A 57671-nucleotide genomic window follows, 5' to 3' on the forward strand; every position below is an offset into this window, starting at 1 on the left:
CTGACATCCTTCCAGCCCAGTCTCACGACCAGACAGCTCAGATGTCACCTATCCGTGCAGCAGACCCCCGCGTTGTCGGGCATGTTGCGGTTTCGACAAGCTCAACCTGCGGCACGCGCTCAACCTGCGGCACGCGCTCAACCGGCGGTCACTGCTCGGGTGCTCTCCCGCACGATGATGCGGTGCGGCACCGTGCTGATCGTCGCGTGCTGCGCGTGATCGACGATGCGGGCCTCTAGCCGGTCGAGCGCCGCGTCGGTGAATGCGCGCTTGTCGAACGACACGGTGGTCAACGGCGGAGACGCGTACTCGCCGTGCGCGATGTCGTCGAAGCCGGCGACGGAGATGCCCTGCGGCACCTGGATGCCTCGTCGCCAGAGCGCGCTCAGCGCCCCGATCGCGAGGGAATCGGTGAAGCAGAACAGCGCGTCCGGCAGCGGGGAGCGACCGAGGAACGCGTCCATTGCCGATGCCCCGCCGCGCGGCTCCCAGTCGTCGCAGCCGATCTCGAGGGCGGGGTCGTGGCGGATGCCGGCATCGGCCAGCGCGCGCCGGTAGCCCGTGGTGCGCAGTCGGGCCGTGAACGTGTTCGTGCTCACGGGCGCGCCGAGCACGGCGATACGGTGATGCCCGAGGCCGATGAGCATGGTGGTCATGTCGTAAGCGGCCTGATCGGGGTCGACGCGCACCTGGTCGAGCCGGTTCTGCTCCACCTCCCCGATGAGCACGGCGGGCGGAAGATGCTCCGAATCGTCTGGCAACGTGAACTCGTCGGAGACGATCGGATTGAGCACCAGCCCGTCGACCATCTGCGCTCTGGCGCGCGAGAGTAGCTGCTCCTCACGCTCCGGGCGGGCTCCCGTCTCCTCGATCTGGATGCCCCAGCCGCGCTCGTGCGCGGCCTCGACGAAGTGGTGCGCCATCTCGGCCGAATAGGGGGTGGCGAGATCGGGCAGCGCGAGAGCGATGACCCCTGTGCGGCCGTTGCGCAGCCCGCGGGCACTGAGGTTCGGCACGTAGTCGAGTTCGGCCAGCGCCTTCTCGACGCGTTCCCTGGTCTGCGGGCGCACGAACACGATGCCGTTGATGACGTTCGAGACGGTCTTGGCCGAAACGCCGGCGAGCGCGGCGACGTCCTTCACCGTTGCGCGCATGCGTCCCCTTTCGTCGCCACGGTGAGCCTACCGCCGGGCGCGGCCGGTCTTCTTGCGTGCCGAAGCCCCACCGAGCTCGCGACAACAGGCAGATCACGTGGAAACAGGCAGATTCTGCCTGTTTCCACGTGGAAGGCGCTTACCTGCCTGTCGCCTGGAGTGTGGAGGGGCGGGCCCGCCTGGCGTGTGGAGGGGCGGGCTGGCCGGAGTCCGGAAGGGCGGAACGGAAGGCAGCGCCCGCGCGAGGCGCGACAGGGTCAGCCCGTGTTCTGCAGGCCGGCGGCGACGCCGTTCACGGCGAGGAGCAGCAGGCGGCGCAACTCGTCCTGCTGAGTGTCGTCGATGGTGGAGGCATCCGCGTCACTGCGCAGTGCTCGGAGCGCCCGCAGCTGCAGCAGCGAGAGCGCGTCGACGTACGGGCTGCGCAGTCGAACGGCGCGGCGCAGCACGGGGCGGTCGGCCAGCAGCTCGGATGCGCCGCTCGTCTTCAGCGCCCACTCTCGCGTCAGTGCCATCTCGTCCAGAACCAGGTCGGCGAGGTCCTGCCGGTCGCCCAGTGCGAGGTAGCGCCTGGCGAGACGCTCGTCGGTCTTCGCGAGCGACATCTCGACGTTCTCGATCATGGTGCGGAACAGGGGCCAGCGGTCGTAGGCATCCCTCAGCAGCGTCTCGTCGCCGACGGCGGCGAGTGCGGAGCCGAGGCCGAACCATCCGGTGAGGTTGATGCGCGCCTGCGTCCACGCGAACACCCACGGGATGGCGCGGAGGTCTTCGAGCGACTCCAGAGAGAGCCCTCGGCGGGCGGGCCGGCTGCCGAGCGCGAGAAGTCCGATCTCCTCCTGCGGGGTGACGAGCCCGAACCACGGTGCGAACCCGTCGGAGCGCACGAGCTGGAAGAAGCGCTCGCGGCTCACCCGATCGAGCTGCGCGGCCAGATCGGCGAACTGCTCGGCGGCGCGGGCGTTCCGCTGCCCGATGGAGGGTGCGGATGCCATCAGCGTCGCCGCCGCGATCTGCTCCAGGTGCCGGACGGCGATGACCGGATCGCCGTACTGGGCGAAGATGACTTCGCCCTGCTCGGTGAGCTTGAAGCGTCCGTCGACGGATCCCGGCGGCTGTGCCAGCACCGCCTCGTTGGCGGGCCCGCCGCCGCGCCCGAGTGAGCCGCCGCGGCCATGGAACTGGGTCAGCACGATGTCGTTGCGCTGCGCCCAGTCCGCTATCCGTGCCTGGGCGTCGTACAGTGCGAGCGTCGCGGAGACGGGGCCGACGTCTTTCGACGAGTCCGAGTATCCGAGCATGACCTCCAGGCGCCGCCCGGTCTGCTCCAGCCGCGACTTCACCTCCGGGATCTCGATCATGAGATCGAGGATGTCCGTCGATGCCTTGAGGTCGTCGAACGTCTCGAACAGCGGGATGACGTCGAGCACCGGCGCGGCCTCGGCCGACCCGAGCGCGTGCTCGGCCAACCGGTACACGTTCGCGATGTCGTCGGCGCACTGCGTGAACGAGATGATGTAGCGGCGAGCGGCATCCACGCCATAGCGACTCTGCAGATGTGCGATCACGCGGAACACCTCGAGCACCTCGGCGCTCGTCTCGTCGAGATCCTCGTCGCCGTGCGCTCCCGCAGCGATGGCCGCGAGCGTCTGCCGGTGCACCTTGGAGTGCTGCCGCACCTCGAGCTCCGCCAAGTGGAAGCCGAACGTCTCCACCTGCCAGATGAGGTGCTGCACCTCGCCATACGCGTTGCGCAGGTCACCGGCCCCGGCCAGCGACCGCTGCACGATGCGCAGATCGTCGAGCAGGGCATCCGGGCCGTCGTAGGCCAGGTCGGCGTTCCGCCTGCGGGTGGCGGCGATGCGCTCGGCCACCACGAGCAGGACGCGGCGGTGCGGCTCATTGGGGGAGCGGGTGGCGACATCCGCTGCCAGTTCCTCGGTGAGCGCGCGCTGCCGGCGCCAGAGGTCTTGCAGTTCCTGGCTGGGCGGGGTGTCGCCGGCGTCGAGAGTGAGCGTGCGTCCGATGCGGTCGGTGGCGCGCTCCAGGCCGAGCAGCACGTGCTCGGAGGCGATCGCTGCGGCCTTGCGGGTGATCTTCGACGTGACGAACGGGTTGCCGTCTCGGTCTGCACCGATCCAGCTGCCGAAGCGCACGAACGCGCGGGACTCGGGAACGCGCGGCGAGGCATCCGGTCCGGCCAGCCGCTCGTCGATCAGCCGGTAGACGCGCGGCAGCACCTGGAAGAGCGTCTGGTCGAAGATGTTCATCGCCGTTCGCACCTCGTCGAGCGGCGTCGGGCGGTTGGAGCGAAGCGGCGCAGTGCGCCACAGGGTGTCGATCTCGGCCAGCAGCTGCCGTTCGTTCTCCATGCGGGCGAGCGTGCCGATGCGTGGATCGTCGTGTTCTGCGACGAGCTCGCTGATGCGACGAATGGCGTAGGCGATGGCGCGACGACGAGCCTCGGTCGGATGCGCCGTGAGCACCGGCCGGAACTCCAGGTTCTTCACCCGCTCACGCGCCTCGGCATCGCCGACCTCGTCGCTGAGCGCGGCGAACGCGCCGGCGAACGATTCGGCCGGGCGATGGCCGTCGGTGCTCCACGGGTCGCGGGCGAGCAGAACGCGAACGCGGTGCCGCTCCTCGGCGAGGTTGACGAGGTGGAAGTAGCACGTGAACGCACGGGCCACCTGCTCGGCGCGGTCGAGGCTGAAGCTCTCCACCAGCGCCTCGGCATCCTCGATGGATGCCTCACCCTTGCGCTCGTACGCATCGATCGTCAGGGCGCGTAACTTTTCGACATCTTCGAGCAGGCCTTGTCCGCCGGACTCGGCGAGAACACGTCCGAGCAGCTCACCGAGGAAGCGCACGTCGGCGCGCAGCGCCTCGGGCACGTCGCCGCTGCGCACCTGGCGTGCGGCTGCTAAGTCGTCGCTCGGGTCGAAACCGGGTTCGGCGGAGGCGTGGCGGGGGGAATGATTCGAGGGGGCACCGTTCGTCATCGACATCAAGGGTACGGCGGCGAAGGGGATGGCCGGAAACCGGGCACAGTCGGGCCGCGCGCTCGCTGCATCAGCGGAGTGCGATCTCGATCTCGGCGGCGTGGCGGTGAAGGTGATCCGACGCGCCCGACCAGAAGTCGGCGTGACGGTCGACCGCCATGCCCGCCCAGGGCTGCGTGCCGGTGGCGATGCTCCCGACCAGGAGGTCCCGCATGGCCTCGGCTCGCTCGATCATCGCCGGAACCAGAGCCTTGCGTTGCTCGGCTGATGCGTCGTAGCCGTCGAGCACGGCCCGGAGCCGCGGGATCGACTCGTGCAGTCCGTGCTCGTGATCGAGCTGCGCGAACGCCCGAGCAGCGTAGGCGAGATCGGCGATGCAGGTGGTCGGCCCGGCGCCGTCCCAATCGATGAACGCCATGCGGCCGCCACCGCGGATCAGATTCCACGGGGCGAGGTCGTTGTGGCCGATGAGCTGGTCGCCGGGGCGCCGCATCGCGGTGGTCCAGACATCCGCGTCGTTGCGCTGGAACGATGCTGCGGCTTCATGAAGCGCACGGATGCTTGCACCGACCTCTTCTGCGTCCGTTTCGTCGATCGGCAGCATGCTCATGACTTCGACGCCCGGCACGTACTCCAGAATCTGCCGGCCTTGGTCGTCTCTGCCGCGCGGCTCCGGAACGAGGTCGCCGACCTTGGTGCGGAGGTGCTCGAGAAGTCGCTGGATGCTCGGAGCCGACGGAATCCACGGCTTGCGTACCGTGTCGCCGACACGCGCGACGAATGCGGAGGCGTTGCCTCCCGTGAGCGGGACTTCCGGGGCGGACACGTTCACAGTCTGGCGGAGCTGCCGGGCACCGTGCATGCGCTACCCCGCGAGCACCTTCTGGATGCGTTGCAGCGATACGGTCTCCGCCGTGCCGAGGTGCTGCGCGAAGAGGCTCACGCGCAGCTCCTCGAGCATCCAGCGGGCGTGCTCGAGCGACGGTTTCGGGTGCGGGGGGAGTGGAATGCTGCCGCCGGCATCCGCGAACCGGGCCGTCGCCGTCTGCACCTCGTTCATCCAGGCGCGGTCGCGCCCCGGGTTGTCGGGCAGCCGCTGAAGGCGCCACGTCAGTGCCTGCAGATATCGCGGCAGATGCCGCAGGTGGGCAAGTTTCGTGCGGGACGCGAAGCCGGGGTAGACGAGTCCGCCGAGCTGGGTGCGGGCATCCGTCAGCGCTCCGAGCAGTGCCATGGACGATGTCGCCGAGAGCGCCTTCTCGGCGGCACGAGAGCCGGTGAGGATGCTCGCGACGAGCGAGACCGTCTCGAACAGCGCATCCATGACGGTCGCCGACACGAGGTCGCGCACGCGCTCGAACTCGGCGCGCGTGAACACCAGACCACCAGGCATGGACTCGTGCAACGTGGAGTCGACCACGGCTGCGAGGCAATCGTCGAACAGCGCCTTCGTCGACGGGTAGGGACTCGCGGCCAGCGCCAGCTTCTCCGCACCGGTCAGGTGCTCCTGCACGTAGCCCGCCGGCGATGGGATGCCGTTCATCAGCAGCTTGCGAACCCCGTCGGGGAGTGAGCGCTCCTGCTCGGGCACGGTCCCGACGACGCGGATGGCGACGCCGTCCTTGTCAGCCACCAGCGTCGGGTAGCCGCGGATGACGCTGCGGGGCATGCCGGTTCCGCGCCCGCCCTGTTCGGTGTCGATGAAGCGTGGCAGTTCGTCGAAGTCCCAGGTGGTCAGGCCGCCGCGCTCGATCGGGTCGCGCCGCCGCTCGGATGCTTTCGCCACGGATTCCCGCACCTTGGGCGCGAGGCTGTGCTGCAGCGCCACGAGATCCTTGCCCGCCGCGACCGCCCGCGAGCGCTCGTCGATCACGCGGAACGTGACGCGCAGATGCGACGGCAGGCGTTCGACGTCGAAGTCGGCGGGGTCGACAGGGGTTCCGGTGAGCCGCCGGATGGTGCGGGAGAGGATCGCGGTGAACGGCTCCGCCGTGCTCGGGCCCGCGTCGTTCGGGTGTGCACCGGTCTGGCCTGTGCCGTCCGCGCCGGCACTGCTCGGGATCGCACCAGACCCGACGCCAGGCGGCAGCTCCGCTGCGATGCGCGAAGCCCAGTCCGCCGCGGGTACGACCGAACGACGCAACGCTTTCGGAAGCGTGCGGATCAGTGCGGTGATGAGTTCCGTGCGCAGTCCGGGAACCTGTGCATCGAATCCGGTCGGGTTGAGCCGTGGCAGCAGAGCGAGCGGAACCTGCACCGTCACGCCGTCGTCATCCGACCCTGGTTCGAAGCGATAGCTCACCGCCAGGCGCTGATCGCCCTGGCGCCACACCGGCGGGAAGGCATCTTCATCGACAGTCGCCTCCTCGACGTCGTCGACCAGGTCTTCGCGGCGCATCGTGAGCATCCGGCCGTTGGTGCGCCGCTCCTGTCGCCACCACGCCTCGAACGAGCGCGCGTCGGTGACTTCGGCCGGGATTCGATGCTCGAAGAACGACACCATCGCCTCGTCGTCGAGCAGGATGTCCCGGCGCCGGGTGCGCTCCTCCACCCGTTCGAGTTCCACCCGCAGCTTCGCGTTCGCGCGCTGGAAGTCGAACGCGTGATCGCGGATGTCGGCCGGCCACTCACCACCCACCAGTGCGTGCCTGATGAACAGCTCGCGGGCCAGCGGCGCGTCGATGCGGCTCAGCTGGGCTCTCCGGCGCTCCACGATCGGCAGGCCGAACAAGGTGACCTTCTCGAACACGACAGCCGCTCCCTGCCGCTTCTCCCAGTGCGGTTCGCTGAAGCTGCGGCGCACCAGATCGCCGGCCAGTGGTTCGGCCCACGCCGGGTCGATCGCCGCGTTCATGCGCGCGAAGAGCCGGCTGGTCTCGACCAGCTCCGCGCTCATCACCGCCTGCGGCTGCGCCCTGGCTTCCTTCTTGGCGGCCAGAACGGATCCGGGAAAGATCAGAAAGCGCGTATTCCTCGCGCCGAGGTAGTCGCGCTTCTGCGCGTCGCGCAGGCCGATGTGCGAGAGCAGGCCGGCCAGCAGTGACTTGTGGATGCCGTCGCTGTCGACCTTCGGGTCGCCCGGCATCAGATGCAGCGGCTTCGCTGTACGGCGAAGCTGCCGGTAGAGGTCCTGCCACTCACGGATGCGCAGATAGTTGAGGAACTCCGTCTTGCACATGCGCCGGAACGCGCTCGACGACAGTTCCTTCTGCTTCTTCTCCAGGTGGTTCCAGAGGTTCAGCAGCGTGAGGAAGTCGCTCGACGGATCGGTGAACCTGGCGTGCTGCTGATCCGCCTGTGCTCGCTTCTCGAGCGGCCGCTCCCGCGGATCCTGGATGGTCAGGCCCGCGACGATCGCCATCACCTCGCGCACCACGTCGTGGCGGCCGGCCTCCACGAGCATCCGTCCGAACCGGGGATCGATGGGCAGACGCGCAAGCGCCCGCCCGGTCTTGGTGAGCGCGCTGGAGCTTGGAGCGAAGGCCCGGTGGGCCTTCGCCGCGACGCCGGCGCCGAGCGAGCTATGCACGCGAGGCCCAGTCCATAACGCACCCAGCTCACCCAGCAGGTCGAGGCCGTCCTTGATGCCGCGGGAGTCCGGCGGGGTCAGGAAGGGGAACGCCGCGATGTCGCCGAGCCCGAGCGAGATCATCTGCAGGATGACCGCGGCGAGGTTCGTGCGCAGAATCTCCGGTTCCGTGAACTCCGGCCTTCGTTCGAAGTCCTCCTGCGAGTACAGCCGGATGGCGATGCCGTCGCTCGTGCGCCCCGAGCGTCCCGACCGCTGTTTCGCGGATGCTTGCGAGATCGCCTCGATCGGCAGCCGCTGCACCTTCGCCCTGGTGGAGTACCGCGAGATGCGTGCCGTTCCGGCGTCGATCACGTACCGGATACCCGGGACGGTCAGGCTCGTCTCCGCCACGTTCGTGGACAGCACGATGCGGCGACGGATGCGTGCCGGAACCGGCCCGAAGACGCGGTGCTGGTCGGCGGACGACAGGCGCCCGTAGAGCGGCAGCACCTGAGTCGAAGCCGCCTCGCCGCGTCGTGTGAGGTGCCCGCGGATCGCGTCTTCGGCATCCCGGATCTCCGTCTCGCCGGTGAGGAACACGAGCACGTCGCCCGCCTTCTCCCTGCCCAGTTCGTCGAGCGCGTCGGTGATGCCGGTCAGATAGTCCCTGTCCGATCCCGCTCCCTGAGCGTCTGATCCCGCTCTGTGAGCGTCCGATCCCGCTCTGTGAGCGTCTGATCCCGCTCTGTGAGCGTCTGATCCCGCTCTGTGAGCGTCTGATCCCGCTCTGTGAGCGTCTGATCCCGCTCTGTGAGCGTCTGATCCCGCTCTGTGAGCGTCTGATCCCGCTCTCTGAGCGAATGATCCCGCTCCCTGAGCCTGTCGAAGGGCGGCATCCACGTCGTCGTCGCCCTCGTCGTCGGCCACAAGCGGGCGGTACCGCACCTCGACGGGGTACGTGCGCCCGGAGACCTCGATCACGGGGGCCGGGTTGCCCTCCGCATCCGCGAAGTGACGGGCGAAACTCTCCGGATCGATGGTGGCGCTCGTGACGATCACTTTGAGGTCGGGACGGCGGGGGAGGAGCCGCTTCAGATATCCGAGCAGGAAGTCGATCGTCAGGCTGCGCTCGTGGGCCTCGTCGATGATGATCGTGTCGTACGCGTTCAAGTCGTGGTCGCGGTGGATCTCATTCAGCAGGATGCCGTCGGTCATCACTTTGATGCGCGTCGCCTTCGACACCTCGTCGGTGAACCGCACCTTGAAGCCGACGAGACCCCCGACCGCTTCACCGAGTTCCTCGGCGACACGTTCGGCGATCGCACGAGCCGCGATGCGCCGAGGCTGGGTGTGGCCGATGGACTCACGGCCGAGCTGGAGGCAGATCTTCGGCAGCTGAGTCGTCTTGCCCGAACCGGTCTCGCCGGCCACGATCACGACCTGATGGTCTTCGATCGCGCGCGCGATGTCCTCCCGTCGTTCGCTGACGGGCAGCTCGGGCGGGAAATGGATGACCGGGACGGCCGGCGTACCGGCCGAGCGCGAGGGAACGTCGCCGGTGCCGGTCGAAGGGCTGGTGCCGACAGGATGCACGGAAGACATGAGCCTGCCATTCTATTCGCGCATTCCCCTTCGCGTTCGCGTGCCGCCCTCCCTCGCCCGTGGGACCGGCCGGTGCGGAGCACCTGCCCGCAAGTTCATGGCCCGAATCGTCGTCATCCAGGTGTGGAAACGACGATTCGGGCCAGCGATTCGGCGAATGTCCTGGTGGCCGGCCGCCGGCATCCCACCAGTGACGGGGTGCCGGAGCACCCGGACACGGGCCGTGATGCGGGCGCGCTCGACGCCGCTAGCGCCGGAAGTGCTCCGGATCGGTGCGTGGGTCGAGCACCGAAACGCCGACCGTCGCGGGGGTGATCTCGTCGCCGGTCTCCAGCGGCCGACGGCTGAAGTACTTCTTGCCCTTCTTCCAGAAGATCGCCATCGGAACCAGACCGAGTGCGATGGTGCCGATGCCGATGATGAGCACGAGCGGGGCCTGCCCTGGTATCGAGACGAAGAAGATCCACACCATGAACAGGGCGCCGACGGCCGGCCAGAGGCCGATGAAGATGAAGTTCTTCACCGACTTGAAGATCTCTTTGCGGTACGCGACGACGACGGCGATGCCAGCCAGCGCATAGTAGAACGCGATCTGGAAGCCGATCGAGCTGATCGCGGCGCTCATGATGTCGCCGACGCTGCCGAGGGCGTTGGAACCGATGAACAGCACGAGCGAGACGCCGGTGACGATGAGCGTGGCGAAGGCCGGAGTCTTCCACTTCTTGTGGGTGGTTCCGAACAGTGACGGCAGCGTGTGGTCGCGGCCCATTGCGAACAGTGACCGTGTCACTTGGATGAGCGTCGTCTCCAACGTCGCGATCGTGGAGAGCATGACCGCGATGATGAGGATCTTGCCTCCGACTCCCGGGATGATCGCCTGTCCCAGATCCCCTATCAGGTTGTTGCTGTGCTCGATGGTCTTCTGCGGCAGCATCACCTGCACGGCGATGGTGAACGCTTCGAACAGCAGGAAGACGATGACGACGCCGATGATGCCGCCGGCCCCAGCGGACTTACGCCCGTTCGTGGTCTCCTCGTTGAGGTTCGAGCTGACATCCCAGCCCCAGTAATAGAACGCGGCGATCAATGCAGCGCCTACGAAACCGGCCATTCCATTGAAATGGCTGAAGCCGAACCAGTCCCATGAGAACGCGGCGCCGTTGGTGTGCTGTCCGGACAGCGCCTTGACGATGGCGATCACGGCGAAGACGGCCAGAATGGCCACCTCGATCGACGACATGATCCACTGCGCCAGCGCGGTGACCGTGACTCCGATCAGTACGCAGAACGCCATCACGAGGAACCAGCAGGCACCGATCGCGGTGACGAGCCACACGTTTCCCGCCGCCTTCTCGTCGAACAGCGAGACTGTGTACTGGCCTGCGGGCAGGGCGCCAGCAACCATGAAGATCGTCGCGGAGATCACGAGGGACCAGCCCGAGAGGTAGCCGAGGATCGGATGAAGCGCACGACCCACCCAGGAGTATGAAGCGCCCGCGTTCACATCACTTCGACCGAGGTAGGCGAATGCCCATGCGATGCCGAGCATCGGGATGCCGCACCACAGCAGCGCGGCGGGTGCCGCGAGCCCGGCCGCCGCGATGAGCAGCGCGGTCGTCGCGGCGATCGAGTAGGCCGGTGCGCTGCCCGCGACGGCCATCACGACGGCGCCGGCCGAGTTCACCCCGTTCGCCTTCAGCGCGTGTTCGTGATCTTCGGGAGCGGGGGTACCCGCCCGTGTCTGTGTGGCATCCGACATCGTTGTCGACCCTTCGGGAGATGGGCGATCTCGACGCATCCCGGCGAGACCGACCTGAAGCTACCACCGCGTAAAGCGGATCACGAGAGGCGACGGTCGCTCCACTTCAGAGGATACGTGCGGGATTCGCGGCGTTGTCGGACGAATCGCCGCACGTGCACGGTCGGAGTCGATCTGTCGGATTCCGCGACACATGTCGGTCGGTGACTGCACCGGGACAGGTCCACGGGCGCATCCAGAACGGTTCAGGCATCCCGGGACTCGCGTTTCGCGCTGACGGTTTCGAACGCGAGGTCGACGAGCTGGGAAAGGCCGACCGCTGCCTTGGTCGTGGTCCATTCGGCCAGTGCCACGTCGAAACACGCAAGGGCTGAATGGATGAGCGTCTGTGCGCGGAATGTCTTAGTCGCGCTCGGGCCGTCGAGCTTCGCCGCGATGACGGGTTCCAACATTCGCGCCCATACGAGGTGCTTCTCGAGGTTGCGTGCCCGTAGTGACTCCGTGCTCATCATGACGCGCATGGTGCGCAGGCCGCGTTCAACGTCTTCGGGGTTCATCGTGATCAAGGGCTGAAAGGCGCTTCGCAGCGTGCTCCAGGCGTCCTCGCCCGGTGGACGAGACGCGGCTTCATCTCTGACAAGCGCCCCGAGCGGGGTCGGATCGGAGATGACGACATCTTCTTTCGCAGGAAAGTAGCGGAAGAAGCTCCGTGGCGAGATACCGATCGCGGTGGACAGATCGTCCACCGTTGTGGCCTCGAATCCGTTCTCGTCGAACAGGCGCAGGGCCTTGTCGGCGATCTGATCGTGAACCGATGCACGGGCGGCCTCGCGGAGCCATGCCTTCGATTCACCAGCCGTATCCGCCATGCCCCCACTCTATGACAGGCGACATGCGCTGCATGAGATGGCAGAGGCTGTCAGTTGCGGCGTACACTGTTCCCATAGAAGGGAACATCATGCACACGCGCACATTGGGACAGCAGGGCCTCGAGGTCTCAGCGTTGGGGTTCGGAGCGATGGGGATCTCTCTCGCATATGGGCCTGGCGACGAGCGGGAAGGCATCGCGACGATCCAGAGGGCTCACGACCTCGGGGTCACGTTCTTCGACACCGCCGAGCTCTACGGCTGGGGTGAGAACGAGAAGATCGTCGGACGGGCGGTGAAGGGCTTCCGCGACGACGTGGTCATCGCGACGAAGGTCGGCTACACCCGTGACCACGGGTACGACAGCCGGCCCGAGCACATCCGTGAGGTCGTGGCCAACAGCCTCCGCTACCTCGGGGTCGACCACATCGACGTGCTGTACCAGCACCGCGTGGACCCCGCGGTGCCGATCGAAGAGGTCGCCGGCACGGTGAAGGAGTTCGTGGACGAGGGTGTGGTGAGGTATTTCGGGCTCAGCGAGGCAGGCCCGAGCATCATCCGTCGGGCGCACGCCGTGCTGCCCGTGTCTGCATTGCAGACCGAGTACTCGCTGTTCGAGCGCGACGCGGAGGCACTGTTCCCGACGCTGGACGAGCTGGGCATCGGGTTCGTGCCGTACTCTCCGCTCGGGCGCGGGTTCCTCACCGGCGCAGCGAAGCCTGCTGAGGAGTACGACGAGACAGACATGCGCAGGAGAGACGCTCGGTGGCAGCCGGGCAACTTCGAAAAGAACGTCGAAGCGACGCGGCAGCTCGCCGTGCTTGCCGAGTCCAAGGGCGCAACAGTCGCTCAGCTCGCGCTCGCGTGGCTGCTCGCTCAGGGCGAGCACATCGTCCCGATCCCCGGAACCCGGTCACCCCGGCGAGTCGAGGAGAACGTCGGCGCGGTGAACCTCGCCCTCACCGGCGACGACCTCGCCCGCATCGCGGAAATCCTCCCCACGGGTGGATTCGGCGCGCGCTACGCCGAGAACGCACTTCCCGTCTGGGAGTGAGGTCGTAGCGGCGCCGGCGGCATCGTCCGCGGGTGCGTGGTGCCCGCTGGCAGACTGGCACGCGTGAAACTGTGGCGATCTGCGCTGTGGAGGTCCCCGGCGACCCGCACCGGGGCATCCGTCGCGATCGCCACCGGTCTGTACGGTGTCTCGTTCGGCGCGCTCAGCGTCGCGTCGGGCCTCGACTTCTGGCAGACGCAGGTGCTCAGCCTGTTGCTGTTCTCGGGCGGCTCGCAGTTCGCGTTCATCGGGGTGCTCGCCGGTGGCGGAGCCGGAGGGGCAGCACTGGGCTCGGCGGCGCTGCTCGGCATCAGGAATGCCGTCTACGGAATGCAGTTGAACGCGCTGATCCAGCCCAAGGGATGGCTGCGATTCGGCGCGGCGCACGTCACCATCGACGAGTCCATGGCTGTGGCCAGCGGGCAGACCGATCCCTCGGAGCAGAAGCGCGGGTTCTGGGTCACCGGAATCGGCATATTCCTCTTGTGGAATGTCTTCACGGCGCTGGGCTCGCTGCTCGGCGGGGCGATCGGGGATCCTAGGGCATGGGGACTCGACGGGGCCGCAGTCGCGGCGTTCCTCGGCTTGCTGTGGCCTCGGCTGAAGGCGCGTGAGCCCGTGGCGATCGCCGTCGCCTGTGCCGTCGCAACGGTTGTGGTCATCCCATTCGTACCGCCCGGCGTGCCGGTGCTGGTGGCAGCCGTGGTCGCCGCCGTCTGGGGGTTGCTCGGGGTCGGAGCGGCCGATGAGGGACTCGAACCCGACGTCGAGCCGCCGCACCGTTCTCACAACGAGGGGCGGATGCCGTGATCACCTGGCTCTACATCCTCGCCGCCGGGGTCGTGGCGTTCCTGACCAAGCTCGCCGGGTACCTCGTGCCCGCCAAGGTGTTGAAGAACAAGCGGATGACCCGGGTCGCCGGCACCCTGACCATCGGGCTGCTGGCATCCCTCACCGTGATCAACACGCTCGCCAGTGGGCAGCACCTCGCCTTCGACTCGCGGATCGGATCTCTCGTCGCGGCGCTCGTCGCCCTGCTTTTGCGTGCGCCGTTCCTCGTCGTGGTGATCGTGGGCGCGGCGGCCGCGGCGTTGCTGCGTCTGGCGGGGTTGCCCTGAGGGCACGGCACCGCCGGGAGCCCGCGCATAGAGTGGGTGTGTAGTTTTCTTGCAACTCATCAGGACCCGCCGAGGGTCCAACTGCCGTGTCAACGACGACAAGGAGCAGCCATGTCAGACAACGCCGTCTCAACATCCGCCAGGCCGACGGGGTTCGCCACCATCTCGGTGGCCGCCATCCTCGCCGAGGCAGCCCGGAAGTACCCCGATCGCACGGCGGTGATCTTCGCCGATCAGAGGATCGGCTACGCGCAGCTGTGGTGGGAGACCCGCCGTTACGCGGGCGCGCTGAGGGCTCGCGGCGTAGGGCGCGGAACGCCGGTGGCGGTGCTCATCCCGAACGTGCCGGACTTCCCCCGGGTGTATTTCGCGGTCCTCGCCCTCGGCGGGGTCGTCGTGCCCGTGCACGCACTGCTCAAGGCCGACGAGATCGAGTACGTGCTGCGTGACTCGGGCGCCGTCGCCCTGATCTGCGCTGCGCCGCTGCTCGTCGAGGGAGCGAAGGCGGCGGCGCAGGCCGGCGTCCACCTGCTCAGCGTGCTGGTGCCCGACGAGGCGAAGGCGGGGCTGCCGTTCCCTCGGCTGGAGGACGAGGCGTCCATCGCAGAACCGATCGCGAGCTACGAGCCGATGGATCCGTTCGACACCGCCACCATCCTGTACACGAGCGGCACGACCGGCAAGCCGAAGGGGGCGGAAGGATGCCACTTCGCCATCGTCGAGCAGACCAGCTCCCTGCTGACCGATGCGTTCGACCTCACGGCCGATGACGTGGTGCTCGGATGCCTGCCCCTCTTCCACACCTTCGGCCAGGTGTGCGTGATGAACGTCGGCTTCCGCGCCGGGGCGACAGTGGTGCTCCTGCCGAAGTTCGACGGGGCCACCGCGCTCGACCTTCTCAACGAGCACGAGTGCACGATCATGACCGGCGTGCCCACCATGTACATCGCTCTGCTGGAGGCGGCGAAGGCCAACCAGCGGCGTCCGCCGCTGAAGTACGGACTGTCCGGCGGATCCGCCCTGCCGCTTGCGGTGATCGAGCGATTCAAGGAGGTGTACGGCGTGAACATCCACGAGGGATACGGCCTGACCGAGACATCGCCAGTCGCCACGTTCAACATCGTGGGCAAGCCGACAAGGGCGGGCACTGTCGGCGAGCCTTTGTGGGGTGTCGAGGTGGAGGTCGCCGATCCCGAGCTCGACGACCGCATCGAACTGCTCCCGCGTGGAGAGCTCGGCGAGATCGTCGTTCGCGGCCACGACCTGATGAAGGGATACCTGCACCTGCCGGAGGCGACCGCGGAGGCCGTGATCGACGGCTGGTTCCGCACGGGCGACCTCGGCACGAAGAGCGACGACGACTACATCACGATCGTGGACCGCAAGAAGGACATGATCGTGCGCAACGGCTACAACGTCTACCCGCGAGAGGTCGAGGAGGTGCTCTCTGCGCATCCGGCCGTCTCGATGGTCGCCGTGTTCGGCGTCTCCCACCCCACGCACGGGCAGGAGATCATGGCCGCGGTCACGCTCATGCCCGGCGCGTCGGCGACACCGGAGGAACTCATCGAGCACGCCAGGGCGCATGTCGCGGCCTACAAGTTTCCCCGTCGCGTGGAGATCGTCGAGTCCTTGCCTCTCGGGCCGAGCGGCAAGGTGCTGAAACGCGAGCTGATCAGCATCTACGACGTCTGAAGGCGGGTGAGCCATCCCGTCGGTCGAGTTCGGGGAACGAATCCGCGGCATCGGGTCTCGACGGGTTCAACCCACCGGAGGCGTCGTCGGCCAGTTCACGAGGTCTTTCTCCCAGGTGTCGGGGCGGCCGACCTTTCTGATCGCAGGGTTGAGTGCGAAGCCGATGAAAGCGCCGAGCATCACGGTCGCGAAGACGCTCATCGTCCAGCCGACGCCTAGTGCGCTGAGCAACGCTCCGGAGACCACGGGTGCCAGGGGTGCGACGAGAAGTGCCGGCATCGAGATGGCGGAGTTCACCCGAGCCTGCATGACGTGCGGTGTGATGGCAGAGACGTAACCGAGCAGTGCCGAGTTCGTGACCGGCACGAACACGGCCATCAACGCGGAGAATGCGACGAATTCCGCGTAGTGATCGGCGAACGCCAACGCGCCGGCGCCGATCACCGAAGGGACGAGACCGAGGATCGAGAGCGGGCCGGCGGGGAACCGCTTCACGAGGTACGGAGTCACCGCGGCCCCTGCGAGCATCGCGACACTCGCTGCGACGTTCACGAGGGCGATGAGCAAAGGTGCGGTGCGGGTGGCCACCAGGTGGAGGTTGATGCTCACCTCGACGCCACCGAAACCGAGGTTGATCAGGGCGATGACGATCACGCTGGTGCGGATCACCGACACAGCGGACACGAAGCGCAGGCCTTCGACGAGCGAGGCGATCGGGCCGAGGCCGCGCGCGCCATGTGCGTCGTTCAGAGGGGTGTGCACGAATGCGGTGGTGATGGCGGCGACGATGTAAGAGGCCGCTGCCGCGAGCATCGGCAACGCTCGACCGAGCCCGTACAGCAGACCCCCGAGCGGACTGGCGATCAGTCCGGAGACCGCGGAACGCCCTTGCATGGCGGCCATCGCCGATCCGAGCTGCCCGGCAGGCACGACGTAGCGGATGCCGGCCGCCTCCGTCGGCGCATAGAACGCGGCGACGGCGGACGCGATCAGCAGTCCCGTGGCGAATTCCCAGCCGGACAGCATGCCGGAGACATGCATGCACCAGAGGGCGAGCCACACCGCGGCCCCGACGGCCGAACACACCAGCAGCAGCCGTCTGCGGTCGACACGGTCGGCGATGACGCCGGCCGGAAGGGTTGCGACGAGCATCCCGACCTCACTCACCCCGGCGATGAGCCCCGACCACAAGACGGAGCCCGTGATGCCGAACGCGATGAGAGGAACCGCGAAGAGTGCCATGCCGTTGCCCACCAGCTGACTCGTCTTTCCCGTCATGAGCAAGAGATACGGGCGGTTTCGCCACAGACTCACCTCGGGAGCGTCGGTGCTCCTCACGGGCGAGGGTTCGGGGGCTGCTGAAGTCGGCACGCGATCAACCCTAGATACGCAAGAACTATTGCGCAAGTCATAGTGCGCAATGGTTCTTGCTGATTTGATATGCTGAAGCTCGTGGTCGAGCAGTCGTACGCGGTGACGGATCCTGCCACGCTGCGCGCGCTGGCACACCCACTACGTCAGCGCATCCTGTGGGAACTGGCCGCACGTGATCACCTCAGGGCGGCAGACCTCGCGCAGATCACCGGGGAACCGGCGAACTCTGTGAGCTTTCATCTGCGCAGCCTGGCGAAAGCCGGCCTGATCGAGGAGAAGCCGGAGCATGCGCGGGACAGCCGTGATCGCGTGTGGGTGATGACGCATCCGGAAGGCGTCTACTTTCCGGACACGGACGTGACCACGAACGCGCTGATCGCGGAACGGCTGGACTGGCTTCGTGCCGTGATCGACGAGAGCCTTCCGCGTGATCCAGCGGCCGCGCGCATGCAGTACATGGGAGCTGCCGTGCTCACCAAGGCCGAGGCCCAGCAGATGGCCGACGAGGTGGCCGAAGTGTTCGAGAAGTGGCGAGCGCACGGCATCGAGGCGGCTGCGGAGCACCCGGACGATCCGGCCAGGGTATTCCACTTCACGGCCGCGTTCGTGGGCAATCCGCGGCCCTCCGATGTCGAGGTGCACGATCTTCCCGGGTCCGTCGCCGACGGCCAGGGATCCGTTCATCAGGGGTCCGTTCATCAGTGATCCGTTCATTAATGTTGAAGGCATGAGCGACACGAACGTCCCCACCGTCGAGTTGAACAACGGTGCCCGCATTCCGCAGCTCGGATTCGGCGTGTTCCGAGTGGATCCGGCGCGCACGTCCGAAATCGCAGGGGACGCGCTCGATGTCGGCTATCGGCACATCGACACCGCCGCGGGCTATCACAACGAGGCGGGCGTGGGCGAGGCGGTGCGGGCATCCGGAGTCCCACGAGGCGACCTGTGGATCACGACGAAGCTGGCCAACGCAGATCAGCACCGGCCGGAGGATGCCTTCCAGGCCAGCCTCGACGCGCTCGGCCTCGACTACATCGACCTGTACCTCATTCACTGGCCGCGGCCCGAGGAGGGCGTCTACCCGCAGGTGTGGAAGTCGCTGACGGCCATCGCGGAGTCGGGACGGGCCGCGTCGGTCGGTGTCTCGAACTTTCAGATCGAGCACCTGGAGCGCGTCATCGCGGAGACCGGCGTGACGCCGGCCGTCAACCAGATCGAGCTGCACGTGGAGTTTCAGCAACGTCAGTTGCGCGCCTTTCACGCGGAGCACGGCATCGCCACTGAGGCATGGTTTCCACTCGGCGGCGGGTCGATCAGCGAGGCGCCCGAGCTTCGGCGGATCGCGGATGCGCACGGCAAATCGGTCGCGCAGGTGGTGCTGCGCTGGCACATGCAGGTGGGCAACATCGCCATTCCGAAGTCGAACCATCGTGAGCGCATGGTCGCGAATCTCGACATCTTCGCGTTCGAGCTCACGTGGGACGACATGCAGGCGATTGCCGCTCTCGACAAGGGGGAGGCGGGCCGGCGAGGCACCCATCCGCTCCGGATGTGAAAGAGGCGATCGAGGTGAGAGCCGTGCGGGCTCGCTCGCGCGGCCGAGCCGATCGAGCCTTTGAGCAGCGCAGTCGCGATAGGGCGCTCTAGGCTTCCGTCATGGACTTGCAGCTGCTGGCACGCGGGCGGGCCGCGGACGTGTTCGATCTGGGCGACGGTCGCGTGCTTCGGCGGTATCGCGGCCGGATCGACGCGCGGCACGAAGCGCGTGCAATGCTGCATCTCGAGGAGCATGGGTACCCGGTTCCGCATGTCTTCGATGCGAACGACGGGGACCTCGTGGCGGAGCGCGTGGACGGCGGCACGCTGTTTCAGGAGTTGCTTCACGAGCCGGCGCAGTACCGGCGTTACGGGCGGTTGCTCGGCGAGCTGCACGAGCGGTTGCACAGGCTGCCCGCGCCGATGTGGCTCGGCGGGAGCAACGGAACCGTCATCGTCCACCGCGACCTGCATCCGCAGAACGTGCTCCTGAGCGAACGCGGTCCGGTCGTGATCGACTGGACGGATGTCGCGGCGGGCTCCGCGGCGGTGGACGCGGCGATCACGGTCATTCTGACCCTCGGCTCCGAGCTCGACGTCGAGCCGCACGTGGCGGAGCACGTCGAGCCGTTCCGTGCACTTTTCATCGATGCGTTCCTCGAGACGTGCGGTACCGACCCTCGAGACGGGCTCGCAGAGGCCATCGAGTATCGTCTCGGCACACCGAACAACACCCAAGCCGAGATTCGCTGGCTGGAGCAGGCGGCGCCGCACTGCCTCGATGCGTTCTACTTCGAGTCGCGCGAGCTGCAGCCGCGGGAGTAGTGAGATGCCGAACCTCCTGGCCGACGCGGTGAGCCCCTACCTGCGTGCGCACGCGGGAAATCCGGTGGACTGGCATCCGTGGGGCGAGGAGGCGTTCGCCGAGGCGCTGCGGCGCGACGTTCCGGTGTTCGTCTCGATCGGCTACGCCACGTGCCACTGGTGCCATGTGATGGCGCGGGAGAGCTTCAGCGATCCGCGGCTCGCGGCCCGCCTCAACGCCGGGTTCGTGCCGGTGAAGGTGGACAGGGAGGAGCATCCTGACGTCGACGCCGCCTACCTCGCGGCGGCGAGCGCGTTCACGCAGGGCCTCGGCTGGCCGCTCAGCGTCTTCGCCATGCCGAACGGCCGAGCGTTCTTCGCAGGCACCTACTTTCCGCCGGAGCCGCGGGGCGGCATGCCGTCGTTCGAACAGGTTCTGGACGCCGTGACGGATGCCTGGAGGAACCGCCGAGACTCCGTCGTCGATACCGCGGCACGGGTGGCGGCCGCGATGGAGGAGCTCGCACGGGACTCGCACGGCGGTGCGCAGGTCAGTGGTGCGCAGGTCAGCAGCGCGGATGCACCTGTGCTCGACAACGACCGCCTGGTCCGAGCGGCCGAAGCTCTCGCCGGGGCGGAGGATCCGGAGTTCGGCGGCTTCGGCACGGCCCCGGACTTCGCCGGGCCGAAGTTTCCGAGTGTGCCGGCGCTGGGCTTCCTGCTCGCCAGTGGCGCGGATTCCGGTCGCCGCGCCGCGCTGCACACGCTGGAGCGCATGGCCGGTTCGGCGTTGCGCGATGCGGTCGACGGTGGCTTCTTCCGCTACGGAACGCGCAGGGACTGGAGCGACCCGCACTACGAGCGGATGCTCTACGACAACGCCGGTCTGCTCCGCCTGTATGCGGAAGCAGCGTTCGCCGGCGGGACGGGCTCCGGTGCCGATCCGCGCCTGGCTGCGGTGGCCGACGGCATCGCGGGCTTTCTGCTCGGCACCATGACGGTCGGCGAAGGCTTCGCGTCGGCGCAGGACTCCGAGAGCGAGGTCGACGGTGAGCGGCGGGAAGGCGCCTACTACCAGCTGGATGCCCCGGCTCGGCGCGAGCAGCCGCGACCGGCGCTCGACGAGAAGGTGCTGACCGGCTGGAACGGACTCGCGATCGGCGCGCTCGCCCACGCAGGCGCACTTCTGGGACGCCATGACTGGGTGGTGGCTGCGGCATCGGCAGCCGACCGACTGCTCGCCTCGCACGTCTACGCAGACGGACGGAGGCTCGTCCGCGCCTCGCTCGCCGGCGAAACGTCCGAGGCGGCCCCAGCGCTCGAGGACTTCGGTCTTTTGGCTCGTGGCCTGCTCGACGTGTTCCTGGCAACGGGTGAACCCCGTTTCGCGTTCGCCGCCCGCACCCTGGTGGATGCGACGCTGGATGCCGCCGAGGCTGGTCCCGGACGCTCGCCCTTCGCCATCCCGGGCGGAGGCGACCCGGTGCTGGCCGCGCACGGGCTCGTCTCCGACGCCGACCCGTCCGAGGGGGCGTACCCCGGTGGCCTGTCGTCGCTCGCCGACGCCTGCCGCGTGCTGTTCGCGCTGACCGACAGTGAACGCTACGAAAGGGCATCCAGGACCGCCATCGCCTCGGTCGCCGCTGCCGCGACGCGCTCGCCGATCGCGTTCGGGGGTGTGCTGCTCACCGCCACCGCGTGTGCTGCGGAGCTGCGGCAGCTCGTCGTGGTGGGCTCCGGTGAGCCTCGTGAGGCGATCGTGCGGCAGACGGCGGTGCGGACACGGAGCCTTGGCGTGGGCGCCGTCGGTGTTGCGGTGTCGGAGGCTGCGGCATCCGCTCTTGCCGACACGGGCTTCGGCCTGTTCGAGGCCCGGACCGCGCTGAACGGCGAGCCGACCGAGTACCTGTGCCGGGCGTTCACGTGCGAACTGCCACGGCCGTTCGCTCCCGCTCGATGAACTCGTCGAATCAGTTGATGGGTTTCGACGAGCTCAACCCGCGATGCTCGCTCGACGCGCGATGCTCGCTCGGCGCGCGATGCTCGCTCGACCCGCGATGCTCGGCCGCTACGCGGCGTTCAGCTTGCCCAGCATGCCCCACACGGCGGGCGTGAGCTCGGGGTGGTCGAGCGCGACGCGGCGCAGAAGCTGATACTCGAAGCGCTCGCGCTCCTGGGGGTCCGCCGACGGGTGGTACGCCCGCGAACGCGCCTCGCCGAGGTCGTGCGCCTCGATCGTGTCATCGCGCAGCGTGAGCACCACCTGCTCGTCGACGGTCGGCAGGTCGGGCAGGAAGTCCCACGGGTCGTCGCCGAGCCGGCAACGGAACTCGATCACGGCGGCGAGCTCGTCGCGCGCCTCCTGGCGCAGCAGTTCGAGGCTCATCGAATGACCGTGATGCGGTGTCATCCGTTGACCCCCTCCCTGCGATCCGCGGCGGTGCTCGCCCCTACACGTCTGGATGATCGACAAGGGTACGACGGTCGTCCGACGTCAGGCGAATCGGCATGCCGCAGTGTTTCGCCTGCATAACGATTGCCCCAGGACTTGCGGGTGGACGGCTGCGAGCGGACGCTGCTGTCGCTCGACGACGGCACAATGAAACGAGTCATCGGAGCGTGGCCGGAGCCACGCACCAGCCCGAAGCGTCCAACCCCCGTCGAGAAAGGCATTCATGTTCGCCGTGCTCGACTGGCTCACAGCGCCCCTGGCGACGCTGGGATCGCAGGCCGTCACGGTGGAAGCCCTGTTCGGCGCTGTGGCCTTCCTCGTGGGGGGAGTCGCCGTCGCCCGCTTCGCCGACCGGGCGTGGCCCGTCGCGGCGGCCGTCTGCGGTGCGTTCGCGCTGCTCGCACTCCTCGAGGTGAGGTTCGTGGATGCCGGCATCCGCCTGGTGCTCGCCGTCCTGTGCGCGTATGGCTGGCGCGCTCGACGCAGCGGCCGGGTGCGGCGCCCGCGATCCGTCTCGGGCCGCGAGGCCGCATACGGAGTCGCGCTGTCGGCCATCGCCACTGTCGTGGTGGCCTATGCGCTCAGCGGCGCGCAGGCATCCGTCGAGCAGGTATCGGCAGACGTGACGGTCGATCAGTCGGGTGCCCTTGCGTGGGGCACGGCGGTCGTGTTCGTCGCGTTGTTCGTGCAGATCGCGGCGCTCGCGCGCGGGCTCATCGCCGGCTGGTGGGCGGGCCTGGTGAGCGCTGTTCTGAGCGTCGCGCTCGCCGCAGCGGCGGAATCCTGGGCGACCGTCGCGGTGTCGATGGCGGCGGCTGTCGTCTGTGTCTACGGGTGGGCGTGCTGGCGACGGCACGTGGCGGCCGATGCGGCTGACGAGCACGTCAAGGACGAGGTCGACGAAGACGTCATCGCCTGACGCTCGACTTGATCGCACTCGAGGTTCGCGTTCCTCCGGTTCTCGCTCATCGGGGTCGCGCTCGAGGTCGCGCCGGCACAATGGCTGGCGCAATCGGAGCAGAAGTGTGGCCCCCGTGCGAAGATGACCGGCACCGACTCCCACTGAGAGGATCCCATTCCTCACGATCCAAGGAGGGCCATGCGCTATCGCACCCTCGGCCGCAGCGGAACGGCCGTCACCGACCTCGCCCTCGGCACCATGACGTTCGGTCACGAGGCGAGTGAGGAGGCATCCCACGCCATACTCGACGCCTATGTCGGAGCCGGCGGCAACTTCATCGACACCGCGGATGTCTACACCCACGGCGTCTCCGAGCAGATCGTCGGCAGCTGGCTGGCAGCGCATCCCACGGACGCCGAGCAGCTGGTGATCGCCACGAAGGGCCGCTTCCCGACGGGCGAAGGCGCCAATGACCTCGGGCTCTCGCGCCGCCACCTCTCACGTGCGCTCGACGCCTCGCTGAAGCGGCTCGGCGTCGAGACCATCGACCTGTACCAGCTGCACGCATGGGATTCACTGACTCCGATCGACGAGACCCTCCGGCTCCTGAACGACGCGATCGCGGCGGGCAAGATCCTGTACTACGGCTTCTCGAACTTCACCGGCTGGCAGCTCACGAAGGCCGTGCACGTGGCGCGGGCCAACGGTTGGGCCGAACCGGTCACGCTGCAGCCGCAGTACAACCTCATCGTTCGCGGCATCGAGCACGAGATCGTGCCGGCTGCGCTCGATGCCGGAGTCGGACTGCTTCCGTGGTCGCCTCTCGGCGGTGGATGGCTGAGCGGCAAATACCGGCGCGACGTCGCGCCCTCCGGAGCGACGCGGCTCGGCGAGGATCCCGCACGGGGGATGGAGGCGTGGCAGGCGCGCAACGACGACCCGCGCACCTGGCGCATCCTCGAGGTCGTGCAGGAGCTCGCCGACCTGCGCGGCGCATCCCGATCGCAGGTGTCGCTGGCGTGGCTGCTCGCGCAGCCGGCGGTGACAAGCGTGATTCTGGGAGCACGCACGGTCGAGCAGCTGCGTGACAATCTCGGCGCGAGCGATGTCGAACTGACGGATGCGCAGCTCGCCGCACTCGACGAGGCCAGCGCCCCGCGCGTGGAGGACTACCCGTACGGCGTGCCGGGCGGGCGCCAGCGGCACCGCCGCATCGACGGCGGGCGGTAGAGGCGACGCCGGAGCCTCAACGTGCGAAGAACTCGGCGACGGTGGCGAATGCGGCTTTCGGCTCCCACGGCATGTTCGGGTAGGTGGTTCCGTTGCGCGCTTCGAGGACTTTGACGATGCCCAGGCTGGCAAGATCCAGATCGTCTCGGGGATCGCCCTCTGGTCGGTGCGGCAGGTTGTCGAGCGCGAAGAGGAATACGAAGGCGCTGTCCACTCCTTCGCTGTCGAAGATCTCGAGCAGTTCTCCGAGATAACTCGCCTGACCTGCCTCGTCGCGCTCGAGCGCGACGTTCAGACGTACGGGTGCGCCGGTCGCGTCGTTCTCGATGACCTCCATGCTCCGTGGTGCCATGTCGCCGGCACCACGCCAGGTCGCGGTGCCGAATCCGGTGATGGCGACCGGCTTCGGGTGCTGTGCCACGAGGGCGCGCACACCCGAGCGGAAGATGTCGGCGACCGCCGCGGAGCGGATGAGCTCGACCGTCACGATGTCGAACAGATTCCAGTCGACGGCTTCGAACTGGATGGCGGCGTAGGTGACCGGTCCCCGATAACTCTTCCGGATGTTCGTCACGGCATCGGCGAGGAAGGAGTTGAGCCGCCCGCTGACTTCGACGAGGCGCTCTTCTCGCCCTTCTGGCGTGGCCAGCAGGTTGCGAAGCCGTTCATCGACATTGTCTCCGTCGATGAATCCGCGATTCATGACGCTCAGTTCGACGCCGGCGACGAAGACGATCGCTGCGCCTTCCGTGCGGAGCCGCTCTGCTCTGCGCGCGCAGTCGGCGAACAGGGTGAGCATCTGGTCCGTCGTCTGCTCCAGCGGATACGGGGAGAGCCAGATCTCCATCCCGAGTTCGGCAGCGAATCGGGCGGCGATCTCCAAGCGCTCGGGGTCGCCGCCGATGATGTGAACCGCGTTGCAGTTCAGATCGTTGTGGATGATGGCCAGCTCCTCTTCGACACGCAACGGGTCGAAGCGCTCCAGCGAGTTGCTGCCGTTACGGACGAAGCCCGTGTCGTATGTCATGCCCTTTCCCCGCATCGGCTGATGCTCCTTTCGATCGAGTGCGACGGGGGAACTCTAGGCATGAAAGTGCGTGCACGCAAATTTGCGTATGCGCAAGTTTGCCGACGTGCACACGGACTGCAACACTGACGATGTGACCCTGCGCGACGTCGGACTGCGTGAGCAGAAGAAGCGGAACACGCGAGCGGCACTGCAGGAGGCGGCCTTGCGTCTCGCTCTGGAACGAGGACCGGAGAACGTTCGCGTCGACGACATCGCCGAAGCGGCCGGCGTGTCGCGGCGAACGTACAACAACTACTTCTCGAGCCGGGAGCAGGCGATCGTCGCCGCGGTCACGGCCGAGCGCGAACGGCGCACCGTCGAAGCCATCCTCGATCAACCCGAGGGGGTCAGCCTTTCCGAGGCAGTGATCAGTGCGATCGTCGACCAGTACGCCGACACCGGCCGGCACGCGCGGGATGTGCTGTTGATGGTCACGACCAGTCCCGCTCTCCGGGCGTCGTATGCGGACAGCGTCGCCATGAGCGAGCATCCTCTGGCGCACGCACTCATCGAGCGAACGGATGGCATGGACCCGCTGTCCGCGCGCGTACTCGCCGCGAGCATCGGCGCGGCCGCACGGGTCGCTCTCGATGACTGGTTGACGTCAGTCCCCGTCCCGCTCTCCACCAGGGATTTCGTCGTGCCGGCTGGTTCGCTGCCGGATCGGATGAGGGCCGCATTGTCTCCGCTGGCACCGGCCTTGGAGGCTGCGGCAGGGCGCACGAGCGAGCGACCGGGGAGCGAAACCGAGCCGGACGTGCGTGGTTCCGCGCCATCGCGCTCGAGTCGGTCGCGTGTCGGCGGTCGGCGCTAACGTTGCCGCATGTTCCTGCTCGGCGGTCCCGCATCCGGCGATAGCACCGTGGTGCTGAGTCCCAGCGACCTCAGCACTGCGTCGACCTGCGAGTTCGATTTTCTGCGCAGACTCGACGGCAAGCTCGGCTGGGGCCCGGTCGTCCAGCGGCCGTTGGACGCGATGCTGGAGCGCACGTCACGTCTCGGCGACGAGCACGAGCATCGCGTTCTCGACAGGTACCTTCAGCGCTTCGGCGAGGCGGTTGCGGTCTTCGACCGGCCGGAGCACCCGGATGCCGACGGCCTGACCGCCGCCGCCCGCGCGACCGCGGAAGCGTTCCGTGCCGGTGCACCCGTCGTCTATCAGGCGGTCTTCTTCGAGGCGGGCGGTGATGAGGATGGCCCGGACGGCCAGAGGGGCGATGGCGAGAAGACCGCCGGTGGCATCCCGATCGCGTTCGTCGGATACGCGGATTTCATCGTGCGCGAGCCCGACGGCCGGTACACGGTCGAAGACACGAAGCTCGCTCGCCGGGCCAAGGTGACCGCGCTGCTGCAGGTGGCGGCGTACGCGCTGCAGTTGCGCCGGGTCGGCGTCGAGCCTTCCGATGAGGTGCGGCTGCTGCTCGGCGACGGGAGCGTGAGCACCCACAGGCTCGCGGACGTCCTGCCCGTGTATCGCAAGCGCATCGCGCGGCTGCACGACATCGTGCGGCAGCACCTCGCCGACGGGCAGGCGGTGCACTGGGGCGACGAACGGTTCGCCGCCTGCGGCAGGTGCGACACATGTGCGGCCGAGGTGGAGGCGAACCGAGACGTTCTGCTCGTGGCAGGTGTGCGCGTGACGCAGCGTCCGCGATTCGTGGCGGCGGGCATCCGTACCATCGACGAACTGGCGGCGCTTGCCGACGACGTCGAGGTCGAGCGCGTCGCACCTACGGCCGTGGCAGCCGCGCGGGAGCAGGCGAAGCTGCAGCTGGCTGCGCGGGCCGGGGGACCGCCCCCGTTCATCGTCTACAAGCCCGCTGCGCTTGCTGCGCTGCCCGAGCCGGACCCTGGCGACATCTTCTTCGATTTCGAGGGCGATCCGCTGTACACCGAGGGTGTCAACGGCACGAACGCGGGCTCCACGCGTTCCGGAGGTACAGAGCAGTGGGGGATCGACTACCTCTTCGGAGTGCTGCAGACCGACGGAGAGTTCCATCCGTTCTGGGCGCACACGTTCGCCGAGGAACGCGAGGCGCTGATCGCGTTCCTGAGCGATGTGCAGCGACGCAGGGCGGAGCATCCCGGCATGCACATCTACCACTATGCGTCGTACGAGCGCACGCACCTGCTGCAGTTGGCGGCACGGCATGGCGTCGGCGAGGACGCAGTCGACCACCTGTTGCGCGACAACGTGCTCGTAGACCTGTATCCGATGGTGCGCAAGTCGGTACGGGTGGGATCGCGATCGTACTCGATCAAGAAGCTCGAGCCGTTGTACATGGGTGACGAACTGCGTTCAGGCGAGGTGCAGGATGCCGGCACCTCCATCGAGGAGTACGCCACCGCGCGCGCGCTGATGCTCGCGGGCGAGGTCGAAGAGGGACAGCGACGGCTCGATGAGATCGCTGCGTACAACCGCTACGACTGCCTTTCCACGTTGCGTCTGCGGGACTGGCTGCTGGAGCGCGCCGCGGACGCCGGAATCCCGGTCGGTCTGCCGGCCCCCGACGGGCGGGCGCCTGAGCTCGAGCCATCCACGCTGCGCAACGACCTGCTCGTGCTTGCCGGCGAGGCCGTCGTGCCGCACGCGTCAGGGGCTGATGCCACGCGCGAGCGCAGCGCTGACGAGACCGCCGCCGCGTTCGCCGCCGCAACGCTCGACTACCACCGGCGCGAACAGAAGAGCTTCTGGTGGTCGCACTTCGCCCGGCTCGTCGACCCGATCGAGGCGTGGGCGAACACAAGAGACGTGTTCCTCGTAGAACGGGCGAACGTCGAGCGCGACTGGCATCGCGAAGAGGGCCAGCGCGTCGACCACAGGGTGCTGCGCCTCACCGGCCAGTTTGCGCCGGGGAGCACGGCAAAGGCCGGCGGTGACGCCTACTTGCTGTACGAATATCCGGGCCCGTTCAAGGCCACCAGCGGCGATCCCGGAGCGCGCAGCGCGAGGGGCGTTCGCCTGCAGGAGGCCGGCGATGACTGGGTGCTCGTCGACGAGACAAGGGCCGACGATGTGCCCCCGTACCCCGACCTGCCGAGTGCCGTCACACCTGGAGCGCCACCTCGCGCCGGTACGCAGGTGCCGGCGATCGAGTCGTGGTGCCGGTCCATCATCGACGCGCAGCCCGCATGGCCCAGGGACCCGGTGACGGACCTGATGCGAAGGATCGCGCCGCGCACTCGGGGAGCAACCGTCGCGGAGCGCGTGGGCCAGGCATCCGACGACACACTGATCGCCTGGGTGACGAAGACCGTTGCCGACCTCGACGACTCGTTTCTGGCCGTTCAAGGCCCTCCGGGAACAGGCAAGACCTACCTGGGAGCGCACGTCATCGCGTCGCTCGTGCGTGACCACCGGTGGAAGATCGGCGTCGTCGCGCAGTCGCACTCGGTCGTCGAGAACCTGCTCGCGTCCGTCGTGACCACCGCCGGGCTCGACGTCGGGCTGGTGGGAAAGGTGCCGCAGGGCGGCCAGCGTGGCGCGGCGTCGGATGCCGAGCGTCCGTTCACCATCCTGCCGAAGGACGGTCAGCTGCAGTTCGCACTCGATCACGCGGACACCGGGTTCGTGGTGGGCGGTACGGCGTGGGATTTCAGCAATCCGGCACGGATACCGGCACGGAGCCTCGATCTTCTCGTCGTCGACGAGGCCGGGCAATTCTCACTCGCTTCCACCGCGGCATCCGCAGTCGGAGCACGCAACCTGCTTCTTCTCGGCGATCCGCAGCAACTGCCGCAGGTGAGCCAGGGGCTGCATCCCGAACCCGTCGACCAGTCGGCGCTCGGCTGGATCAGCGACGGGCACGACGTGCTGCCCGCCGAACTCGGGTTCTTCCTGCCGCAGACCAGGCGCATGCATCCGGCGCTCGCCGCACGGGTGTCGTCGCTGTCGTACGAGGGCCGGCTGCGTGCGCATCCGGAGTCGGGCTCGCGCCGGCTCGAGGGCGTCGAGCCGGGACTGCATTCGCAACCGATGCTGCACGAAGGCGATTCGACGGAGTCTGCGGCCGAGGCGGCGCGCGTCGTCGAACTCGTCGATCACGTGCTCGGCCGTGTGTGGCGCGACGAGCACGGCGAACGACGGTTGGCTGAAGAGGACGTCATCGTCGTCACGCCGTACAACGCTCAGCTTGCGCTCGTACACGCCGCGCTGACGAATGCCGGGCACGCCGCCGTGCGGGTCGGCACAGTCGACAAGTTCCAGGGTCGCGAAGCCGTCGTCGCGATCGTGTCGCTGGCGGCCTCCTCAGCGGAGTACGCGCCGCGCGGCCTCGGATTCCTGATCATGAAGAATCGGCTTAACGTCGCCATCTCGCGGGCGAAATGGGCGGCGTACCTGATCTACTCGCCGCTCCTCACCGAGCATCTGCCGCACCGGCCGGAAGGAGTGGCCGAGCTGAGCGCGTTCATCACGCTGACCGAGGGGAGCGTCAGCGGAAGTCCATGATCGTGCCGTAGAGCGGATACACGTTCTTCAGCGCGCGCGATTCGGGTGAGATGGCGAGCGTGTCCCCGGCGGAGGAGGCGAAGTCGACGGTTCCGGTCAGCGTCGCCTTCGTGATGACGAACGGCAGACTTGTTCCGGTGAACGCGTCCGTACTGTCGAGCAGACCGAAGTGCAGATGCGGTCCCTGTGAGGGGCCGGTGTTGCCGAGCTTGCCGAGCACCTGCCCGGCCTTCACCTTCTCGCCGACGTGCACCGCGATGCTTCCGGTCTGCAGGTGCCCATAGAAGGCGTACACGCCGTTGCCGACCTTGAGCATGATGCTGTTTCCGCCGAACCCCTCTTTGGTCTCCGGTGCCGAGGAGGTGAAAGGCACGGACTCCGCGATGCCGTCCTGGGTCGCGACGACCGTGCCGTCCGCGACAGCGAGCACGGGAGCGCCGAAGCCGTAGAACTGCTCGTTGGTGCTGCCGGCCCCGTCGTAGATGCGGTCGCCTCTCGCCAGGGCCCAGTCGACGGCGAAGGTCTCCGACGTCGTGAGCTGCAGCCCGCCTGCCGAGAGCCGGAGGTCGCGGTGCACGTTCGGCGAGCAGCAGGCGCTCGTGGCCAGCCACCCCTTCCCAGCGAGCGGGGACTCGATCCGGACCGCGTGGGTACGGTCGACGTCGACCGTCGGGCCCTGCACCGTCGTGTCGTCGACGATCATCGCATCCGGCGCCGCCGGCAGGCTGTAGTCGATGCGGTTGGACACACGGGCGGGCACCGCGGCACCGGACGGCAGCGCCAGATCGACCTCGACGATCACCGCGGCCGATGCGGCGACGACCGGGGACGCTGCGTGAGTGTAGAGCGATTGGGTCGCCGCGGCCAGCGATCGTCCCGTAACGGTGAGGAGGCGGTTGCCCTCGGGACCGCTGACGATCACGTCGGTCAGTGTGACCGGCTCGCCGAACGCGTTGACGACCAGAAGGTCGTACTCCACGTGGTTCCTGCCATCGCTGGCCGGGACGACCTGAGCGGGTTGCACAGGCTGCACCAGAAGCGCGCTCACCCCGTTCGTCGGTGTGGGCTTTCCGCTGAGCGAGGTGCTCGGGGACGACGCCGACGACGATGGACCGGCGGCGACAGCGGTGCAGCCCGCAGTGGCCAATGCGGCGGCCGCCACCGCCGCCAGGATGACCGATCGCCGTCGACTGCGCATGCGCTCATTCTCTCTTCGAAGGCGGTCTACGTTGGCGGAACCGCCAGCATGAACCGAGGATTGTTCACATGTCCTTCCCGGCGTCGACGCGGCCGGCGTTCGCGGCGTTCGCCGCGACGTGCGCGGTGTTGCTGCTCGCAGCCTGCGCATCCGTCCCGCCCGCGTCATCCGCTACGACAACTGCCGCATCCAGCCCGACCGTCGACCGCCTGATCGACATCGACGCTGGCCGGCAGCTGCACCTGAACTGCCGAGGCACCGGATCCCCTGTCGTCGTCTTGACCTCGGGCACCGGCGGCGCCGCCGACGAATGGATGAGCGTCGCCGCGAAAACGGACCCGGCCGCTCCGCCTGCGCCCAGCAGCCGATCGGTGTTCGACACGCTCGCCCGCACCGGCCGCGTCTGCGCATACGACCGGCCCGGAACGACCCTATTGTCCGACGCGATCGCTCCCTCGACGCTCGTGCCGCAGCCGACGACGGCTGCACAGGGCGTGGCGGATCTCGACGCGCTGCTGCGCGCCGCGCACCAACCAGGCCCTTTTGTCCTGGTCGGCGCCTCGTGGGGCGGCATGATCGCGCAGCTGTTCGCCCGAGCCCGCCCGAACGAGATCCGCGGCATCGTGCTGGTGGATGCGGCATCCGCGTATCTGAAGAATGCCCTCACGGCACGGCAATGGACCGGCTGGATGACGACCATCGCCGCGGCCCACGCTGCGGCGCCGAACCTCGAATCACCGGACTACGACACGAGCGTCGCGGAGCTGCAGGCAGCCCGCGCGATGCCGCACATCGCGGCCGCCGTGCCCTCATCCGATCGCCCGTGGGATCTCCGCGTCACGCCAGGCGCGTCGACCTGGCCGGCGTGGTTGGAGGCGCAGCGGCGATTGGCGTCGTCGCTTCACGCAGTGCACATCAGCGACACGAACAGCGGCCACGGTATCGCGGTCGAGCAGCCTGCGCTCGTCGCATCGGCCGTCCGCAGGGTGATCGCGCAATCCCGATAGTCGCGTTGCGCCCACCATCGCTTGCCGGGCTCGCTACCTCTGCTGCGAATGCTCCCTAGCGGCTCGCCGCGCCGCGCGCCGCCTGCCGATCGAGACGCCGATCATGATGGCGCCGATGGCGACGATGGCGGCGAGTACCAAGCCGGAGGTCTGCAGCCAGCCGACGCCGTTGGTCGGCAGTCCGGTGCTCACGGCCGTGGCGATCTGGTAGCCGAAGCCTGCTGCGATGCCGAGCACGACGAGCGCGATGCCGACCGGAAGGAGCGCTTTCACGGCATCTACTCGCCGCAGCTGACCGAGCATCTGTCGCATCGACCTGAGGGCGTGGCCGAAATCAGCGCGTTCGTCTCGCTGGTGGAAGGGGAGTCGCGCTCATCGAGCGCGCAACCCGACGGACCGCGAGGTCGTGGGCTGAACGATCAGGAGGCGTTTCGTCGCACGGGTCTGGGCGACGTAGAGGTCGCGTAGTCCCGCGTCGCCAGCGGCCCTGACTCCGGCAGCGTCGACGATGATCACGGTGTCGAACTCCAGGCCGCGCGCTTCCGGCGCAGCGATGACGACGGCCTCGGCAAGCCGAGTCTCTGCCACGAGGGCGAGCGAACGCTCGGTCGAGGCGACAACACCGATCAGTTCGCCCGGGTACTCCTGCACGATCGCGTCGATCAGTTCGTTCAGGCGAGCGATGACGGCCTCCTCGCTCACTGTGATGGTGCTCGGCTCCTCGCCGTGCCTGATGGATCGGGAGAGCTGCTGGTCGGGGGCTATCACGGCCAGCAGGGGTTCGCTCGCCTTGAGGATCTCGCTGGTGGTGCGGTAGTTGACCGTGAGCCGGTGGTGCACGAAACGTTCGCCGACAAACGGATTCAGTGCCTGGGCCCACGTGCCGATGGTCGTCGTGGGCCCCGATTGTGCGAGGTCGCCGACGATCGTCATGGACCTGCCCGGTGAGCGTCGCATCAGCATCCGCCATTGCATCTCGGTGAGCTGCTGAGCCTCGTCGACGACGATATGCCCGTACATCGTGTCGGGGAGCCCGTCGACGATGGCGCGGGCTTCGTCGACGAGGGCGAGGTCGCCGTCGCTCCAGCCTTCGCCGTCGCAGCTCAGAAGCGCGAGGTCGGTTTCGGCTGCATCGGGCAGGAGAGCTGCGAGCATGTCCAGATCTGCCAGGAAGGCACGGACGACGTGCTCGGCATCGAGGCGAGGCCACACGCGCGAGATGGCGCGATCGATGGCAGGGTCGCCGAGCAGGTCGTCTCGGATGCTCTCCCAGTCGATCTCCAGCGCGCTACCGGTGCTCTCGGCTTCGCCTGGTGCTTCGTCTGGGTGTTCGAAGGACGTGAGCCGGTCGAGATCGACGCCCAGAAGCGCTTCCAGTTCTTCCTCGAAGTCGGAGAGATCTTTCGTGGTGCGGCGCTCCAACTCGTTTACGAGTTCGTCGACAATGTACTCGGTGAAGCGCTCGCGGGCACGGTTGTGTCCCACCTCACCCTGCAGCGCCCGGCGCCGAGCAGCGTCGACCACCGTCGGCTCGAGCACCACCGCGCCATCCGCGGTCTCGAACTCGAGCGGCACGCCATGAGGCTGGTGCTGCTGCACCCGGCGCAGAAGGCCCTCGGCGAGGACCGCGCGCCCCTTGATGCGTGCGACCGAGTCGGGCTCGTCTCGCCGGGCTTCGGACCCGACGACGTCGGATTGGGTCGAAAGTCGCACGTCGTTCTCGCCGAGCGAGGGCAGAACGTTGGAGATGTAGTCGAGGAATCGACGGTTCGGCCCGAAGACGAGCACACCGCGGTCGGCGATCGAAGGGAAGGCGTACAGCACGTATGCCGCACGGTGCAGAGCCACGATCGTCTTGCCCGTGCCGGGCCCACCGTCGACCACCATCACCCCGCGGTACGGTGACCGGACGATCTCGTCCTGCTCGGCCTGAAGCGTGGCCGCGGCTTCGTGCATCCGACCCGTTCGTGCCGTGCTCAGCGCGGAGATCAGCGGGTCATCGCCGACGAGGTCCTCACTCGTCGGCGAGGTGCCGTCGAGGATCTCGTCGCTGATATCCACCACGACGCGTCGGTCCAGGCGCAGATGCCGGCGGCGTCGCACGCCCATTGGAGACGCCATCGTCGCCGAATAGAACGGCCGTGCGGCCTCGGCGCGCCAATCGATCAGCAGCAGTTCTCCGGCCTCCGTGCGCAGGCCGATCCGGCCGATGCGCAGTGACCGGCCGCGATCGAACTCGTCGATCCGGCCGAAACACAGGGAATGCTCCGCAGCGCGCAGCCGGCGGATGTCGTCCGTCAGCTGCGCGACCTCGGCATCCTTGGCGAACCGGTCGGTTGGGTCGTCGATGGGCGAGCGCAACGCCCGATCTCGTGCGGAGAGCTTCAGGCTCACTTCCGCGTCGAGACGCCGGTACGTCGCATCCAGTGAATCCTGCTCGTGCTTGATCTGGCTTGCTCTGGCGGTCTGCTCGTTCATACCCTCGTCTTTCCTCGGCCGACGTCCACTATGGGGAGTCGATCCGGCAAAGACAACGTTGATCTTCGGAGCAGAGTGTGGCCTCGTGCAGGCGCGTACGGGCACGGGAGTCGGTGTTCGGCCGCACCGATTGCCGAGGGGCTTACCTTTGCGGCGAGCGCTCCCGCTCGGCACGCCGGGCGGCACGACGCTTGCCGATCGAGACGCCGATCATGATGGCGCCGATGGCGGCGAGCACGAAGCCGGAGGTCTGGAGCCAGCCGATCCCGCCGGTCGGAAGCCCGGTCGAAACGGCGATCGCGATCTGGTACCCGAAGCCGGCCGCGATGCCGAGCACGACGAGCACGATGCCGACCGGAAGGAGCGCTTTCACGGCTGACAGCCTACGAGGTCTGCCAGAGAGGTCGATCAGAGAGGTCGATCAGGTCGGGGCCGGTCAGAGCAAGCTCGGTCGCAGCGGGGCCGGGCACGGTGCCCGATTCCGGCCGCTATGCCGCCGCTGCAGGCAGCGCGGTCTCGATCGCGGCGATCACCTCGGGCGCGTTCGGCACGGTACGCGGCCGGAAGCGCTGCACCGAACCGTCCGGCGCGACCAGGAACTTCTCGAAGTTCCACTGCACCCGACCGGCCTTGCCAGAGGCATCCGGTGTCTTCTTCAGCTCCTGATAGAGCGGATGCGCCGACCTGCCGTTCACCTTCACGCGCTCGAACATCGGGAATGTCACGCCCCACGTGGTGGAGCAGTACGCCTTGATGGCGTCTTCGCTGCCGAGCTCCTGGAGGAACTGGTTGCTCGGGAAGCCGAGCACGGTGAATCCGCGGTCGCCGTACGTCTTCTGCAACTCCTCGAGCTGCTCGTACTGCGGCGCCAACCCGCAGCGGGAGGCGACGTTGACGACGAGCAGGGCTTTGCCGTCGAAAGCGCGCAACGATGTGGGCACGCCGTCGATGGCGGTTAGCGGAAGATCCCGGACGGACTCGGAAATGGCGGTCATGGTGGCAGCGTAGATCCGCCGCCGCGCTTCGGGGTCGAAACGCCGCTTGTCGCTACGCGTAGTACGCACGGCCGGCTCGGCACGCTCCACCGCGCGTGGCAGCATGAACCCATGGCATCGGGCTACATCGACGACTTCATCGCCTTCATTCAGGCATCTCCCTCCTCGTACCATGCAGCAGCGGAGGTCGCTCGACGCCTGGAGGCAGTGGGCTTCGCGAGGGTCGAGGAGACGGATGCCTGGCCGGCTCCAGAAATCTCCGCGGGTGGTTCCGCGCAGCGCGGCGTGTTGGTCCGCGACGGCGCGGTGGTGGCGTGGGCTGCACCCGCAAACGCCGATCCGACGACTCCGTTCCGCATCGTGGGGGCGCACACCGATTCGCCCGGCTTCAAGCTCAAGCCGAGGCCGACGACCGGTGCTGCCGGATGGCTGCAGGCCGGCGTCGAGGTGTACGGCGGTCCGCTGCTGAACTCGTGGCTGGACCGCGAGCTCGAACTCGCCGGCCGCGTCGTCACTGCCGACGGCGTGGAGCACCTGGTGCGCTCAGGTCCGATGCTGCGCATTCCGCAGCTGGCGATCCACCTCGACCGCGGCGTCAACAATGACGGCCTCGTGGTCGAGAAGCAGCGGGGCACCCAGCCGGTGTGGGGCGTCGGCGAGCCGCTGAGCGAGGATCTTCTCGCTCAGGTGGTGGCGGGAAGCGGTGTCGAGGCATCCGACATCGCCGGCTACGACCTCGTCACTATCGACTCGCAGCCGCCGCGCACGTTCGGCCTGGACGGCAGCCTGTTCGCCTCACCCAGACTCGACAACCTCAGCTCGGTGTTCGCGGGGGTGCACGGGCTGCTGCAGGCTGCAGGCGATGGAGCCGAGCCGGCATCCGGGCACATCAGCGTGCTCGTCGCGTTCGACCACGAAGAGCTCGGCTCCGAGACGCGCTCGGGTGCGAGCGGGCCGATCCTGCACGATGTGCTCTCGCGCATCTCGCGGTCGCTCGGCGCGGGCGAGGACGAGCGGGCACGCGCGTACGCGGCGTCGTGGTGCGTGTCTGCGGATGCCGGTCACGCGGTGCACCCGAACCATCCCGAGAAGCACGATCCGGTGAATCGCCCGATCGCCGGCGGTGGCCCGCTGCTGAAGATCAACGCCAATCAGCGGTACGCGACGGATGCCCATGGTGCGGCGCTGTGGGCACGTCTGTGCGCCGCGGCCGGGGTTCCGTACCAGGAGTTCGTGTCGAACAACTCGGTGCCGTGCGGCTCGACCATCGGCCCGCTCACGGCCACGCGATTGGGCATCCGCACCGTGGACGTCGGTGTGCCCCTGTTGTCGATGCACTCCGCCCGTGAGCTGTGCCACGTTGACGATCCACGATGGCTCGCCGGCGCACTCGGTGCGTTCTTCGCCGGCGCGTAGTCGGCCGCCTCGCCGGTGGCGCGTAGTCGCCCCGCCTCACCGAATCTGGAAACGTGCGTCGCCTTCGGGCGATTCCTCGGTGACGTCGACCGACGACACCGATGCCCACGCCGGGCCGCTCCTGCACCAGTCGACCGCCGCATCGACGTCATCGCGACCGCCTTCGAACACCGCTTCCACAGCGGCGACCGGCAGGTTGCGTACCCAGCCGGTGAGGCCGCATGCGCGGGCCATCTCGGCGCAGGAGTAGCGGAAGCCGACGCCTTGCACGCGGCCGTGGATCACCACGTGCACCCGGGTGATGTCGGGCATCCGCTGCCTCCTTCGATGCGGGCGAAACCTCGTCTTGGCGCTGATCCGGCATCGCCTTAAGACCCGTTGCCGGATCGTCCTCGAAAGATAGGGCATCCGCCCGATTCGGGGTGCCTACCTTAGTCGCGAGCATCGTCTTAGACAACGACGAGAAGGACGAAGACGATGTACAACGAGGCCTTGATGAACGCCGTGAACGCCGACCGTGAGCGTCTCTACGCCGAACTCGACCGGGTGCGCAGGCAGCGGGAGATCGAGGCGGACCGGGCGGCCGAGACGGATGCCGAACTCGGCGATTCCCCACGCGGATCGCGACGTTCGCGCCGTCATGGCGCGGTCGGCGCGGCGCCCGTTCGGCACCTTGCGGCGCGGTGACGCAGCCCACGTGCGACCGCGGCTGAGTCTGTCAGTGGCCAGTGGCAGCATGGGAGGCGTGAGATCACCCGTCAGCAGCCCCGAGATGATCGGCCGAGAGGCCGATCTCGACGCGCTGCGGGCTGAGTTCCGACGCAGCGCGCGTGAGCCGCGAGCCGTCGCCATCGGCGGCGAGGCCGGCATCGGAAAGACGCGGCTGGTCACGGAGTTCCGGGGCGAAGTCGGCGACGCGCTCGTGCTGACGGGCAAGTGCGTCGACATCGGAACAGACAGCGCGCCGTATGCGCCGTTCGCCACGATCATCCGAGAGCTCGCCGCCGTGATCGGAGTAGAGGCGCTGCTGGAGGCTGCCGGGCCCGCGCGCGCCGTGCTCTCCGTCGTGCTGCCGGAACTCGCATCCGCCGACGGCATGCCGCCCCGTGCCGGAACGGAACGCCTGTACGAACTCGTGACGGTGCTCTTCGAGAACGTCGCCCGCGAACGGCGGCTCGTGCTCGTGATCGAAGACATCCACTGGGCCGATCGCTCGACCATCGAACTGTTGCGGTTCCTGGTCAGCGTGCTCGAGGGTCCAGGCATCCTCATCGTGGTCACCTACCGCAGCGACGAGGTCGTGCGTGGGCATCCGTTGCGTCCTGTGCTGCCGGAGCTCGAGCGATCACGACGTCTCACGCGTTGGGAGCTGTCACGGCTGACGCGCGACCAGGTCGCTGCGCAGGTGCGCGCGATCTCCTCGCTCGCCCGTCACCGGGACCCCGCCCCGGCTCCCCGCAGCGGACCGTCCGGTCGTACCGACGGGCTCGGTGCTGACGGGCTCGGTGCTGACGGGCTCGGTGCTGACCGACTCGGTGCTGACCGACTCGGTGCTGACGGGTTCGGCGACGCGGTGATCGACGACGCGGTGATCGACGACCTGTTCGAGCGCAGCGAGGGTGTTCCGTTCTTCGTGGAGGAGCTCGCAGGAGCCGGCCAAGGCGGCGCGGGCGGTATCGCCGGTGCGCTTCCCGAGACGCTGCGCGAGCTCTTGCTGGCACGATACGAGCGTCTTGACGAGAGCACCCAGAGCCTTCTGCGCCTGCTGGCGGTCGGGGGATCGTGCGTGCGTCACGACCTGCTCGACCTGGTCTATCCGGAGTCGCCCACCCGGTTGGATGCCGGTGTGCGGGCCGCCGTCGACGGCGGAGTGCTCCTGATCGATGACACCTGCTACGACTTCCGCCATGCCCTCGTGCGCACCGCTGTGCTGGGCGAGGTGCTGCCGGGCGAGCGCGTGCGCTATCACACCGCGTACGCTGATGCGCTCGAGTCGTTCGCCGCATCGGGTCGCCTCGTCGCTCACGAGATCTCCCAGCACCGCATGGAGGCGCACGACGCGGTGCGTGCCTTCCCCGTCACGCTCGTGGCCATGCGGGAGGCTCGGCAGTCGTACGCGTTCGCGCGGGCGGCGCGCATGGCCGAGCGCGCACTGGAACTGTGGGAGCGCGTGCCCGACGCCGAGTCGATCGCGGGAATGTCGCACACCGCCCTCACGCAAGACGGTTCGGCCGCCTGGCGCGACGCCGGCGACAGCGAGCGGGCGCTGACCCTGATTGACGCAGCGCTGGCGGAGTGCGATCCCGCCGATACCGAGCAGCACGCAGGCCTCCTCGTCGACAAGGCGAGATATCTCGATGCGCTGTCCCGTCCGGGTTCGACGCCGCTCCTCGAGGCCGCGCTCGCAGAGTTGGGGGAGGATGCCTGCTCCGACACCGCGTCCGCGGTGCTCAGCGAACTCGCGCGGCGCCTCATGCTCGAGGGGAGGTTCGACGAGGCGGTCTCCGTCGCAACGAAGGCTCTGGCCCGGGCCGAGATGGCCGGGTCGTTGTCGAGGCGATCCGTGGCATTGAACATCCGTGGTGTTTCCCGAGTCGGCCTCGGTCGCATCGAGGCTGGACTCGCCGATCTCGAGAGGGCCGGGGAGCTTGCGGCGACCCGCGACGGCGCCATGCTGCGGTACCGCGTGAACCTGTCGGATGTCATGCACCTGATCGGTCGATACGCCGAAGCCGTGCAGATCGGCAACGCCGGTGCGGAGCGTGCCAGGCAGCTCGGTGTGCAGCGCACGAGCGGTGTGATGCTGGCATCGAACACGGTGGAGCCCCTGGCAGCACTGGGACGCTGGGAAGAAGCGTTCTCGCTGCTGGAGCCCGCGCTCGCGCTGAACCCGCCGCCGGGATTCCGCGTGCACCTTCAGCGCATGAAACTGTGGCTTCTCACCTGGACGGGTGACCTGCAAGCCGCCGACGAGTTGTGGCGTACGTGGGCGCCGATGATAGGCGTACAGGGAGAGATCGAGGTGCAGTCGCGGCTGGGATCCGCCCGCGTCGAGGCGGAGCTGGCTCTGGCGCTCGGAGACGTGGAGCGCGCGTGGCGCGCGGTGAGCGTGCTGCTGCGCGACCATCGCACGATGAGCGGATACGACCTTCCGCTGCTGGTCGCCGCAGCACGCACGCTGGCGATGCTGCGATCCGGTGCCGATGCGGGCATCCTCGACCACATCGACCTCGGCACTGCCGAGTCGGGACTGCGCGAGGTTCTCGCGACGGCGCGCGATTGGCCCACCGCAGACGTGTGGGCGCCGATCTTCGAGGCGGAACTCGCCGCAGAGGGAACGGATGCCGAGGCGTGGCGCGCGGCCGTCGACGCGACCCGGATGCCCACCGCACCCATGCATCTCGAGCCGTATGCGCGGTTTCGGCTAGCGCAGGCGCTCGTGGCGTCCTCGGGCGGCTTGGCCGGAACGGCGCAGCACCGCGCTGCGGCCCACCGGGAGGAGGCGCAGCGCGAACTCGAACTGTCGCGGCAGGCGGCGGAGCGCCTCGGGTCGGGACTGCTGCTGGGCTGGGTCGACGAGTTCGCCAGGCGCGCGCGGCTCGACTCAGGTGCTGAACGTTCCTCCGATGCGGTCGTCGACCTTCCGGCACTGCGGCTCACGGACCGTGAGCGTCAGGTACTCGACCTCATAGCCCAGGGTCTCAGCAACAAGCAGATCGGCGAACGGCTCTACATCAGCACGAAGACGGCCAGCGTTCATGTCTCGGCGATCCTGCGCAAGCTCGGTGCGACCAGTCGTACTGAGGCCGTCTACCTCGCCGGCCGAGAGCCGGTGACCGCGTAGCCGACGGGTCGGCGTCGGTTCGTCTGCGGCACGAACGACGGGGCACGAACGGCAACGACACGAACGGCAACCCGACGGCCGTTCCGCTTCTCAGCGTTTGCGGGCGATGCGATCCGCACGCTGCTGCTTGGTGCGTACGTTCTCCGCACGTACTGCAGCCTGCGTCGCGCGCTCTCGCACCAGCCACTCCGGGGGAGCGGCGAGCAGGTCACGGATCTGGGCCGTGGTGAGGGCATCCGTCGCGTCGGCCCTGGCCAGCCCGCTCGTGGATACTCCGAGTTTGCGGGCGACCACCTCGCGGGGATGCGGTCCATCGCGGCGGAGATCGACCAGCCACTGAGGTGGCGCCGACTGCAGTGCGGCGAACTGCTCGCGAGTGATCGCACCGCCCCGGAACGACTCGGGCGTGGCCGGCAGATAGACGCCGAGCTTCTTGGCGGCCGTCTCCGGCTTCATCGCGCCGGGGCCCGGCTGCAGCGTCTCGCTCATCCCTCAAGGTTAGAGGCGATTGAGGGTGGGGCGCGCGAGCTTGCTCGCGGGAGCCGCCCGATTGAGTCTGTGAGCGGCGTAGCCGTGATAGAGGCGATTGAGGGTGGGGCGCGCGAGCTTGCTCGCGGGAGCCGCCCGATTGAGTCTGTGAGCGGCGTAGCCGTGATAGAGGCGAACTTGCGGTTCCGCGTGACTCGTCCGCGGGTGTGCCATCTGAGGGTGCTGAGGGCGGTGCTCCGCTGTCGCGAATTGCGGGTGTGTGCGCCGAACCCGCATTCCGCGACCGCCGAACGGGGGCACACCCGACGTGCGCTCGGCCGCTGAGGCCGGTGGCTGCTCACCACGCCGCTCGTCGCACAGCGTGCGGGTTCGGAGTCGGAACGCTTACCGGTACTGCCCGGTGCTGCGACACGGTCGCACCCGAGATCGGCAGGCCCGTGCCCTCAGCACGGGCGATTGAGTAGCGTGGTTCGCGCGAGGATCCGATGAACGGTCGAAGGAGGCATCCGTGGCAGACGAACGCGGGATGCCCTCGGAGCCCTTCCGGCTCGCGTACGTGCGCGGCGTCACGCCCGCCAAGTGGGCGCGCATTTGGAAGGAGCGGATGCGCCGCATCCCGATCGAGCTCACGCGCATCGACGAGCCGGAGCAGGTGCCGGTGCTGCGGGATGCCCGCGCTGACATGGCGCTCGTACGGCTCCCCATCGACCGCGACGGTCTGCACGCCATCCCCCTGTACGAGGAGCGCCCCGTGGTCGTCGTGCCTCAGGACCACGCCATCGCGGCTGCCGACGTGGTGACGCTGGCGGAGGTGACGGAACTCGGTGCGCCCGTGCATCCGTTCGATGCAGCCGTCGAGGAGACGCTGGCTCTCGTCGCCGCGGGCGTCGGCAGCGTCGTGCTGCCGCAGTCCGTTGCGCGACTGCACGCACGCCGCGATCTCGTGTCGCGCGGCGTGACGGATGCCGACCCGACCCGCATCGCGCTCGCCTGGCTCAGCGAGCCGCGGCCGCCACGCTCCGAGGAGCAGCAACGCCGCATTGACACTTTCGTCGGCATCGTGCGCGGCCGAACCGCGAACAGTTCGCGTCGCTGAGCACGCAACTTCACCGTGTATCGGCGGGTAGCCACCTGTGCTGGCCGCGGCTGCACGTATCGGCTGCCGGATGCCGGAGGACAGTCTCGATAGCCTGAGGGAATGAGTGCGGCCGACAGCATCGACACCGGCGGCGCCGACCGAGAGGGTGTGCGTGGCGGCGAGAACACCCGCCTCGACCAGCGGGTGCGCGGGCTCGGTTCGCCCGACGAGGTGTTCGCACGCATCGCCGAGTGGGCGGGGGAGAGCGGCCTCACGCTCTACCCCGCGCAGGAGGAGTCGCTGATCGGCATCGTCTCGGGCGCCAACGTGGTCGTGTCGACGCCGACCGGCACGGGCAAGTCGCTGATCGCCGTCGGGGCGCATGCTGCCGCGTTCGCCGACGGCCGCCGCACGTTCTACACGGCGCCGATCAAAGCACTCGTCTCCGAGAAGTTCTTCGCCCTGGCCGACACGTTCGGCGCAGAGAACGTCGGCATGATGACCGGTGACTCGCAGGTGAACGCCGATGCGCCGGTCATCTGCTGCACGGCGGAGATCCTGGCGAACCTCGCCCTGCGGCTCGGCCCGGATGCCCCGGTCGACCAGGTCGTGATGGACGAGTTCCACTTCTACGCCGACCCGGAGCGTGGATGGGCGTGGCAGGTGCCGTTGCTCATTCTGGAGCGCGCACAGTTCGTGCTGATGAGCGCGACCCTGGGCGACGTGAGCGGCATCTCGGACGACCTGTCCCGGCGCACCGGGCGCGAGACGATCGCCGTCACAGGCGTGGAGCGTCCTGTCCCGCTGGACTATTCGTACGCGCTGACGCCCGTGCACGAGACGATCCAGGAGCTGCTGGATGCCGGCAAGGCGCCCGTCTATGTGGTGCACTTCTCGCAGAAGGACGCGCTCGAGCGGGCGCAGGCGCTGGCCGGGGCATCCGTAGCCAGCCGGGAGCAGCGGGATGCGATAGCCGAGGTGATCGGAGGATTCCGGTTCGCCGCGGGGTTCGGTCAGAGCCTGTCCCGCCTGCTGCGGCTCGGAATCGGCGTGCACCACGCCGGCATGCTGCCGAAGTACCGCAGGCTTGTCGAACAGCTCGCCCAGCGCGGCCTGCTCCGCGTCGTGTGCGGAACGGACACGCTGGGAGTGGGCATCAACGTGCCGATCCGCAGTGTTCTGCTGACCGCGCTCACCAAGTTCGATGGCACGAAGATGCGGCAGCTCACCGCGCGCGAGTTCCATCAGATCGCCGGACGCGCCGGTCGTGCCGGGTACGACACCGCAGGAACAGTCGTCGCACAGGCACCGGAGCACGACATCGAGAACGCGCGGGCCGTCGCGAAGGCGGGCGACGATCCGAAGAAGAAGCGAAAGATCGTGCGCAAGAGGGCTCCGGAGGGCTTTGTGTCGTGGGGTGAACCGTCGTTCCGGCGGCTCATCGACGCCGAGCCCGAGACGCTCACTCCTCACCTGCAGATCACCAGCGCGATGATCGTCAACGTCATCGGGCGCGGTGGCGACGTGTTCGGCAATGTGCGGTCCCTCGTGTTCGAGAACCACGAACCGAGGAAGCGCCAGCTCGAGCTCGCCCGCCGGGCGCTCGGTATCTACCGCACCCTGGTCACGGCGGGCGTCGTCGAGAAGGATGCCGACGGCGTTCCGCGCCTCACGGTCGATCTGCAGCCGAACTTCGCGCTCAACCAGCCGCTCTCGCCGTTCGCGCTCGCCGCGTTCGAGCTGTTCGATCCCGACGAAGACGATGTGGCCCACGTCGACTCGTCGACCGTCGCCAACGTAGCTGCCGGCGCGCTGGGGTCGTCGCAGCGACGGCCAGCAGCGCCTTCGCTCCCCGCTCCGCGCCATGTCGGCACCGGCGACTACGCCCTCGACATCGTCTCGGTCGTGGAGTCGACGCTCGACGACCCGCGCCCGGTTCTTCTCGCCCAGCAGCACCTCGCTCGCGGCGAGGCGATCGGGGCGATGAAGGCGGAGGGTATCGAGTACGACGAACGCATGGAGCTTCTGGAGGAGGTGACGTGGCCGAAGCCGTTGGAGGGCATCCTTCGGCAGTCGTTCGAGTTGTACAGCGCGAGCCAGCCGTGGGTTCGCGACTTCGAGCTCAGTCCGAAGTCTGTCGTGCGCGACCTGTACGAGCGGGCGATGACGTTCGCGGAGTTCGTCTCGTTCTACAATCTCGCCCGCAGTGAAGGCGTGGTGCTGCGCTACCTCTCCGACGCGTTTCGGGCGCTGCGTCAGACGGTGCCCGACAAAGCTGCGAACGACGAGCTCCGCGACCTGATCGAATGGCTCGGCGAACTGGTGCGCCAGGTGGACTCCAGCCTGCTCGACGAGTGGGCCACGTTGCAGGCGGCGGAACAGATCTCGGTGCATCCGGATGCCGCGCGGCACGGCGACGACGCGGTCGTGCCGCCCGCTCCGCGCACGATCACCTCGAACCGCCGTGCGTTCCTGGTGATGGTGCGCAACGAGCTGTTCCGCCGCGTGCAGTGGGCGGCGCTGGACCGTGCGGACAAACTCGGCGAGCTCGACCCGGACTTCGGAGAGGATGCCTGGGCGAACGCCCTCGACGCCTATTACGCCGAGCACGACTCGATCGGTACCGACGCGAGTGCCCGGAGCGCGTCGATGCTCATCGTGGGGGAGGCGGATGCGGCAGCCCACGGTGACGGGCCGGGCCGGGTCTGGCACGTGCGGCAGATCCTGGCCGACCCGGCAGGTGATCACGACTGGGGGATCGCTGCCGAGGTGGACCTCGACGCCTCGGACGCGGAGGGCACCGCCGAGTTGCGGGTCATTGCGGTCGACCGGCTGTAGTGATTTTCGCGAGCATGTTTTCAGGCTGCGCAATGGCTCTGCGAGGCTTTGCGGCCGCGAACCGCGCCGTCAGCCTGATTTGTGCAGGGCCGTGTGTGTGGGAACGCGGCTACGCCGTGGCGACGAGGGGAGTCGAGGCGTCGGCGGCCCACTCGTTGAGCGAGCCGTCGTACACGGCCACGTCGTCTCGCCCGAGCACGGCGAGCGCCAGCGCGTCGGCGCTCGCCGCCACGCCGCCCGCACAGTACGCGACGACCGGGTTCGAGGAAGCCATGGCATCCGCGAGAACCGTGCGCAGGGCGTCGTCGGGAAGCATGGCGTTCGTCTTCCGGTCGACCAGCCGCGATGCCGGAGCGCTGAAGCTGCCCGGGATGTGTCCGAGCCGGGGCCGGTGGCCGGCCTCACCGGTGAACTCGCGCGGCGGCAGGCCGCAGATCAGCGTGGCCGGCTGTGCGCCGGAAACGGCGCGCAGCACTCGCTGCTTGTCGGCCCAGTAGCCGTTCGCATCCGAGACGCCCGGCTCGAGTGAGTAGACCGCGGCGGCATGAGGTGTCACATGCCCGACCTCGAGCGATCGTTCCTCCGCAGACCACTTGCGCAGTCCGCCGTCGAGCACCGCAACACGGTCGTGCCCGAACGAACGGAACAGCCACCACAGCCGCGCCGCCCACTGGCCGACCGAGTCGTCGTACACCACTACGAACGTGCCGGTGTCGATGCCGAGCGCCGCCGCGGCGCGGGCGAAACGGTCGGCATCCGGACGGGCGAAGCCGAACGCCCCGTCCGGGTCGCTGAACTCCTCGAGCAGGTCGGCGAAGACCGCGCCGGGCACGTGCCCGCCGACCAGGTACTGCTCGTGGCCGGTGACGTAGGCCGGATGCCCGTCGAAGCCCTGCACCTGTACGACCGTCGCGTCGATGACGACGAGCCTTTCCTCGCCGCCGCCCCCCGGCGCTCCGGCATCAAGCAGGCCGGCGAGTTCGCCTGTCGAGACGAGGTGGCGTCTAGCCGTGGTCCACTCCGTTGTCCGCTCCGTGGCGGTGTGGCGCTGCGACGATCCGGGCGTAGGAAGGGGCACGGAGATATCGGTCACCCGTTCACGCTAGGTTCCGGAAGCGGTGTCCCGCTCCTGCGGTGAAACACGGCGTAACGCCGGCCCCTGCCGTGCGATGCGGAGCGTGCGCACCTCGAACGGTGAGAGTCGCAGCGTCGCTCCGGTGCGGGCATCCGCAAGCTCGTCCTCGATCACCGACACTTCTCGCACCCCGAGGTGCGGGAAGTTCACGCTCAGCTCGCCCCGTGCCCGGCGACCGAGCGCCTCGTACACGCGCACGACGACGTCGCCGGAGCGGTCGTCCGCGGCCTTCACGCTCGAGACCACGATCCCTTCGCCGGACACCGAGACCAGGGGCTCGACGGCGTGCGCTCCGCGGATCACGGTCGACGGCGCATTCAGGGCGATGCCCGCGGCGGTGGCCATGGCGGGGTCGGCGCCGACGACGAGACCGACCGTGATGACGTGCTGGCCGTGATCCGTGTCGGGGTCGGGGAATCGGGGCGCCCGCAGCAGCGAGAGGCGCACGGTGGTCGTGACCCCCTCGAGCTCGGTGGAGTCGCGGGTGGTGTCGTATCCGTAGATCGAGTCGTTCACGAGCGCCACGCCGAAGCCGGGCTCGCGCACGAGCACGAAGCGGTGCATCGAGGTCTCGAACTTCGCAGCCTCCCAGCTCGTGTTCATGTGGGTGGCGCGCGCCTGATAGCCGAACTGGGTCTCCGCCTCGGTCGCGGTCGCCATGACGTCGAGCGGGAACGCGAGTTTCAAGAGCTTCTCGGTCTCGTGCCAGTCGACCGCGTTGCGCAGCAGCACGGTGCGCGTTCCGGGTGCCAGCGAGATCGTCTGCACGAGCCGGGAATGCGAGAACGACCGTGCCACGACGATGCGCGCCACTCCGTTCTTGACGCCGTATGTGATCGAGTCGAGGCCGGTGAGGTCGTCCACCCGGTTGCGGTAGAACCTGTCGATGTCCCAGGCGTCCCACATGTTGGGGAAGTCCTGGTGCAGCTGGAACAGGTTCGCCGGACGGTCTCGCGGAATCGCCTCGCGCCCGGTCGCCAGGTCGATGGCCGAGACTATGAGGCCGTCCGGCGAGACGAGGATCGACACGAGGTCGTTCTCCAGCCGGTGGCCGCCGTGCTCTTCGGTGACGGATGCCTGCGCATCCGCCGGCACGGCCTCCGCGGCTCCGAGGGCGACGGGTCCGTCGTCAGACGGAGCAGAGCCGCACGCCACGGGTGTGAACACGAGGTCGAGGTCGCCTTCGCCCGCCAAAGCCAGCCGCGCCCCCTCTGCGATCCGTCGCGCGCGCTCCGCGACGTCGCGGAGCGCGCCGACGGCCTCTCGATGAACCCACGCGATGGAGGTTCCGGGCAGGATGTCGTGGAACTGGTGCAGCAGCAGCAATTTCCACAGCCGGTCGAGTTCGTCGTGCGGGTAGGCGGCTCCCTCGCGCACGGCGGCCGTAGTCGCCCACAGTTCCGCCTCGAGCATCGCTTGTTCTGCGCGTCGGTTGCCCGCCTTCGTGCCGTGCTGGCTGGTCAGCGTGCCCCTGTGCAGTTCGAGGTACAGCTCGCCTACCCACACCGCCGGAGAAGGCAACTCCGCCTTCGCGTTCTCGAAGAAGGCATCCGGATGCTTCCACTCGACGCGAGCGCTGCCCTCCAGATCCGCAAGGCGGGCGGCCCGCCCGATCATCTCGCGCGTGGTGCCACCTCCGCCGTCGCCCCAGCCGACCGGAGCGATGGACGTGCCCGCGACGCGGCTCTCCCGGAACTGCCTGCTCGCCTTCGCTGCTTCGGACCCGGAAAGCTGCGAGTTGTAGGTGTCCATCGGCGGGAAGTGCGTGAACATGCGCGAGCCGTCGATGCCCTCCCAGAGGAACGTGTGGTGCGGAAAGACGTTCTGCTGATTCCACGAGATCTTCTGCGTGAAGAACCACTCGAATCCGGCCCGGCGCATGAGCTGCGGAAGCGCGGGCGAGTATCCGAAGCTGTCCGGCAGCCACACGCCGCGGCTGCGCACGCCGAACTCGCGCTCGAAGAAGCGCTGTCCGTATGCGAACTGGCGCACGAGCGACTCGCCCGTCGGCATCACGGTGTCGGACTCCACCCACATTCCGCCCAGCGGCAGGAAGCGGCCGGCGGCGACGGCGGCGCGCACGCGTTCGAAGACCTCGGGGCGATGCACCTTGAGCCACTCGTACTGCTGCGCGCTCGACATGCCGTAGAGAACGTCCGGCTGCTCGTCGATGAGGGTGGTCATCGACGAGGCCGTGCGAGCGACCTTGCGGATCGTCTCGCGCAGCGGCCAGAGCCAGGCCGAGTCGATGTGGGCGTGGCCGACCGCGGCGATGCGGTGTGCACTGGCTTCGGCGGGCGATGCGAGCACGTCGGCCAGAGACGCCCGCGCGGATCCGGCTGTCTCTGCCACGGCCTGCAGGTCGAGTGCGTCGAGCGCGTCGTCGAGCGCCTGCAGGATGCGCATGCGTCGCGGCGAGTGCTCCGGCAACTCCGCCTGCAGCTCCAGCAACACGTCGAGATCGAGCGCAAGCTCGAACACCTCTGGTTCGAAGACCGCGAGGTCCATGCGGCGAACACGGTACAGCGGTTCCTTCGACGCCGTCAGGATGTCGCCCTCCTGCGTCGGCAGGAACGGGTGGTAATCGAGCAGAACCGGGTTCGACGCCGCCTCGAGGTACAGCTCGACGCGTTCTCCGCCTTCGGCCGGCTCGGCGATCGGCGCCCACTGGTTTCGCGGGTTGAGGCTCTTCACGGGAACACCGTCGGGCAGGTAGACCAGCGCCTCGCACTGAAAGCCGGTCATGTTCACGTCGAATCCGAGGTCGATGAGCGCCTCGACCCGCTTGCCCGCCCAGCGTTGCGGAACCTCGCCCTCCACCCGGAACCAGGTGGTGCCCCAGGCCGGTCCCCACGGCGTGCCGACGGAGTACGGCTCGTAGTCCAGTCTCAGGCCGTCTAAGGGCGGAATCGGCTCGCCGGGAAGGGCGTTCGCGCCGATGGTCAGCGGCACGGCGTCGGAGTGGATGGCGGGAACGACGCGCTCGGTCAGCACACGCTTCACGCGGCCGACCGTCAGTGCGATATCTTCGTGCATAGGATCCTCGTCGAGGCGGAATCAGAGTACTGATAAGAAGCGAACTAAAGCGTTATAGTAGGGTAACAGCCCATGGCAGCTCGCAATCGCGTGACCATCTCCGACATCGCGCGCATCGCCGGCGTCTCACCGGGAGCGGTGTCGTTCGCGCTCAACGGCCGGCCGGGCGTGAGCCAGGAGACGCGGGAGCGCATCATCCGGGTGGCCGCGGAGAACCACTGGCGCCCCAGCCAGGCGGCCAGGGTGCTCAGCGGAGCGCGCGTCGGCGTCGTGGGGCTCGTGATCGAACGCCCGGCCCGTTCTCTGGGCGCCGAGGCGTTCTTCGCCGACCTCATCTCCGGCATCCAGTCCGGACTGAGCATCGCGGATGCCTCGATGCAGATGCGCGTCGTGCGCGGCACCGAGGGCGAGATCGAGACGTATCGAGCATGGAGCGCATCGCATCAGGTCGACGGTGTGATCGTCATCGACCCGCGCGACGACGACCCGCGGCTGGAGGCGCTCAATGAGCTGGGCCTGCCTGCGGTGGTGATCGGCAGCGGACCCGTCGAGTTGAGCGGGCATACCACGGTATGGATGGATGACGAGCAGGCCGCCCACACGCTCTTCGACTACATCGTCGCGCTCGGACACCGCGACATCGCCTACATCACGGGCCCGGCCGAGTTTCAGCACACCCGGCTCCGGGCCGCCACGCTGGATGGTCTGCGTGAGCGCGGGGTGACCACTCAGGTGCACGTGACCGACTTCACCCCGGCAGCGGCGGCATCCGCCACCCGTAGCGTGCTCAGCTCGACCCACCGGGCGACCGCTGTGGTGTACGACAACGAGGTGATGGCGATCTCGGGCCTGCGCGTTACCCAGGAGATGGGCATCCAGGTGCCGTCGAACATCTCGGTCGCCTCGTTCGACGACTCGATCATCTCCGAGCTCATGCACCCCTCGATCACGAGCCTGACCAGGGATACGTTCGACCTCGGTGAGCGCGCCGCCACGCGTCTGCTCGCCCAGCTGGACAGCGACGACCCGCTGCCCAGCGTGCCAGGGCCGACTCCCACGCTCACCGTGCGCGAGAGCACCGCGCCGCCGCGCTGACCCGCCGCCGCCGCGGCCGCCGCCGCCCACCCCGCCCCGCCGCCGCCCCACCCCGCCCCTCCCCGCCCCGCCGCCGCCCCACCCCGCCCCTCCCCGCCGCCACGTTCATCCGCCGCACTTTGCTGCGATCCCTGTGAATTCACGACATTGTGGTGCGGATGACGCCGGGCTCCGAAGCGTCACGCGCCGGGCTGTGGAGAGTGGGCACGAACAATCTGCCCGGGCGGGCACAGTGAACGGATGCCCCGCGCACCGCTACCCCGCAGCCTCGGCTCGGAGTTCTCCGTCACCCTCGCGGCGTCAGAGGGCGTCACACCCGCACGACTGCGGGCGGGCGACCTCGACGCGCCGTTCTTCGGAGTGCGCGCGGTTCCGCGAACGGATCGAGTCGCCGACGGAGCAGCTGTTGGCGCGAGAGCCAACGAACGACGGATCCTCGCACTGGCTCGCGCCCGTGCGTCGAGGATGACGGAGCACGAGTTCTTCAGCCACGTGACGGCCGCAGTGCTCTGGGGTGCACCACTCCCTCCGTACGTTGTGGAATCGGGGCCCATTCACGTGAGCGTGTACTCCCCACGGCGTGCACCGCGTGGCCGCGGCGTGATCGGCCACGAGGTCGCGCCGTCGATGGCCGGCGTGCGGGTGCTGGAATCGCCGATCGCTGCGCGCATCACCGACCCCGCGACGACGTGGGCGATGCTGGGCGGCATCGTCGCGCATCCGTACGACCTCGTCGCCGTCGCGGATGCGTTCGTGCGCATCCAGCGCCGGCCCGGCGGGATCGGACCTCGGCCTCGCGCTCCGCTGGCGACACTGGACGAGCTGACCCACGCGATGCGGTGCGGACGACGGGCCGGAGCACTCGTGCTGCGGGACGCGCTGCCCCGAATACGCACCGGATCGTCATCGCGGACCGAGACCTGGACCCGGCTCGTGCTCGTCGACGCCGGGCTGCCGGAGCCCGAGCTCGATGTCGACGTCTACGACGAGCACGGGCGCTTCGTGGCGTGCGTGGACATGGCGTATCCCCTGCAGAAGATCGCCATCGAGTACGACGGAAGTCAGCACCGAACCGACGCAGCGCAGTGGGAGAGCGACGTCGATCGAATCGACCGACTGGCGGCGTGCGGATGGCGGGTCATCCGGGTGACCCGCCGACTCCTGTTCGTGCACCCGCAGGAACTGGTGCGCCGCGTGCGTCGAGAGCTCGACGCCCGCCGCTGACGCCGCGTTCCCAGCGGAGGCACCGCGTTCATCCGTCGAGTTTTGCGGCGGAAGCGCAGATTCCACGACGAAATGCGACGGATGAACGGGGTGGCGTCGGAGGGTGGCGTCGGAGGGCGGGGTCGGAGGGCGGCGTAGGGCGGCGCATGGCGCGAATCTCCGGCGATAGGCGACTACCGCCAGGGGCTCGGGTCCCAGTGGAAGCCGCGCGCCCATGTCATGAGCTCGTCATCGAGCTCGGCGGCGAGCTGCGGATGCTCGTGGGCGCGGTCGGTCGTCTCGCCCGGGTCGTCGGCGAGGTTGACGAGCATGCGGTCCCGAACGAACCCACCGCCGAGGTGTTCGCGGGGCGAGAGCACGAGCTTCCAGTCGCCGCGTCGCACGGCCAGCTGCGGGCCGTACTCCCAGAAGAGGGAGCGCTCAGCAGCGCCGTCGCCGTTCACGGTGCGAGAGACGGAGGCCGACCCGTGCGGCACCTCGGCCCGGGTGAGAAGCGGCATCAGGTCTCTGCCGTCGATGTCGCCGGGCGGTTCGGCGTCGCATGCCGCCATCACGGTCGGAAGGAGGTCCATCATCGCAGCGGGATCGTCGACGTCGCCGCGCGCGCGGATGCCCGCAGGCCACGACAGGATCGCAGGCACCCGGATACCCCCCTCGAAGAGCGAGCCTTTGCGACCGCGCAGGCCGCCGGTCGAACCGCCCTGGTAGCTGATCTCCTCGCCGTTCAGCCAGTTGCGCGTCTCGGTGGACGGGCCGTTGTCGGACGAGAAGAACACGATCGTGTCGTCGTCGAGTCCGCGGGCCTCGAGGGCGTCGAGGATGCGTCCTACGCCGTCGTCCATCGCCGAGACCATCGCCGCCATGATGCGGCGGTCGTCGGGCAGCTCATGGAACCGGTCCACATACTCCCTGGGTGCATGCATCGGATAGTGCGGCGCGTTGAACGGCACGTAGCACAGGAACGGCCGCCCGGCGTTCTCCTCGATGAACTCGACCGCCTTCTCGGCGATCACCTCGGTGAGGTAGCGCCCGTTGTCCCACACCTCGCGTCGCCCGTCCCACAGGTCGTGAACGGGGTCGACGCCCTGACCCCAGTAGAAGATGTGCGAGTAGTAGTCGACGCATCCCGCACGGAAGCCGAAGTGCCGGTCGAAGCCGCGGTCGAGAGGCGTGAAGCCGTCGGCGACGCCGAGGTGCCACTTGCCGAAGATGCCGGTGGCATAGCCGCGCGCCTTCAGCAGCGAGGCCAGCGTCTCCTGCTGCGGCAGGCCCGTCGTGCCTCGTTTGCCGCCGAGGATCTCCTGCACTCCTGCGTGCACCGGATGCTTCCCCGTGAGCAGAGCCGCCCGCGACGGTGAGCACACGGGCGAGTTCGAATACCAGTTGGTCAGCCGCACGCCGCGTGCCGCGAGACGGTCGAGGTGCGGCGTACGGATGTCTGTGCTGCCGAAGCAGCCCACGTCGCCGTATCCGAGATCGTCGGCGTAGACGATGACGATGTTCGGGGTGCCGTTCATGAAGGCTCGTGTGACGGGGTCGGCCCCGGAGTGACCGTGTTCACGGAGGAGTACGCGCCGACGAAGGAGGACTTCAGGTCGGGGCGGACGAGCTCCGTGATGCCACGGGAGGCGAGCGCGACCGCGTCCGCGGCATCCGTGCTCGTGACGAAACAGGGGTCGACGCCCGCTTCGCACAGATCCACCCAGGCCTGGAAGACCGCTCCGCCCGGGCTCAGGGCGGAGCGGCTGACCGGCACTTCGTTCGCATCGACGTCGATCACGATCGCGGTCGAACGGGCGATGTGAAGCCGGGTCTCACGCAACTCGGCTGCGAGCTCGGCGAAGCGCAAGCCGGCCGGCTTCGCGGCCCCGGTCTGATCGATGAGCCCCAGCGTGTACTCCAGCTCGGGAAAGTCGGCCAGCTCACGGCTCACATCGTGGGAGCACCACCACGTGATGCCCCACAGCCCTTCGGTGCGTGCGGCCGAACGCACCGTGGCCTCCACGAACCCGGGCACCTCGGCCTCCGTCAAGCAGTTCGACGGCGCCCCGACCTCTTGCAGCCAGATGCGGCGGCCGGGGTCGGTCTGGAACGCGCGGGAGAGCTCGATGAGGTATTCGGCGTGCCGGGAGGAAGCGGTCGAGACGCCGCCGTACCGCTGCGCCGTGCCGTTGAAGATCCACGAGTGCACGGTCGTCATCGCACCGAACCGGGAGGCATGCGCCGGAGTGAACGGATGCCCGTCCAAGTACCAGACGGCGTCGTACTCGCTGTGCACGTGCTGTCGCTGCGGTGCGACCTGTGCCGCGGCATCCAACAGGCCGGTCAGCCACGCCTGCGCCTGCTCTGCATGGATCGGCCAAGGCGAGGGGTGCGGCCGGTCCGAGAACTGGTTGACCTCGTTGCCGAGCGTGAGGCCGAGGAAGTTGGGTGCATCAGCCAGACGGGAGCCGAGCGCGCGCACGAGCTCGATCTGCGCATCCACCGCCTGCGGGTCGCTGAACATGTTGCGGTCATGCCACGTCGCCAGCCATGCCGGAATGAAGTCGAAGCTCGAGAGATGTCCCTGAATGACATCCACACCGGCATCCAGTCCGAACTCCGCCGCGATGTCGACCACCGTGCGAACGTCGTCCAGTGCGCCCGCCCTGATCAGGGTGCGATTGGGCTGCAGCAGCGGCCAGAGCGGGAAGACGCGCACGTGATCGAGCCCGAGGCCGGCGATCTGTGCGAAGTCGCGACGCACGTCGTCGGGCTTCAGCGCGAGCCAGGAGTGCATCCATTGCCGCGACGGCGTGTAGTTCACGCCGAAACGGAGCGGCGCCGGGGTCGGGTCGGGGGCTGATGGATGCTCGGTCATCTGCTGCGTCCTTCGGGTACGGGCTGGCGGGGGTGCGGCCGGTCGCCGAGCTGAAGCTGCAGATCCCACAGTTTCAGCTCCAGTTCACGCCGGACGTCCGCGTACGCGGCATCCAGGTGCACACTCCTCAATTCGTGCGGATCGTTCGCCAGATCGAACAGCTCCCACTCCGGGGGGTACGTGACGTTCGAGGCGTTCGGCAGGCCCATCCCGTCGGCGTAGTAGTAGATGAGCTTGAAGCGGTCGGTGCGAATGCCGTAGTGCGCCCACACGTGGTGCATGTGGTCGTCGTGCTCGTAGAACCGGTAATAGTGCGCGTCGCGCACCGGGGTGACGTTCTCGTCGGTGACGAGCGGCAGCAGGCTCGCGCCCTGCATCCGGGGCGGCGCCGGCACGCCGGCCGCGTCGAGGATCGTCTGGGCGATGTCCACGTTCGACACCAACGCGTCGGTGGCCCGGCCGGGTGCGATGCGAGCCGGATAGCTCATGATCAGAGGCATCCTGAGCGATTCCTCGTACATGAAGCGCTTGTCGAACCAGCCGTGTTCGCCGAGGTAGAAGCCCTGATCGGAGCCGTAGATCGTGAGGGTGTCGTGCCATTGGCCCCATGACTTCAGCGTGTCCACGATGCGTGCGACGCCCTCGTCGACCGTCTCGACGCAGCGCAGGTAGTCCTGCATGTAGCGCTGGTACTTCCAGACCGCGCGCTCCTCGTAGTCGAGTTCGGCCGGCGGCTCCTCCTTGAGGTCGATGTCGGTGAGGTAGTCGGCGATGCGCATCGTGGCGTGGTGCGCCGGGGTGCCGCGGCCGGTGTAGTCGTCGTCGAAGGTGTCGGGCAGCGGAACGGGAGCAGCAGAGACTCCGTCGTACTTGGGGTGCGGCTCCCACGGCCGGTGCGGGGCCTTGTGCCAGATCAGCACGCAGTACGGCTGATCGGCCTGCTCGGCCATCCACGCCAGAGCGCGGTCGGTGATGATGTCGGTGACGTACCCGGGGAAGCGCACACGGCCATCCGCCGTCAGGAACTCCGGATCGTGGTACTCGCCCTGATCGGGGAGCACCTCCCAGTGATCGAAGCCGCGTGGGTCGTGGCCATCGCCGTGCCCGAGGTGCCACTTGCCGAAGACCGCGGTGCGGTATCCGGCCGCCTGAAGCGCTGTCGCGAACGTCTCGTGGTCGTTCGTGAGGTGTGTGGCCAGCGTCGTGACGCCGCTGGAGTGACTGTACGTTCCGGTGAGGATGGCCGCGCGGCTCGGTGTGCACAGTGCGTTCTCCACCAACGCCGTATCGAAGCGCACCCCCTCCCGGGCGATCGTGTCGATGCCCGGTGTGGTGTTCACCACCGACCCGTATGAGCCGATCGCGTTCGCCGCATGGTCGTCGGTGAGCACGAAGACGATGTTCGGCCGTCTGGCTGTGTTCGCCACCTGTGGCTCCTCGCTGCGGCCGTCGTGGCCGCGTCTCAGCTCTACTGCACTAATCCGATTTAGGTACCGAACGCGATTTCAACGAGGTCGAAGGCGCGCGTTCGGGTTGAGTCGACGGGGATGCGCGGGACTCGGAAGGTCTTTTGCGCATTCGGTCGTCTATGACATACTGACGCCACACTATATCGGTTTAGTGCTTGGTGGATGCGACACCGCAAGCAGGCGGGATCCGCGTGCGAACGCGATCGCGTTGCGCTCGCCGGGCGCTTCAAAGGAGAAGCCCATGAAGGTTCGTCTTACCCTTGCCGTCGCCGTCGCGGCGGTGACCGGAGTCGCGCTCGCCGGATGCACCGGAGCACCGGCCGCCGGATCTGCACAGGGATCCGGAAGCGGGAAGGTCGAGGGGACGATCACATTCCAGACCTGGTCGCTGAAGAACGACAAGTTCACGCCGTACTTCCAGTCGGCGATCTCGTCGTTCGAGAAGAAGTATCCGAAGGTGACGGTCAAGTGGGTCGATCAGCCCGCGAACAACTACGAAGACAAGGTTCTGCAGCAGGCGGAGTCGGGAGACCTGCCCGACGTGATCAACCTTCCGCCGGACATGGCGTATTCGCTCGCCAAGAGCAAGCAGCTCGCCGACCTGACGAAGGTGGACGCCAGTGCCCTCGGCGACTACGTGAAGGGCGGCGTCGGCGCCTATACATACGACGGCATGTCGGGCTCGTACGGGCTGCCCTGGTACCTCGGAACCGAACTGAACTACTGGAATGCCGACCTGCTCAAGAAGGCCGGCATCAGCGAAGCGCCGAAGACATTCGACGAGATGGCCGGCGATGCCAAGACGTTGATCCAGAAGACGGGGGTGCCGATGATCTCGTCGATCCCTGGGCCCACCTATCTGCTCTCGGTCGCGGGCGACGATCCCACGGTCGTCAAGGGTGACAAGTGCGTCATCGACACACCCGGGACGGAGAAGCTGGTTCAGACGTACGCGGATCTCAACAAGGCTGGAGCGGTCAGTGCCGCCGCGCTGTCCGGAGGCGCGACCGCGAACACGAACGTCAACGACTTCTACACCGGCAAGGTCGCCTGGACGACCGGGACACCGAACTATCCGTCGAACGTGCAGATCAACGCGCCGACGATGCTGTCGTCAGTCACGGCGACGAACGATTTCGGCACGCCTCCGCTGTTCGTGCAAGGGATCAGCGTCTCCTCGCACTCGAAGCAGACGGCAGCAGCTGTCGCGTTCGCGAACTACATCACGAACAACGAGAACCAGGTCGCCTTCGTGAAGCTCGCCGCCGGGTTCTATCCGGGCACCAAGGCGGCCAACGCCGACCCGTCGTCGTTCGCGGCCAAAACCGACAACGAGCCGCTGAACGCGGCGATGAAGCTCGGTGCGGCCGAGATGGACAAGGCGAAGGCGCTGGGCGCCCCGACCTGGACGACGAACATGAACACCTACGCCGTGCAGCATCTGCTCCTGGCGGTCCAGGGCAAGAGCACCCCCAAGCAGGCGCTGCAGGCCTCGGCCGCCTACTGCGAGCAGAACCTCCAGAAGTGATGGCGCGCGAGCGAGCGTGAGGAGATCCTCGTGAGACAACAGCGGTGGTTCACGCCGTACCTGCTGGTGGCGCCCGCACTGATCTGGGTGCTGGTCTTCGCCATCTGGCCGTTCCTGAACACTGTGGTGCTGGCGTTCACCGACGCGAGGCCCCTTCAGCCGGTGACCTTCACCGGACTGGACAACTTCGTGCGGCTGTTCCAGGATGACCGGTTCATCTACTCGCTCACGACATCCCTCGTGTATGTCGCGGTGTGCGTGCCGGTTCTGACGTTCCTGCCGCTGTTGCTCGCGCTGCTGGTGAACGGCAAGTTCCCCGGGCTGGGGTTCTTCCGTACGACGTTCTATTTTCCGGTGATCGCCTCGGCGGTCGTGGTGGCGATCGTGTGGCAGTTCCTCTTCT

General features: G+C 68.1%; 43 protein-coding genes (1 of these 43 running past the window's edge). 22 read left to right on the forward strand and 21 right to left on the reverse strand.

The annotated features are described in order from the left end of the window. Nucleotides 1-137: 137 nt before the first annotated feature. The 6 genes from ACYVDK_RS05535 to ACYVDK_RS05560 form a co-directional block, all read right to left on the reverse strand. Nucleotides 138-1154 (reverse strand): LacI family DNA-binding transcriptional regulator, encoded by a 1017-nt coding sequence (locus tag ACYVDK_RS05535; RefSeq protein ID WP_460519135.1) that lies wholly within the window; start codon nt 1152-1154, stop codon nt 138-140. Between the two features lie 257 nt (nt 1155-1411). Next, nucleotides 1412-4156, reverse strand: a complete 2745-nt coding sequence (locus ACYVDK_RS05540; protein ID WP_460519139.1) for a phosphoenolpyruvate carboxylase — start codon at nt 4154-4156, stop codon at nt 1412-1414. Nucleotides 4157-4226: 70 nt separating this feature from the next. Continuing rightward, nucleotides 4227-4982 (reverse strand): phosphotransferase, encoded by a 756-nt coding sequence (locus ACYVDK_RS05545; protein WP_460519141.1) that lies wholly within the window; start codon nt 4980-4982, stop codon nt 4227-4229. A 39-nt stretch (nt 4983-5021) separates the two neighbouring features. Then, nucleotides 5022-9269 carry an ATP-dependent RNA helicase gene (gene hrpA / locus ACYVDK_RS05550; RefSeq protein ID WP_460519144.1) on the reverse strand — a complete coding sequence of 1416 codons (4248 nt, stop codon included), beginning with the start codon at nt 9267-9269 and terminating at the stop codon, nt 5022-5024. 247 nt (nt 9270-9516) lie between these two features. Further along, nucleotides 9517-11028, reverse strand: coding sequence for an APC family permease (locus ACYVDK_RS05555; RefSeq protein WP_460519147.1), 1512 nt, complete (start codon nt 11026-11028; stop codon nt 9517-9519). A gap of 245 nt (nt 11029-11273) precedes the next feature. Next, on the reverse strand, nt 11274-11897 hold the full coding sequence (locus ACYVDK_RS05560) for a TetR/AcrR family transcriptional regulator (RefSeq protein ID WP_460519150.1): 624 nt from the start codon (nt 11895-11897) through the stop codon (nt 11274-11276). Between the two features lie 89 nt (nt 11898-11986). On the opposite strand from ACYVDK_RS05560, the gene ACYVDK_RS05565 reads away from it, so the two are divergent. The 4 genes from ACYVDK_RS05565 to ACYVDK_RS05580 all read left to right on the forward strand — a co-directional run bounded on the left by ACYVDK_RS05565 (nt 11987) and on the right by ACYVDK_RS05580 (nt 15762). Beyond that, the gene (locus ACYVDK_RS05565) at nt 11987-12949 is read left to right on the forward strand and encodes an aldo-keto reductase family protein (protein WP_460519153.1); all 963 of its coding nucleotides are present in this window, start codon (nt 11987-11989) and stop codon (nt 12947-12949) included. Between the two features lie 63 nt (nt 12950-13012). Continuing rightward, the gene (locus ACYVDK_RS05570; RefSeq protein WP_460519156.1) at nt 13013-13759 is read left to right on the forward strand and encodes an AzlC family ABC transporter permease; all 747 of its coding nucleotides are present in this window, start codon (nt 13013-13015) and stop codon (nt 13757-13759) included. Further along, nucleotides 13756-14067, forward strand: a complete 312-nt coding sequence (locus tag ACYVDK_RS05575; RefSeq protein ID WP_460519159.1) for an AzlD domain-containing protein — start codon at nt 13756-13758, stop codon at nt 14065-14067. The genes ACYVDK_RS05570 and ACYVDK_RS05575 overlap by 4 nt, the downstream gene beginning before the upstream one ends. 111 nt (nt 14068-14178) lie before the next feature. Continuing rightward, on the forward strand, nt 14179-15762 hold the full coding sequence (locus ACYVDK_RS05580; protein WP_460519162.1) for a long-chain-fatty-acid--CoA ligase: 1584 nt from the start codon (nt 14179-14181) through the stop codon (nt 15760-15762). A 66-nt stretch (nt 15763-15828) separates the two neighbouring features. On the opposite strand, the gene ACYVDK_RS05585 is transcribed toward ACYVDK_RS05580, so the two are convergent. Then, on the reverse strand, nt 15829-17076 hold the full coding sequence (locus tag ACYVDK_RS05585) for an MFS transporter (protein ID WP_460519164.1): 1248 nt from the start codon (nt 17074-17076) through the stop codon (nt 15829-15831). A 138-nt stretch (nt 17077-17214) separates the two neighbouring features. Here ACYVDK_RS05585 and ACYVDK_RS05590 point away from each other — a divergent pair, with 138 nt between their 5' ends. The 4 genes from ACYVDK_RS05590 to ACYVDK_RS05605 all read left to right on the forward strand — a co-directional run bounded on the left by ACYVDK_RS05590 (nt 17215) and on the right by ACYVDK_RS05605 (nt 21436). Beyond that, the gene (locus tag ACYVDK_RS05590; protein ID WP_460519167.1) at nt 17215-17841 is read left to right on the forward strand and encodes a helix-turn-helix domain-containing protein; all 627 of its coding nucleotides are present in this window, start codon (nt 17215-17217) and stop codon (nt 17839-17841) included. 22 nt (nt 17842-17863) lie between these two features. Beyond that, entirely contained in the window at nt 17864-18691 is an 828-nt protein-coding gene (locus ACYVDK_RS05595) for an aldo/keto reductase (protein ID WP_460519170.1), read from the forward strand. Nucleotides 18692-18792: 101 nt separating this feature from the next. Next, nucleotides 18793-19497 carry a BUD32 family EKC/KEOPS complex subunit gene (locus ACYVDK_RS05600; RefSeq protein ID WP_460519173.1) on the forward strand — a complete coding sequence of 235 codons (705 nt, stop codon included), beginning with the start codon at nt 18793-18795 and terminating at the stop codon, nt 19495-19497. A gap of 4 nt (nt 19498-19501) precedes the next feature. Next, complete coding sequence (locus tag ACYVDK_RS05605) at nt 19502-21436, forward strand: thioredoxin domain-containing protein (RefSeq protein ID WP_460519176.1); 1935 nt, start codon at nt 19502-19504, stop codon at nt 21434-21436. A gap of 108 nt (nt 21437-21544) precedes the next feature. Here the strand turns inward: ACYVDK_RS05605 and ACYVDK_RS05610 are convergent, their stop codons facing one another. Further along, nucleotides 21545-21862 (reverse strand): hypothetical protein, encoded by a 318-nt coding sequence (locus ACYVDK_RS05610; protein WP_460519179.1) that lies wholly within the window; start codon nt 21860-21862, stop codon nt 21545-21547. Between the two features lie 289 nt (nt 21863-22151). On the opposite strand from ACYVDK_RS05610, the gene ACYVDK_RS05615 reads away from it, so the two are divergent. Together ACYVDK_RS05615 and ACYVDK_RS05620 are read left to right on the forward strand one after the other, a co-directional pair. Then, on the forward strand, nt 22152-22847 hold the full coding sequence (locus ACYVDK_RS05615; RefSeq protein ID WP_460519181.1) for a nicotinamide mononucleotide transporter: 696 nt from the start codon (nt 22152-22154) through the stop codon (nt 22845-22847). 180 nt (nt 22848-23027) lie between these two features. Next, nucleotides 23028-24059 carry an aldo/keto reductase gene (locus ACYVDK_RS05620; protein WP_460519183.1) on the forward strand — a complete coding sequence of 344 codons (1032 nt, stop codon included), beginning with the start codon at nt 23028-23030 and terminating at the stop codon, nt 24057-24059. A 16-nt stretch (nt 24060-24075) separates the two neighbouring features. Here the strand turns inward: ACYVDK_RS05620 and ACYVDK_RS05625 are convergent, their stop codons facing one another. Then, nucleotides 24076-25086, reverse strand: coding sequence for a hypothetical protein (locus ACYVDK_RS05625; RefSeq protein ID WP_460519186.1), 1011 nt, complete (start codon nt 25084-25086; stop codon nt 24076-24078). A gap of 133 nt (nt 25087-25219) precedes the next feature. Here ACYVDK_RS05625 and ACYVDK_RS05630 point away from each other — a divergent pair, with 133 nt between their 5' ends. Together ACYVDK_RS05630 and ACYVDK_RS05635 are read left to right on the forward strand one after the other, a co-directional pair. Then, complete coding sequence (locus ACYVDK_RS05630) at nt 25220-25942, forward strand: TetR/AcrR family transcriptional regulator (protein WP_460519189.1); 723 nt, start codon at nt 25220-25222, stop codon at nt 25940-25942. 9 nt (nt 25943-25951) lie between these two features. After that, nucleotides 25952-29578, forward strand: coding sequence for a TM0106 family RecB-like putative nuclease (locus ACYVDK_RS05635; RefSeq protein WP_460519192.1), 3627 nt, complete (start codon nt 25952-25954; stop codon nt 29576-29578). Here the strand turns inward: ACYVDK_RS05635 and ACYVDK_RS05640 are convergent. Next, nucleotides 29562-30776 carry a M23 family metallopeptidase gene (locus tag ACYVDK_RS05640; protein WP_460519194.1) on the reverse strand — a complete coding sequence of 405 codons (1215 nt, stop codon included), beginning with the start codon at nt 30774-30776 and terminating at the stop codon, nt 29562-29564. The genes ACYVDK_RS05635 and ACYVDK_RS05640 overlap by 17 nt on opposite strands. Nucleotides 30777-30844: 68 nt before the next feature. On the opposite strand from ACYVDK_RS05640, the gene ACYVDK_RS05645 reads away from it, so the two are divergent. Next, entirely contained in the window at nt 30845-31783 is a 939-nt protein-coding gene (locus ACYVDK_RS05645) for an alpha/beta fold hydrolase (protein ID WP_460519197.1), read from the forward strand. Nucleotides 31784-31816: 33 nt separating this feature from the next. Here the strand turns inward: ACYVDK_RS05645 and ACYVDK_RS05650 are convergent, their stop codons facing one another. The 4 genes from ACYVDK_RS05650 to ACYVDK_RS05665 all read right to left on the reverse strand — a co-directional run bounded on the left by ACYVDK_RS05650 (nt 31817) and on the right by ACYVDK_RS05665 (nt 35256). Further along, nucleotides 31817-32095, reverse strand: a complete 279-nt coding sequence (locus ACYVDK_RS05650) for a hypothetical protein (protein ID WP_460519200.1) — start codon at nt 32093-32095, stop codon at nt 31817-31819. A gap of 60 nt (nt 32096-32155) precedes the next feature. Next, a complete protein-coding gene (locus ACYVDK_RS05655; protein WP_460519203.1) occupies nt 32156-34261 on the reverse strand; it encodes a HelD family protein in 2106 nt (701 codons plus the stop codon). A gap of 142 nt (nt 34262-34403) precedes the next feature. Then, nucleotides 34404-34634 carry a hypothetical protein gene (locus ACYVDK_RS05660; RefSeq protein ID WP_460519205.1) on the reverse strand — a complete coding sequence of 77 codons (231 nt, stop codon included), beginning with the start codon at nt 34632-34634 and terminating at the stop codon, nt 34404-34406. A 115-nt stretch (nt 34635-34749) separates the two neighbouring features. After that, a complete protein-coding gene (locus ACYVDK_RS05665) occupies nt 34750-35256 on the reverse strand; it encodes a glutathione peroxidase (protein ID WP_460519208.1) in 507 nt (168 codons plus the stop codon). Between the two features lie 111 nt (nt 35257-35367). Here ACYVDK_RS05665 and ACYVDK_RS05670 point away from each other — a divergent pair, with 111 nt between their 5' ends. Further along, entirely contained in the window at nt 35368-36672 is a 1305-nt protein-coding gene (locus tag ACYVDK_RS05670) for a M18 family aminopeptidase (protein WP_460519211.1), read from the forward strand. Between the two features lie 36 nt (nt 36673-36708). Here the strand turns inward: ACYVDK_RS05670 and ACYVDK_RS05675 are convergent, their stop codons facing one another. Then, the gene (locus ACYVDK_RS05675; protein WP_460519213.1) at nt 36709-36984 is read right to left on the reverse strand and encodes an acylphosphatase; all 276 of its coding nucleotides are present in this window, start codon (nt 36982-36984) and stop codon (nt 36709-36711) included. A gap of 165 nt (nt 36985-37149) precedes the next feature. Here ACYVDK_RS05675 and ACYVDK_RS05680 point away from each other — a divergent pair, with 165 nt between their 5' ends. Then, nucleotides 37150-37359, forward strand: coding sequence for a hypothetical protein (locus ACYVDK_RS05680; protein WP_460519215.1), 210 nt, complete (start codon nt 37150-37152; stop codon nt 37357-37359). Nucleotides 37360-37417: 58 nt separating this feature from the next. After that, on the forward strand, nt 37418-40516 hold the full coding sequence (locus ACYVDK_RS05685; protein WP_460519218.1) for a helix-turn-helix transcriptional regulator: 3099 nt from the start codon (nt 37418-37420) through the stop codon (nt 40514-40516). A gap of 90 nt (nt 40517-40606) precedes the next feature. On the opposite strand, the gene ACYVDK_RS05690 is transcribed toward ACYVDK_RS05685, so the two are convergent. Next, complete coding sequence (locus ACYVDK_RS05690; protein ID WP_460519357.1) at nt 40607-40972, reverse strand: DUF5997 family protein; 366 nt, start codon at nt 40970-40972, stop codon at nt 40607-40609. Nucleotides 40973-41513: 541 nt separating this feature from the next. Between ACYVDK_RS05690 and ACYVDK_RS05695 the strand changes: the two genes are divergently transcribed. Next, a complete protein-coding gene (locus ACYVDK_RS05695; protein WP_460519220.1) occupies nt 41514-42101 on the forward strand; it encodes a LysR family transcriptional regulator substrate-binding protein in 588 nt (195 codons plus the stop codon). A gap of 102 nt (nt 42102-42203) precedes the next feature. Next, entirely contained in the window at nt 42204-44921 is a 2718-nt protein-coding gene (locus ACYVDK_RS05700) for a DEAD/DEAH box helicase (protein ID WP_460519223.1), read from the forward strand. Nucleotides 44922-45030: 109 nt separating this feature from the next. Here the strand turns inward: ACYVDK_RS05700 and ACYVDK_RS05705 are convergent, their stop codons facing one another. Then, entirely contained in the window at nt 45031-46014 is a 984-nt protein-coding gene (locus ACYVDK_RS05705) for a sulfurtransferase (RefSeq protein ID WP_460519226.1), read from the reverse strand. Nucleotides 46015-46023: 9 nt separating this feature from the next. Then, nucleotides 46024-49092, reverse strand: coding sequence for an alpha-mannosidase (locus ACYVDK_RS05710; RefSeq protein WP_460519229.1), 3069 nt, complete (start codon nt 49090-49092; stop codon nt 46024-46026). Nucleotides 49093-49164: 72 nt separating this feature from the next. Here ACYVDK_RS05710 and ACYVDK_RS05715 point away from each other — a divergent pair, with 72 nt between their 5' ends. Both ACYVDK_RS05715 and ACYVDK_RS05720 read left to right on the forward strand, forming a co-directional pair. Further along, nucleotides 49165-50187: a LacI family DNA-binding transcriptional regulator gene (locus ACYVDK_RS05715; RefSeq protein ID WP_460519231.1), complete on the forward strand. Its 1023-nt coding sequence runs from the start codon at nt 49165-49167 to the stop codon at nt 50185-50187. Nucleotides 50188-50427: 240 nt separating this feature from the next. Further along, on the forward strand, nt 50428-51411 hold the full coding sequence (locus tag ACYVDK_RS05720; protein WP_460519234.1) for an endonuclease domain-containing protein: 984 nt from the start codon (nt 50428-50430) through the stop codon (nt 51409-51411). A 173-nt stretch (nt 51412-51584) separates the two neighbouring features. Here ACYVDK_RS05720 and ACYVDK_RS05725 read toward each other — a convergent pair whose 3' ends face one another. Genes ACYVDK_RS05725 through ACYVDK_RS05735 form a run of 3 tightly spaced genes read right to left on the reverse strand, consistent with a single transcriptional unit; the run spans nt 51585 to nt 55698 of the window. Continuing rightward, on the reverse strand, nt 51585-52928 hold the full coding sequence (locus tag ACYVDK_RS05725) for an alkaline phosphatase family protein (RefSeq protein WP_460519237.1): 1344 nt from the start codon (nt 52926-52928) through the stop codon (nt 51585-51587). Continuing rightward, the gene (locus tag ACYVDK_RS05730) at nt 52925-54271 is read right to left on the reverse strand and encodes a glycoside hydrolase 5 family protein (protein WP_460519240.1); all 1347 of its coding nucleotides are present in this window, start codon (nt 54269-54271) and stop codon (nt 52925-52927) included. The genes ACYVDK_RS05725 and ACYVDK_RS05730 overlap by 4 nt, the downstream gene beginning before the upstream one ends. Next, a complete protein-coding gene (locus tag ACYVDK_RS05735) occupies nt 54268-55698 on the reverse strand; it encodes a sulfatase family protein (protein WP_460519243.1) in 1431 nt (476 codons plus the stop codon). Before ACYVDK_RS05735 ends, ACYVDK_RS05730 begins: the two co-directional genes overlap by 4 nt. Nucleotides 55699-55981: 283 nt before the next feature. Here ACYVDK_RS05735 and ACYVDK_RS05740 point away from each other — a divergent pair, with 283 nt between their 5' ends. Together ACYVDK_RS05740 and ACYVDK_RS05745 are read left to right on the forward strand one after the other, a co-directional pair. Further along, nucleotides 55982-57268 (forward strand): type 2 periplasmic-binding domain-containing protein, encoded by a 1287-nt coding sequence (locus ACYVDK_RS05740; protein ID WP_460519246.1) that lies wholly within the window; start codon nt 55982-55984, stop codon nt 57266-57268. 30 nt (nt 57269-57298) lie between these two features. Next, a protein-coding gene (locus tag ACYVDK_RS05745; RefSeq protein WP_460519249.1) for a carbohydrate ABC transporter permease crosses the window boundary here: on the forward strand, nt 57299-57671 show its 5' portion. The gene runs 602 nt beyond the window's last position; the window shows 373 of its 975 coding nt (coding positions 1-373); its start codon is at nt 57299-57301; its stop codon lies off the right edge, out of view.

Source organism: Humibacter antri (assembly GCF_054777235.1).

What these genes read in the sequence shown, in the direction of transcription:
- ACYVDK_RS05535 (WP_460519135.1), bottom strand. Translation starts at nt 1,154, where the DNA reads ATGCGCGCAACGGTGAAGGACGTCGCCGCGCTCGCCGGCGTTTCGGCC.
- ACYVDK_RS05540 (WP_460519139.1), bottom strand. Translation starts at nt 4,156, where the DNA reads ATGACGAACGGTGCCCCCTCGAATCATTCCCCCCGCCACGCCTCCGCC.
- hrpA (WP_460519144.1), bottom strand. Translation starts at nt 9,269, where the DNA reads ATGTCTTCCGTGCATCCTGTCGGCACCAGCCCTTCGACCGGCACCGGC.
- ACYVDK_RS05555 (WP_460519147.1), bottom strand. Translation starts at nt 11,028, where the DNA reads ATGTCGGATGCCACACAGACACGGGCGGGTACCCCCGCTCCCGAAGAT.
- ACYVDK_RS05560 (WP_460519150.1), bottom strand. Translation starts at nt 11,897, where the DNA reads ATGGCGGATACGGCTGGTGAATCGAAGGCATGGCTCCGCGAGGCCGCC.
- ACYVDK_RS05565 (WP_460519153.1), top strand. Translation starts at nt 11,987, where the DNA reads ATGCACACGCGCACATTGGGACAGCAGGGCCTCGAGGTCTCAGCGTTG.
- ACYVDK_RS05580 (WP_460519162.1), top strand. Translation starts at nt 14,179, where the DNA reads ATGTCAGACAACGCCGTCTCAACATCCGCCAGGCCGACGGGGTTCGCC.
- ACYVDK_RS05595 (WP_460519170.1), top strand. Translation starts at nt 17,864, where the DNA reads ATGAGCGACACGAACGTCCCCACCGTCGAGTTGAACAACGGTGCCCGC.
- ACYVDK_RS05600 (WP_460519173.1), top strand. Translation starts at nt 18,793, where the DNA reads ATGGACTTGCAGCTGCTGGCACGCGGGCGGGCCGCGGACGTGTTCGAT.
- ACYVDK_RS05605 (WP_460519176.1), top strand. Translation starts at nt 19,502, where the DNA reads ATGCCGAACCTCCTGGCCGACGCGGTGAGCCCCTACCTGCGTGCGCAC.
- ACYVDK_RS05610 (WP_460519179.1), bottom strand. Translation starts at nt 21,862, where the DNA reads ATGAGCCTCGAACTGCTGCGCCAGGAGGCGCGCGACGAGCTCGCCGCC.
- ACYVDK_RS05615 (WP_460519181.1), top strand. Translation starts at nt 22,152, where the DNA reads ATGTTCGCCGTGCTCGACTGGCTCACAGCGCCCCTGGCGACGCTGGGA.
- ACYVDK_RS05620 (WP_460519183.1), top strand. Translation starts at nt 23,028, where the DNA reads ATGCGCTATCGCACCCTCGGCCGCAGCGGAACGGCCGTCACCGACCTC.
- ACYVDK_RS05625 (WP_460519186.1), bottom strand. Translation starts at nt 25,086, where the DNA reads ATGACATACGACACGGGCTTCGTCCGTAACGGCAGCAACTCGCTGGAG.
- ACYVDK_RS05635 (WP_460519192.1), top strand. Translation starts at nt 25,952, where the DNA reads ATGTTCCTGCTCGGCGGTCCCGCATCCGGCGATAGCACCGTGGTGCTG.
- ACYVDK_RS05640 (WP_460519194.1), bottom strand. Translation starts at nt 30,776, where the DNA reads ATGCGCAGTCGACGGCGATCGGTCATCCTGGCGGCGGTGGCGGCCGCC.
- ACYVDK_RS05645 (WP_460519197.1), top strand. Translation starts at nt 30,845, where the DNA reads ATGTCCTTCCCGGCGTCGACGCGGCCGGCGTTCGCGGCGTTCGCCGCG.
- ACYVDK_RS05650 (WP_460519200.1), bottom strand. Translation starts at nt 32,095, where the DNA reads ATGCGACAGATGCTCGGTCAGCTGCGGCGAGTAGATGCCGTGAAAGCG.
- ACYVDK_RS05655 (WP_460519203.1), bottom strand. Translation starts at nt 34,261, where the DNA reads ATGAACGAGCAGACCGCCAGAGCAAGCCAGATCAAGCACGAGCAGGAT.
- ACYVDK_RS05665 (WP_460519208.1), bottom strand. Translation starts at nt 35,256, where the DNA reads ATGACCGCCATTTCCGAGTCCGTCCGGGATCTTCCGCTAACCGCCATC.
- ACYVDK_RS05670 (WP_460519211.1), top strand. Translation starts at nt 35,368, where the DNA reads ATGGCATCGGGCTACATCGACGACTTCATCGCCTTCATTCAGGCATCT.
- ACYVDK_RS05675 (WP_460519213.1), bottom strand. Translation starts at nt 36,984, where the DNA reads ATGCCCGACATCACCCGGGTGCACGTGGTGATCCACGGCCGCGTGCAA.
- ACYVDK_RS05680 (WP_460519215.1), top strand. Translation starts at nt 37,150, where the DNA reads ATGTACAACGAGGCCTTGATGAACGCCGTGAACGCCGACCGTGAGCGT.
- ACYVDK_RS05690 (WP_460519357.1), bottom strand. Translation starts at nt 40,972, where the DNA reads ATGAAGCCGGAGACGGCCGCCAAGAAGCTCGGCGTCTATCTGCCGGCC.
- ACYVDK_RS05700 (WP_460519223.1), top strand. Translation starts at nt 42,204, where the DNA reads ATGAGTGCGGCCGACAGCATCGACACCGGCGGCGCCGACCGAGAGGGT.
- ACYVDK_RS05710 (WP_460519229.1), bottom strand. Translation starts at nt 49,092, where the DNA reads ATGCACGAAGATATCGCACTGACGGTCGGCCGCGTGAAGCGTGTGCTG.
- ACYVDK_RS05715 (WP_460519231.1), top strand. Translation starts at nt 49,165, where the DNA reads ATGGCAGCTCGCAATCGCGTGACCATCTCCGACATCGCGCGCATCGCC.
- ACYVDK_RS05720 (WP_460519234.1), top strand. Translation starts at nt 50,428, where the DNA reads ATGCCCCGCGCACCGCTACCCCGCAGCCTCGGCTCGGAGTTCTCCGTC.
- ACYVDK_RS05725 (WP_460519237.1), bottom strand. Translation starts at nt 52,928, where the DNA reads ATGAACGGCACCCCGAACATCGTCATCGTCTACGCCGACGATCTCGGA.
- ACYVDK_RS05730 (WP_460519240.1), bottom strand. Translation starts at nt 54,271, where the DNA reads ATGACCGAGCATCCATCAGCCCCCGACCCGACCCCGGCGCCGCTCCGT.
- ACYVDK_RS05740 (WP_460519246.1), top strand. Translation starts at nt 55,982, where the DNA reads ATGAAGGTTCGTCTTACCCTTGCCGTCGCCGTCGCGGCGGTGACCGGA.